Origin of the sequence: Pseudoalteromonas sp. SiA1 (assembly GCF_018732205.1) — a bacterium.
GTDB lineage: Bacteria > Pseudomonadota > Gammaproteobacteria > Enterobacterales > Alteromonadaceae > Pseudoalteromonas > Pseudoalteromonas tetraodonis.
The window spans coordinates 1052747-1110417 of sequence record NZ_CP076084.1 but is presented as its reverse complement, the minus strand read 5'-3'; the positions used below and the strand labels follow the sequence as shown (position 1 = coordinate 1110417).

Here is a 57671-nt window from a genome sequence, read left to right as displayed (position 1 = left end):
GCTTTTTTGTTTAGACTGCCGCTATGAAAAAAGATCCCCACTCAAACAGCCTAATTAGTCCTGACGACATTGACTTGTTCCGTCAAAGTATCAGTGGTGCGCGTGTATTTAAACAAGACACTCACCGTTTTAGCAATAAACCTAAAGTGTCACAAGCGAAGCAATTTGCCCAGCAAAAAAAGCAACAACAGTCAGAATTTTTCTTTTCTGATGAATATGTGCCCGATATAGACACACATGGTACCGTTAATTATGTACAACAGGGTCAGGATCGTTTTTTAGCCAAACAACTTCGTCGAGGGGATTTTATTCCTGATTTAACCCTCGACCTGCATGGCTTAAATAAAGAGATAGCCAAAGATGAACTCGCAGGGCTTATTCATGAGTGTAAAAAAAAGCATTACTATTGTGCCTGTGTTGTACACGGAATTGGCGGCCATATCCTCAGGCATAAAGTACCGCAATATTTAGTGCAACACCCCGATGTAATTGCTATGCACCAAGCTCCGCTTGAGTATGGCGGTAAAGGGGCGGTACTCATATTAATTAACTTACCGCAAAGTGATGAGTTTAGACGCTGAGCACTAGAGCCAATCAATAAGAGTCTTTTTTAGTGCATATATTTTCGATTATATTTCCGCTTATTTTTATTGTGTTATGCGGCTACATAGCAAGCCGAAGTCAGTTTTTAGAACGCATTCATATAACAGGGCTCAGTAAATTTACTTTTTACATTAGTGTACCCAGTTTTTTATTTTTAAATATGGCCCAGGCAGACTTAAAAACCAGCGTGAGCTTGAATGGCTTTTTAAGCTTTTATATTCCCGTTATTTTAATTTATTTTTTTGCGCTCATTATTGACCGCTACACTCTCTCTAAATATCCTCAATATGAACGTCACAGTGTATTTGCCCTTGGCAGTAGTTATTCAAATACCGTATTGGTGGGCTTGCCCATTATCATAGCCGCCATGGGTGAGCAAATGATGGGCATTATTTTTATGATCATCACCTTTCATAGCGCGCTATTGTTCACCCTTACCTTTTTAATTAGTGCAAACAGTGCCAGTCATGCGTTTTCTTGGTCAACATTTGCCAAAAATATGCTACTCAACCCTGTCGTATTGAGTATTAGCACGGGTTTGTTGGTAAATTTAGCAGGGATTACTTTATTTGCTGATTTAACTAATGGCATAGCGCTTTTAGCTAAACCTGCCATTGCCTGTGCGTTATTTGTTTTAGGCGCAAACTTAGCTTTTTATAAAATTAGCGATAACTGGCAAGCGGCAGCTATTGCCAGCCTGTTAAAGCTAGTTATATTGCCCGCCTTAGTATTAGTGTTAGGCACACACGTATTTGCTATTAATGAGTCACTCTTAAAAGTACTCGTATTATTGAGCGCATCGCCCTTGGGAGTTAATGCATACTTAATTGCATGCCAAATAAAACAACATCAAGATACGTTAGCCAGTGCGGTTGTTTTATCGACAGTTTTGAGTGTGGTGAGTTTTAGTATGTGGTTAACAATTCTACTGTAGACAAATACCTAAAAGTATTGGCATTTATCTAACAGAAAGTGGCTTAGCTAAATGCTAGTTTACACGCTATGCATCTACATTCGCTGGTGCATTGATGGTGATATAATCACTTTTATGGCGAGTTTCATCATAACTAATTTGTGCAACAGCGCCGGTATTAAAAATAGGCATGTGCCCAGCACACAACTGATCAACCAAATAGCTCACCATAGGCATATGGGCAACCACAAGCCAAGTATCGCATTCCGGATGAAGCGCGATTAACGTTTCTAAATAATCTGCAGCAACCTGCGGGTTACCTTCAGGAATAATATCTTGGCAGGTCTCTTCAAATAAAAAGGTATTATTTTTTTTAACACCCTCAGCTGTTTGCTGCGCTCTTACATAAGGACTCACTAATAACCCCGTTGGAGCATGCTTTTTTTGTAACCACAGCCCCATTTTTTCTACCTGCTGATGGCCCAAAGGAGTCAAATTTCTACTGACATCATCAGAGTGCATCGGTATTGCTTCACCATGACGCATTATCAAGATTGTTTTCATAAAAAATCAACCAATTAAAGAATATAAAACAGTAGCCAGTTTGCTCGAATTTCCGCTATATTAATAACTCAAACCTATTTATTTTCTTAAAATAGTTCTTTCATGATGTTCAGGTAAATAGCATTGCATTCCTGAAGTTATCATCTGTTGTTAACAATTATACGTTTAGTTTCAGGAGCATCATTTGAAAATCAGCACCAATGATAACAGAGCTTACCGCACACTAACACTGGACAATGGTCTAAAAGTACTTTTAGTGCACGATCAAGACTCAGCAAAAGCTGCCGCATCCATGGCTGTTAACGCTGGTCACTTTGATGATCCGCTTGATAGACAAGGCCTAGCGCACTTTTTAGAGCATATGTTGTTTCTAGGCACTGACCTTTATCCTGAATCAGGAAGTTTTAATAATTTTGTCTCGCAGTCTGGTGGCAATACCAACGCGTGGACTGGCACAGAGCATACCTGCTATTTCTTTGATATTAATAACCATCATATTGAAACAGCATTAGCACAATTTAGTCGGTTTTTTATAGCGCCCATACTAAACCCAGCAGAAACAGAAAAAGAACGTAATGCTATTGAGGCTGAGTTTAAATTAAAAATTAAAGACGATGGCCGTCGAATTTATCAAGTGCATAAAGAAACGGTTAACCCAGAACATCCTTTTGCCAAGTTCTCAGTGGGAAACTTGCAAACATTAGCAGATAGAAAGCGCTGTATTAGTGATGAATTACGTGACTTTTTTAATAGGCATTACCAAGCTCAGTGGATGACGTTAGTGATTTGTGCCAATGAGTCATTAGATACACTTGAGGCATGGGCAACCCAGTATTTCTCCCAGATAAAGGGAGATAAACACCAATTAAAGCCACCTATAGAAGCGCCGCTTTATCGCAGCCAAGACTTGGGTAAGTTGCTTCATATTGAACCACACAAACATGTACAAAAGCTGATTATTAGCTTTGCCATGCCAAACATTGACGATTTTTATCGTCATAAAACGGTCAGCTTTATTGCGCACTTACTAGGTTATGAGGGGCAAGGCTCGTTGTATTCTGTGCTTAAAGAGCAAGGTTGGATCAATGCCCTCTCTGCAGGTGGCGGAATTAATGGCAGTAATTTTAAAGACTTTAATATTAGTATGGCGCTGACCGATGAAGGCATTGAATACTACGAAGATATTATTGAAATGGTGTTTGAATACATTTGTTTAATTAATAACAACACCAGCAAATTACCTCGCCTATATCAAGATAAGCAAAAACTATTACAAATCGCATTTGATAACCAAGAAAAGTCTCGCCTAATTGATTGGGTCAGTAATTTAAGTATTAACATGCAACATTACGATGAAGTTAATTACTTACAGGGTGACTATTTAATGGAGGGCTTTAAAGCCAGCACGCATGAAATGGCTATGCAGTGGTTAACTCCGCACAACATGCGTTTAGTGCTTATTCATCCTGATGTAGAGCCTGAACACACAGCTGCTTGGTATAACACCCCCTATAAAATTGAAAAATTGTCGCTACATTGGCTCGAAGCACTTGCACAGATTAGCCAGCCACAAAGTGAAATGCTATTGCCCACGGCTAATCCTTATTTAGCTAAAGATGTCATTTTATATCCGGTTGAATCACAGCAACGACATCCAACATTACTGGTAAAAGAAGCAGGCTTTGACTTTTGGTTTAAACAAGACGCCACCTTTAGAGTCGCCAAAGGGCATTTTTATTTAGCCATGGACTCTGACTTTGCAGTAAAAGATGTGAAACATATGGCACTGACGCGGTTATTTTCAGATTTATTCATGGACAGTGTTGGCGAACAGTTTTACCCAGCGGAACTTGCGGGCTTAAGTTATCACTTAACCTCTCATCAAGGTGGCTTAACGCTTCACACTGCGGGGCTTTCTTCAAGCCAACTCGAATTAGTCGATCAGCTGATTGATGCACTATTTAACGTAAAAATTTGTGCCAAACGCTTTGCAGAATATAAAAAGCAATTAGTTAGACACTGGCGTAATAGCAATCAAAACAAACCCGTTAGTGAGCTATTTAGTATTTTAGGCGCTAAAATAATGCCGTGGAATCCTCAGCCTGACGAGTTAGCAAATGCACTCAAAGACACCTGTTTCCATCAGTTTAATGAATTTAGACAAGCGTTTTTTAATGCCCTTCATGTTGAGTCTTTTTTACATGGTAATTGGCAGCAAAATGATGCGCTTGAGTTTCAAAAGAAGGTCGCCCAGCACCTTAAAAAATCAGCCGTTATCGACGATTTAAAGCGCCCACTTTATGAAATTACTAAAGTGACCCGCTACGAGCTTGAACTTGCCTGCAGCGATAATGCCATGGTGATTTACTACCAAGCACAAAGCGATGACGTTATTGAAAAAGTGAAAATGATGGCGCTAAATCATTTAATTAATCAAGATTACTTTAATGAACTCAGAACCACGCAACAACTCGGTTATTTAGTAGGCGCAGGATACGCTCCTTTTAATACCCGTGCTGGTATTGCCTTTTATATACAATCACCAAAATTTGAGCCCACCACGTTACTGCACAGGCATAATTTATTTATTAGCCAGTATTTAGCAACAATTAATGAACTAACAGAACAAGACTGGCTGCAACAAAAACATGGATTAACAACCCATATTGCTGAAAAAGACAAAAATTTGCGTTTACGTTCACAACGTTTATGGCTTGCTATAGGTAATGGCGATCATCGGTTTAATATGCAGCAACGCCTGCTGGATTCTTTAAACGCATTAACGCTTGAAGATTTAAAAGCCTACGCCGCTGAAATTTTTAATGCAGATCGCCCAAGATATGAGCTTTTAAGTGCCAAATCTGTGAATTTGTCTGAGAAACTACCACTTTATTCGCATTCTCTTTGACTCTTGCTCGCGCTTGATTTAGATTGTCTTTTGTTAATAAGAAGTAAGACAATGAAAAAAATAAAAATAATAAAATACATTCTATTGTTGGCCTCTTTGGCCACAGCCTACTCAGCGAGTGCATTCGAGTCATCGTTTAACTTGAATTTAAATGCGTTGGTCGTGAGCGTGTGCGCAATAATGTCGTTAGTTGTGGTTTATTTGTTAACGATTGTTCACTCACTCAAGCGTTCACACTCTCAATTACAGCTTTCTGAAAAACGATTAAAAAGTACCGTAGAAGGCAGTGGTGATACTCTATGGGATTGGAATATCAAAACCGGTAAAGTTATTCGTATCAATGACAAATACGTGATGAATAGTAATAACCTAGTAGAATTTCCACCGAATAAAAGCTTGATCCACCCCCGCGATTTAACCCATGTTGATTACCTACTAAAAAAACACTTTGCCGAAGAAAGTACTTTTTTTGAAGCAACTTATCGTATTAAAGACAGCTTTGGTAAATGGCACTGGGTGCTCGACCGCGGAAAAATCATTGAAAAAGACGCTAACCTAAGCCCACTGCGAATGACTGGCACAGTCAGAGATATCTCGCAGTTAAAATCAACGGAAGATCGACTTAACTTATTTGCAAAATGTGTTGAGTCACTCACTGATGCGCTGGCCATTTATGATAAAGACTTTAGGCTTGTGGATATTAATCCCAGCTTTTTAACTTTGTTTGGCGGCGTACGCGAGCAATACCTAAAGAAAGAGTTTCATTTAGCCGGTTACGACAAAAGCTATATAGAATCCATAAAAAATACCGTTAGAAAGCACGAACATATTCAAGAAGAAGTAAAGCTTCGCAATAGCGATCATGCTCTGCTGCCATTTGAAATTTCAATAGATGAAATTAAAAACGCACAAAATCAAATAACCAATTATGTGGTGGTGTATTCAGATTTAACCGAACGTAAAAAAACCGAATCTGAACTGAATAATTTATCAAACCGAGATCGCACCACCAGCTTACCTAACCGTAATTTGTTTTTTTCTGACTTACAAAAACTCGCAAAGCAGCACTCTCATCATGCATTACTCGTATTTGATTTAGATAACTTTAAAAAAATAAACGACTCATTAGGCCATCAATTAGGTGATAGTTTACTGGCAAAGCTTGCTATGCGTTTAAATAAGCTCACCCGTGAAAATGACGTATTTTATCGCCTTGGCGGCGACGAATTTGCGCTAGTTATGTCAAACACCAACGATATTCTCACTATCACTCGCATGGCTAAACAGTTTTTGGCGGCCATAGCTACACCATTTAAAATGGCAGGCCATGAACTTGCTATCACCTCAAGCGTTGGTATAGTGTTGTTCCCCGAAGATGGTAACACCCCCGAAATACTATTAAAGAACGCCGATACAGCGATGTATCATGCTAAAAAGAAAGGCAATAGCTACCTGTTCTTTAATGACACCATGAACCGCCAAGCAGTAAAACGACTGCAAATAGAAAACCTAATGCGCTTTGGATTAAAAGAAGATCATTTTGAGGTGTATTACCAGCCTAAAATGAATATTCGTACTGGTAAGCTTGCTGGAATGGAAGCGTTGGTACGTTTTATTACCCCGAAAAAGGGGGTTATTAGCCCAGGGGTATTTATTCCAATTGCCGAAGAAACAGGGCAAATTATTGAAATTGGTGAAGTAGTTTTAAACAAAGCTTGTCGCGATGTAAAACAGTGGTTAGATGCAGGCTTATTTAATGCCCGTGTTGCTGTTAACTTATCAGCAAAACAATTTAGCCTACCCGATCTAACCTCGCGCATAGATGTGATTTTACAAAAAAATGAACTGCCCTCGTACTTTTTAGAGCTTGAGATAACTGAAGGCACCGTAATGGACGATCCACAAGAAGCCATTGCGATTATGCGCTCTTTAAGTGCCCGTGGTATTCACTTAGCAATGGATGACTTTGGTACCGGCTATTCATCACTTGCGTATTTAAAGCAGTTTCCACTCAATACGCTTAAGGTAGATAAAGCCTTTATCGATGATATGAAGACTGAACGTGGCCGCAATATGGTGGACTCTATCGTCACTATTGCGCATAACCTTGATTTGCATGTAGTTGCCGAAGGGGTGGAGCAAGCGTCGCAAATAAGCATACTTGAAGAGCTAAACTGTGAAACACTGCAGGGTTATTACTACTCTAAACCACTCTCAAAAGATGAATTTACTGCGTTTTTAAAACAACAACAAAGCCAATCAAAACTCAGTTTAATTAGAGCGACCAGTTAAGCACGCCATAGACACGCATTTACACCTATATTGCGTATCAATGCACGTCGATAATGCATATTAAACAAGCACCAAGCAACAGGACCAAACACGCCACCTAAAAATAACCAGCGTTTAACAGGCATGCCCTTTTTAATGGTTTCTAAATACATAAGCGCTATAAATACACCGCTAAGCAAAATAAATAACACCACCACCTCAACCAGCTCAAAAATAAGGCGCGTATAATAGCGTTAAACTGGCTAAATTTGAAGCAACGCATGCTGCTAATCAGCAATAATGCTTAATCAATTTGAGGGGCAAATCAGACACAAAAAAGCCGAGCAACTTAAATACTCGGCTAATCATCATAGATTTATAGCGGCTTACTTGTCAGCACGGCCCATAAACTTATGCTCTGCGGTATTAATACGGATGCGATCGCCCGTAGAAATATGCTCTGGCACTTGAATAATTAAGCCGGTTGATAAACGAGCAGGCTTTGAACGCGCGCTGGCTGAAGCACCTTTAATTGAAGGGTCGGTTTCCTCAACTACAAGCTCAACACTTGAAGGAAGATCAAGTCCAACTGGCGCACCATCAATCACAATAACATGCACGCCTTGGGTCTCTTCGTTAACAAACTGAATCTCTTCAGCTATGGCGTCTTTAGCCAAGTTGTAAGGCGTGTAATCTTCGTTATCCATAAAGACATACTCATCGCCATCAATGTACGACAGCATCGCTTCACGACGGGTTAAATCTGCAAGGTTAAGCATATCGCTGTCTTTAAATGTTTCGTCAACTTTGCTACCCGTGACCACATCGTATAAACGCATACGGTATAAACTACCACCGGCACGACCTTGTGGTACAGAACGTACGATATCTTTTACTACTAATACACGGCCATTAAAGTCAATAGCCGTCCCTTTTTTAACATCACTTGCCTTTGGCATGGGTGAATTCCTATTGTTTTTTTGATTGCGAGAAACATACCACGAAACTGATTTTGTTCAACAATAAAGTGATATGATTAGCTTCTTACTTCGTACTGACTCATAAATCTGTAATTTAGACTTAAACTCGTGTTATCTAGTGGCAAAAAGCTGCTATGGTTAAGTTATCGATTATGACCTCAAGGAATGGCTCATGAACCAACAAACTGTACATACCTATTTAATGAACAAGCCGTTAGTTAAACTAACCCAGCCTTTTGCTAAAGATGTTGATGTGTATAAAGTAAATCATAAAATGTTTGCCACTCTTGCACTTAGCAATGAGGGTGAAACCGACGAAAATGGCGAGCCTATTTGGTGGCTAAACTTAAAGTGCGATCCTGATGAGGCGCAATCATTACGAGATATTTTCCCTGCCGTTATTCCTGGTTATCATATGAATAAACGCCTTTGGAATACCGTGATTTTAGATGGCTCAGTACCACAGGGTGAAATTGAGCGTATGATTGATAACTCGTTTAATTTGGTGGTCGACAACATGCCTGATAAAGATAAAAAGGCCATTGAAGCGTTACTGTAAATAAGCGTCCAGACGCAACTTTTACCAATTCGATTGATTAAGTATTATTGTTGATTATTGAACACAAAAAAGCCGCATAATTTGCGGCTTTTTTACGTTAACTTAAAACATTAATCTTTGTGTTCAGTCGTCTCATTTGGAGTGTCAGTTGATTTATCATCACCTTGCGCTAACTCCACTTCAGCTTTATTAGCGGCTGTTGTGTAAAACTTATCGCCCTTGTCAGCCATTGTAAGTAAAGTATCACAAGGTGTAAAAATAGCGTTGCTGTTAGCCAGAGTAGACATATCAGAGCTTATTTTACCTGCGCCTAATTTATCCATATAGCTAAACGGGCCACCTAAGAACGGTGGGAAACCAATACCAAAAATAGCACCAATATCACCATCACGCGGGCTGGCAATAATACCGTCATCTAAACAGCGAACGGCCTCATTAAGCATTTTTGAGATACAACGCTTAGCAATTTCGTTTTTATTTAAACGTGGAGCTAGGGTTACACCTAGTAGCTCATAGACTGACTCATCAACCTTTTTGCCTTTCTTGTCGTATTCATAAAAACCACGACCCGTTTTACGGCCTAAGCGTTTTGAATCAATCATGCGCGAGAAAGCATCTGGGCCTTTAAAACGCTCACCGAGTTCTTTTTCAAGAATTGGCGCGATTTTAGAACCAATATCAATACCGACTTCATCAAGCAGTGCCAACGGCCCTACTGGAAAACCAAACTCAACTAAGGCTGCGTCAATTTTTTCAATTGGCTCACCGGCAAGCATTAAGTTTGCCGCTTCATTGAGGTATGGCGCTAAAATACGGTTAACATAAAAACCAGCCATATCTTTTACCACAATTGGCGTTTTACCTTGCTTACGCGCAAAGTTAACTACACGAGCAATCGTTTCTTTTGAGGTGCCTTCGTGAGGAATAATTTCTACCAGTGGCATTTTCTCTACTGGTGAGAAATAATGTAAACCAATTACATTTTCAGGACGCGCTGCTTTAGCTGCAATTTGCGAAATAGGTAATGACGAAGTATTACTTGCGAAAATAGTATTCGCTTGGCAATGCTGCTCTACATCAGCAACCATACCTTGCTTAAGCTCTAAATCTTCAAATACGGCTTCTATCACTAAATCTATGTGTTTAAAACCGCTGTAATCGGTAGTGCCGGTAATACGGTTCATCGTTAACTGCATATCGGCTTTAGACATAATACGGCGTTTAAGACGCTTATCTAAAACTTTGTATGTGTAGTTCATGGCATTACTTATGCCCTGCTCTGCCACATCTTTAATTCGCACCGGCAATTTAGCTTTAACCGCACTCACATGGGCAATACCTGCACCCATTAAGCCACCACCTAACACGGCAGTTTTACTAATCGCGGGAGCATCATCATTGCGCCATTCTTTTTTCATTTCAGTGGTTGCAAAGAAAATACCGCGCAGCGCCTTAGACTCATCACTCATTACCAATGTGGCAAAACCTTCTGCTTCGGTTTTATACGCTTTCATTTCATCAAGCTCTACGCTTGCACGTACCGCTTTAATAATTGCAAGCGGCGCAGGGTAATGACCACCGGTTTTTTTAAGAACGTTTTCTTTAGCTTTTTTAAAGATAAAGTTACGACCAAATGGGTTTGACTCTAATAGCTGACTGATCTTATCAAGTTTAGGCTCTTTAGCTTGTGGCTTTTTCTTTGCCGCAAACTCTTTGGCCACTTTTAGCAGTACGCTTTGTGGTACACAATCATCCAATACACCGGCTTTTTTAGCTTGTTTAGGACGAATTTGTTTTCCGGTTAGCATCCACTCAAGGGCTTTTTGAATGCCCACGATTTTAGTTAAGCGCTGTGTACCACCACCGCCAGGTAATAAACCTAGTTGTACTTCTGGTAAACCAATTTTAGTTAAATCGCTATCTGTACCTACGCGGTAATCACAGGCTAAAGCAAATTCTAAACCGCCACCAAGCGCTGCGCCATGTATAGCACTAACTGTGGTGTACGGAAGCTTTTTCATATCAAAAAATGCTTGATGACATAATTCGCTAATAGCTAATGCATCTTCACGCTTTTGCACGCTGTCTAGCATTTTCACATCGGCACCAGCAATAAAGTTATCGCTTTTACCACTAATAAATACCATACCTTTAACTGCGTGCTCTTTAGCTTGTGCTAATAATGCTTTTAAATCATCAGCAAAGCTATCTCGCAGGGTGTTCATTTTTTCACCCGGCACATCAATGGTCACTACGGCTATTTTGTTATCATCAACCGTTAAATTAAATACTGAATCTGTCATTACGCACTCTCCAATACAAAGGCTGCACCTAAACCACCCGCAGCACAGGCAGTCGTTAACGCTAAACCACCGCCACGACGCTTAAGCTCGTATAAACTTTGTGTAATTAAACGCGCGCCGGTTGCCGCAAATGGATGACCATATGCAAGCGAGCCGCCGTTCACGTTAAACTTATCCATGTTAATTTCACCTATGGCTTTATTACGCCCTAAGTGCTCTTGTGCAAATTTATCTGAAGCAAACATTTTCATATTCGCTAAGGTTTGCGATGCAAACGCTTCGTGCATTTCAATTAGATCTAAATCGGCTAACGTAATACCTGCTCTATCAAGTGCGATAGGCGTTGAGTGAGCCGGCCCCATTAGCATGTCTTTTTCTACGCCGATCGCTGAAAACGCAAAACTGCGTACGTAGCCTAAAATTTCGTAACCCAATGCTTTTGCTTTGCTTTCGCTCATCATTAACACTGCGGCTGCGCCATCGGTTAATGGGGTTGCATTGGCTGCAGTGACTGAGCCGTGTTGACGGTCAAATACCGGCTTAAGCTTGGCATAACCTTCAACCGTTGAGTTTTTACGAATATTGTTATCTTCTTCAATAAAGCTTTTATAAGGCGGTAAATGAGCCGTCATTACTTCATCTTTAAGCTTGCCATCAGCCCAGGCTTGAGTTGCCAATGAGTGAGAACGATGCGCTAAGGCATCTTGATCTTCACGGCTAATGTTATGGGTTTTAGCCATTTGCTCGGCTGTTTGTCCCATTGATAAACCCGTTGAGTACTCAGCAACCGCTGGCGGCACTGGCAATAAATCTTTTAAACGTAGTTTTGAGAATATTTTTAAACGCTGACCAAGCGTACGTGCTTTGTTTAAATCAACTAAGCTACCCGCTAATTTTTTACTTACACCAATTGGCAATACAGATGATGAATCGGCACCACCGGCAATACCTACGCTTACAGAGCCTGCCATAATTGATTCGGCAACGTTTGCTATCGCTTGAAAACTCGTCGCACAAGCACGCGATACAGAGTACGCATCAACCGATACTGGCATCCCAGTACCCAATACAATTTCACGCGCAATATTTGGCGCTTCTGGCATTTGTACTACTTGACCAAAAACCAATTGATCGATTTCTGACTTGTCGAAATTTAATCGCTCAAGCATTTCATTAACTACTAACTTACCCATATCCAACGCTGGTACATGGTGGAACGCAGTCGCTTGCTTAGCAAAAGGAGTACGTAAGCCGCTTACGATGGCAATACGGTCGCCTTTTGGTGTTTTAAGTATGTTTTGCTCAGACATTTATTATTCTCTCCCGCTGACAGGTCAGACCTGTATGTTTTCTCCGATTCTAAACAACCCGTGTGATAAAGCCAATAGATAAAGGTAAATTAATACAAAAGCGCCATTGTAAATCACTACATACATTGTATGAGGGTAATACAATAGGCTTTTTTAGCTGGTTTTACAAAGTTTTATGTTAGGCTAAAAAATCGTTAAAAAATAACGAACTATTTTTAAAAAATCAGTCTAACTCTTGAGTTATCCACTTATAAACCTTATAACTAGCTCAGTATTTGTTACCTAACCAATTTAGGTATTATTTAAGCTGACGAGGACAGTCCACTTATTATGGCAGCTAACGCATTTTCACAATTAAAAACGTATTTAGACACCCAAATTATTGGCCAGCCTGCGCTCACTCAAGCACTATTAATTGCTATTTTAGCCGATGGTCATTTATTAGTTGAAGGCCCACCGGGGCTTGCAAAAACACGCGCTGTTAATGCCTTAGCAAAAGGTATTGAAGGCTCGTTTCAGCGTGTTCAGTTTACCCCAGATTTATTACCAGCCGATGTGACCGGCACCGATATTTATCGCCAACAAACCAGTGAGTTTGTGTTTGAAAAAGGCCCTTTATTTCATAATCTCATTTTAGCGGACGAAATAAACCGAGCACCAGCAAAAGTACAATCGGCATTATTAGAAGCAATGGCCGAGCGCCAAGTCACGGTAGGCAAAAACACCTATCCACTCAGTGACCTGTTTTTAGTGATGGCAACACAAAATCCGCTTGAGCAAGAAGGCACTTACCCGCTACCAGAAGCGCAATTAGACCGTTTTTTAATGCACCTAAGTATTAATTACCCAGGTGCTGAGCATGAGCTTGATATTTTACGTTTGACCCGTGGTGAAGCACTTAATGATGAAGCCCCAGTGCTTGAGCAAATTTCACAACCCGATTTGTTTGCTGCGCGAAAAGCAATTTTAGGTCTGTATTTGGCCGAGCCATTAGAGCAGTACCTAGTGCAACTGATCATAGCCACTCGAGAAGGTGCAAACTTAGATGAACAACTTGGCCGCTGGATTGAATACGGCGCCAGCCCACGTGCCACGATTGCTTTGGATAAATGTGCCCGCGCTCATGCGTGGTTAAGTGGTCGTGATTTTGTATCACCTGACGATATACAAGCTGTGGTACATAATGTATTGCGCCATCGCATTATTCTAAGTTACGAAGCACAAGCCGATGGTATTACAAAAGATCAGGTTATTAGCCGTATTGTTGAACTAGTCGCAGTACCTTAAGTTATGCAAACACACGTTGATTCTCAGGCATGGCTTAAATTAAGCCATAGCCATGGTGTTAATTTATCGCTTAAAGAGCTGATGTATTATAAAGCAAAAGCGCAACTGCTTGAGCTGGCACCTAAAGTTAGAATAAAAAACACCTTGGCGGGGCAATACCTTGCGCCCCACAAAGGCCGGGGTATGGAATTTGCCGAAGTACGTCATTATCAAAACGGTGACGATATACGCTCTATTGATTGGCGCGTTACCGCGCGCACAGGCGAAACCCACACTAAACTTTTTCAAGAGGAAAAAGAGCGCCCGGTATTTGTGTTTACTGACTTTTCAAACTCAATGCTATTTGGCTCGCAATTACTGTTAAAATCGGTGCAAGCGGCACATATTAGCGCCTTAGTTGCGTGGTCAGCGTGTCAGCGTGGCGACAGAATTGGCGGTATTGTGTTTAATCAGCACTCGCATTTAGAGCTAAAACCCAGCGCCCGTGAAAAAGCGGTATTAAAACTATGCCATAATTTATGCGATGCGCATCAGCTGGCTCTTGAGAACATTGATAAGCCGGCCGCGAATAATTTTAGCGATAACCTCAAACGTTTAAATCACTTAGCTAAGCCCGGTAGTTTGGTTTATATCGTGTCTGATTTTAACGCCTTGGATGACGCCAGCTTCAAGCAACTGGAACTTTTGGCGCGTCATTGCGAACTGATTGGGTGTCATATTAGCGACCCCTTTGAACATCAATTACCTGCTTTTAAACAAACGGTAACCGTCAGTGCTAATAATCAGCAATTTGCCCTGCCCTTAATGGACAAGAGCTTTAGACAACGATTTGCCAAAAATGCCGAGCACGCATTTAGCGCGCGCATTAATCGCTTAACAAAGTCTGGACTCACCCTATTATCATTTGATGCAGCCACTGCGCTGGAACTGCAATTAGTGAGAAAATAAATCATGCAAACCTCTCCACTTGATGGTCTACACGATATTATTGCTCCCACCCAAGTCGACTGGTGGCCACTCGCTCCTGCTTGGTGGGTTGTTATTGCAATTGCTGTGTGTTTATTGTGTAGCTTAATTGTCATAATTTATAAAAATTATCGCTTTAAAAAGCCAAAACGTGATGCCATTGCATTAGCTAATCAACAACAGTCAGCGCAGCAATTACATGTCATTTTAAAGCGTTTAGTGATCACCTATTACGATCCGCGTTTGGCCGCGCAATCAACAACGCATTGGTGCAACACATTAAACCAACTTTCAGCTATTGGCTTTACAGAAGAAGAAATTTTAAGCCTATATAACGCTAATCAAACACAGGCAGCCCTCAGTGATAAATTTCGCCAAGCCATTAAACAATTTAAACTAAAGGAGCCGCTGCATGTTTGAATTTAGCTGGCCATGGCTGTTTTTATTACTGCCGCTACCTTTAATATTGTTACTATTAAAACCCGCCGCCAATGATGCCAACACGCGTCTGCGCATTCCAAGTTTTGCATCACATAATTTAAGCAATCAAAGCATAGAGCCAAGTGCGCGTAAATTGAATATTATCGAGTGGTTGCTGTGGTTATTATTAGTGACCGCATCAGCAAATCCAACGTGGTTAGATGAGCCCATATCGCTACCCAACGAAGGCCGCGATATAATGCTCGCTGTGGATTTATCGGGCTCAATGACCGAACAAGACATGGCTTACAATGGCCAATATGTTGACCGTTTAACCATGGTTAAAGCAGTGCTAAGTGACTTTATAGAGCAGCGCCAAGGCGACAGACTCGGCCTTATATTGTTTGGTGATACCGCTTTTTTACAAACCCCATTGACGCGTGATGTGAAAACCGTCAGTAAAATGCTCTCTGAGGCGCAAATTGGTTTAGTAGGACGTGCCACGGCGATTGGTGACGCTTTAGGTTTATCGGTAAAACGCTTTGCCAGTAAAAAGGAAAGTAACCGTATTGTGGTGTTGCTTACAGATGGACAAAACACCGCAGGAAATTTAAACCCAGAAGATGCGCTGCTACTTGCCCGTGAAGAAGGTATAAAAGTGTACACTATCGGAGTCGGTTCAGATAACCCGCGCGGCTTTAGTTTATTTAATATGGGCTCTGGGGGCAGTAACCTAGATGAGGGCTTATTGAAAAAAATTGCTGAGCAAACAGGCGGTCTGTATTTTAGAGCAAAAGATGTCGCTGGCCTGCAACAGATTTACGCTGAGCTTGATAAGCTTGAACCAATTAGTGCCGATGAGCAAACCTTTCGCCCACAAACAGCCTTGTTCTATTATCCGTTATTACTGGCCATTTTACTCATAAGTGCAATGGCATTGATAAAAACGGTGCGCGCAATGAAGGAGCCAAACTAATGGATTTTGAATTTATTCGTCCTGCTATTTTATGGCTGTTACTCCCTGCCTCAGGGTTATTTTTTATCGCCTTACTAAAACATAAAAAAACCCAGTCAGCGCCACTTATTGCGCCGCACTTGGCATCATTTGTAATGAGTGAATCAAACAATAAAGCTCGCCAGCCGCTGTGGCTGGTTGCGTTATTTTGCAATTTAGCGATTATATTTAGTGCAGGGCCAAGCTTTGAAGAGAAACAAGTACCCGTATTTCAAAGTAAAAGTGCCCGCGTTATTGTCATGGATATGTCCTACTCTATGTATAGCACCGACATTGCTCCCAATCGATTAATGCAATCACGTTTTAAAGCCCTCGATATGGTTGAGCTATTTAAAGAAGGCGATACCGCGTTAGTGGCTTACGCAGGCACTGCCTATACCATTTCACCACTGACCAACGACGCTAAGACTCTTGCCAACCTTATTCCTAGTTTAAGCCCTGAAATTATGCCAGATAAAGGCTCAAACGTACTCGCTGGCTTAGATATGGCACAAGAGCTACTAAGCCAAGCCGGCTACCTCGATGGCGATATTATTTTGATCACCGATGGTATTGAACAACAACAGCAAAGCGATGTAAGCCGTTTTACCAACAGTAGCCAATATCGACTTAATATTTACGGCGTAGGCACAGCGCAAGGAGCTCCTATAAAGTTACCTGAAGGCGGGTTTTTAAAAGATAATTATGGTCAAATTGTGGTGCCAACCCTCAATGCATCATTACTTGAAGGACTTGCAAAAAATAGTGGTGGGCAGTTTGCCGATTATCAGCCAAGCAATAGCGATATTGCCGTTTTTTCACCGCAAGCAAACAGTGAAGTATTAAAAAGTGAAAAACCAAATTTAGCCTTATGGCGAATTGACGCCGGTATTTATGGTTTGCTTATTTTACTGCCTTTAGCTTTGTATTTATTTAGACGATCTGCATTAGTTAGCGCAGTACTATTACTTAGCTTTTTACCTCAACAAAATGCGCATGCCGCAGAGCTGCCAACCCTGTTTAAAAATACGGATCAACGGGCATTAGAGGCATACAACAACAAAGAGTATCAACAAGCAGCTCAGGCTCGCTCAAGCGCTCTCAAAGGGGCTGCACTTTATCAGCAAGGGCAATTTGATGCTGCCTTGAATGAGTTTAGCCAAGATAAGTCAGCAACCGGTTATTATAACTATGGCAACGCCTTGGCTAAAGCAGGACAATTAGAGGCTGCCATTGACGCGTATAAACAAGCGCAAGTAAAGCAAGATAACTTTAGTGAAGCCGCTGAGAATCAAGCGCTTGTTGAGCAGTTACTGAATCAACAGCAAGACCAAGAAAATCAGCAAGGCAATGATTCGCAAAATCAAGATGAGCAAAGTCAAGATGATGCAGATAAATCAAAACAAGATCAGCAAAAAAATGGCGAGAAAAACAGCGCAGATAAAAGCGAAGAGGACAGCCAAAACAGTGAACAACAGCAATCAGATCAGTCCTCGGAACAATCAAAAGATCAACAAGGCCAATCTGGTGAGCAATCAGACAAACAGAATGAGCCTGACATGCAAGCTCAGTCACAAAGCCAACAAAATGAAAATAAAGACGAGAATAAACCGCAGCAAGATGAGCCGCAAAATCAACCTAATGAAATGAGTGAGCAACCGCCCTCTGATGAGCAAAAACAGCAGGCACAGCAACAAGCCATGCAGGCACAAGCCGCTGAGCTCACTAATGAAGAAAAAGAAAAAGCACAGCAACTAAATCAGTTATTAAGAAAAGTGCCCGACGATCCCGCTATTTTATTAAGAAACAAAATGCAATTAGAAGCCCAAAAAAGACAATATCAACGTCGTCCAACAGGAGTAGAAAAATCATGGTAATGCGATTATTTTGCTGTTTATTGCTATTAACTGCCATGCCATTAATGGCCGCCACCACTTTGGAGGCAAGCGTTGATAAAAACCCAGTATTAGCGGGTGAATTTTTTATGCTTAATATTAGCATTGATGATTCAATAAAAGGGCAACAACCCGACACCTCAGCGTTATTAAAAGATTTTGTAGTCGGCCCTATGAGCTTAAGTAGCCGCACTAACATTATTAATGGCAGTATAAAAAAACAAACCTCTTGGTCTGTTAAACTAATGACCCGCAAGGCGGGTGAATACACCATTCCCAGTTTTAGTGTTGCAGGGCTAAACTCGCAACCAATTAGCTTATCGGTTAAAGAGCGCAGCAGCGACGCAGATAAAAATAACGATATATTTTTAAAAACCTCGCTCTCAAACAACAGCTTATTTGTACAAGAGGCTGGCGTTTACACCATTAAGCTTTACTTAGCCAAAGAGCTTCTTGATGGCAGCTTAAGTGCGCCAAGTATGGAAGATGCCCAACTTACCCAACTCGGTAAACAAAGCGAAGATTATGAACTGGTTAACGGTAAACGTTATTTAGTGATCACCCGTAATTATTTAATTCAGCCCCAAAAAAGTGGCGCCTACACTATTGCAGCTCCCGTTTTTCAGGGGCGTATTCAGCAAAACTATCGTCAATTGGAAGTGTCAGCGCTTGGCGATGAGCAGCAAATTGAAATTAAACCTATCCCTGAAAACTATCAAGGAGACTGGTTACCCAGTGAACTGGTGAGCTTAACCGAGCAATGGCAGCCAGAGGATAATAACGTTGAAGCCGGCACGCCGATAACACGTACTATTATGCTTACCGCCTTAGGGGTGACTAAAGAGCAACTACCCGAAATTGATATGCCTACTATTAATGGTATTCGCAGCTACCCGGATGAAAAAGAAACCAATAATGCGGTACGTGATGGTCGAGTGGTATCACAGCAAAGCGCCTCATTTGCGCTACTGCCACAAACACCTGGCACTTACACATTACCTGAAATTAGCTTGCCTTGGTATAACACCAAAATAAATCGGATTAGTTATGCGACCTTACCTGAGCGTACTATTACAGTAACACCCAGTACAACAGCGCCAGTGCAAACGCTTAATCCGCCAGCTGAAAACAACCTAAATAACACTATGGCAGAGTCAACGAAGCAAGCAGTTACAGTGCAACAGCAAACTGCCACACCACTGTGGCTAATTATTGTGGCCGCGCTTGGTTATGTTTTATGGATTGCGACGCTGATTTTTTACTTTATTAAACGCCCAGCTAAAGAAGTGCAACAAGCGGCTCAAACAACTAATAAAACAAATCAACAACCATCTTTAAAAGCCCTGCTGGTATTAGCTAAAAGCCATGACGAAAAAGCATTTTACGATGCGCTTAATCAGTATGCGCTAACCCTTACAGGTAAAAAGGTAGGGGCGCTATCCCATTTATGCGCTATGATAAACAACTCAGAGTTCACCGCGCAGGTAAACAATTTACAAGCACAGTTGTACAGTAAGCAAACGGCTAGCGCCAACTTAGACGCTATAGTTAGCATGTTAAAGGCACATCAATCGCAAACAGCTAAGCCTTCATCACCTGCGTTAAAAGAGCTGTATTCTTGATCTCAATTGTATTTTGCTTTTTTGACCTATAATAATTTTAACTAAAAAGTGCTTATGTTTGGAAATAAAAAATCGAATGATCAGGTCTTACTAAATATGGCTGAAAAACAACAACGCTACGAAGCCCTGGTTCACGTTTATCATAAGGAACTCTATCGCTTCGCTTACTGGTTATGTAACGATCCGAATATTGCAGATGACTTAGTGCAAGAAACCTTTTTACGTGCTTGGCGATCGCTTGACTCGTTACTCGATCAAAAAGCAGCTAAGCCATGGTTGCTAACAATTTTAAGACGCGAAAATGCGAGGCGCTTTGAGCGCAAGCAATTTGATTACAGTGATGTAGATAACGACACGCTAGTGGATCAAACCAGTCATTCTTTAGATGATGAAATGGAGCAAACCGTTATTCAACGGCAAATTTCGTTGTTGGCCGATGAATACAAAGAGCCGCTACTATTACAAGTGGTTATGGGCTGCTCTGGGGATGAAATTGCAGACATACTCGATTTAAACAAAAATACGGTTATGACACGTTTATTTCGAGCAAAAAATCAACTTAAAGAGGCACTAAGCCGTGATGATGAACAACTTAAAGGGGCATCAAAATAATGGATGAACTTGAGTTTCGTCGCCGCACGATTGCACAGCCAAACGAGCTAGACAAAGAACTACTGGAATTTGCAAACAGCAGTCCCGATAGACAACAATTTTTAAATGAAAACAAAACATTTGATAAGCAACTCAATGATGCGCTTGATATTCCTGTGCCTGACAACCTTGCTGAACGGATTATTTTAAACACCTCGTTAAAAGAAAAAGCCAGAAAAGATGAGCTTGAACAAAAAAACAACGTTATTGATTCACGCTCACGCTTTAAGTTTGACCGTGTATATTTGGCGTTCGCTGCTTCATTTGTGATTGCGGTAAGTGCGTTTATGTTTAGCTCAGAGCAAAACTTGAATCATGCGGCTGGTGAGCATGCATTGGCGCATGTTTATCATGAACTTAACGCGTTAAATAAAACTCAACCGATCAGCTTACAAACAGTCAATGAAAAGCTTGCTTTACTTGGCGGTCAACTTAATGATTTACCTGGGAAAGTTACTTATGTTAATTTTTGCGATTTTCAAGGCGAGAAAGGCATCCATTTAGTGTTTGAATCGGACTTTGGCCCTATGACCGTGTTTATTGTCCCCAGTGATAACAAAGTCTTTGAAATTGGCTCGGGTGACTTTAGTGACTCTCGCTATGTAGGCCATATAAGCCGAGGAAAACAAGCTGATACTGTACTAATAGCAAGCCTAGGCTCACCGGTTGATATGTATAATGAACGTATTGCAGGCGCTATTCGCTGGCTGTAATACCAATTTGTATATATATTTGAACAATTTAACGAATTAAACTCCCTTATATCTAAGCAGATTGATATAAGGGGATGGGTATTACAAACAATAAAAAACCGCAACGAGTGTGCGGTTTTTTTATTGCTAATAAGCTAAAACTTATTATTGGTTACTTACATACATCAGCAACAGCGTTAGCAAAGTAATCGATGTTTGCTTGACTAATTCCCGCTACGTTTACACGGCTAGAGCCCACAATATAAATACCGTAGTCTTTTTGTAGACGCTCGATTTGCTCTTTATTAATACCTAAGAAAGAGAACATACCGTGTTGGCGGTCTATAAATGAGAAGTCTTGAGCAATGTCTTTGGCTGCAAGGCTGTCTTTAATTAAACTACGTAAACCATTAATACGGTTACGCATTTCATCAAGTTCGCTGTGCCATAACTGCGTTAACTCTGTGCTGCTTAAAATGGTGTTTACAATGTCTGCACCGTGCGCTGGCGGCATAGAATAAATGCTACGTACCACACTTAATAATACCGAGTTTGAAATATCAGCGGTTGCACTGTCTTTTGCAATAATTGAACACGCACCAATACGCTCACGGTATAAGCCAAAGTTTTTAGAACATGATGAACAAATGATCAACTCTTCAACCGCATTGGCTAAAATACGTAAACCATTCGCATCTTCTTCTAAAGAAGAACCAAAACCTTGGTATGCAATATCAATTAATGGCGTAAAGCCCACATCTTTTGCAAGTTCAGCAATGGTATTCCATTGTGTTTCGTTTAAATCCATACCACTTGGGTTGTGACAACATGCATGTAATAACACAACATCGCCCTTAGGCACCTGTGTTAATGTTTCAACCATTTCATCAAACAATAAATCTTTGTTTTCGTAGTCGTAGTATGGGTATTCTTTAACAGTTAAGCCTGCAGCTTCAAATAAGCTAATGTGGTTAGCCCACGTTGGGTTAGTAACCCATACAGTTGCGCCTGGGTTACAACGTACAATAAATTCTGCTGCAACACGAAGTGCGCCTGTACCACCAGGTGCTTGTGCTGTGCGTACGCGATTAGCTAATAATGCTGGGTGCTCACCAAGAAGAAGATTTTCCATTTGTTGACAGTAATCTAAGTTACCAGCAAGACCAATGTAAGATTTGCTCATTTCATTTTCTAAACGAAACGCTTCTGCTTTTTTTACTGACTTTAATACCGGGGTATTCCCCTGCTCGTCTTTATATACACCAACCCCTAAGTCAATCTTATTAGGGTTAGTATCTTGCTTATAGGCCGCCATAAGGCCAAGAATAGGGTCTGTTGGTAATGGTTTTAATACTGAGAACATTGACTATCTCTTCGTTATTTAGGGGTTAGCTGTTGCGCTAAGCTTAACATAAAAAGTCACTCGATTGACCAGTGTTATTTACACTAAAAAGTGAGGAATTTTAATACAGCATGCAATTAATAATGCGAGTGTCGCATTATCAAAAAAATCCGTGCTAAAGGCTTCGCCATCGACAATGCCAATGCACTGCTTTTGCGCATTAAATAGTGGTAAACAGGCCTCTGCTTTTACTTTCGGATCGCAGGTGTAATACTCACCACCCGCGGCTAAATATTGCTCAACATTATTAATGACACGTCCTTTACCACTGAGTGCCACTTGCACATTATTACTGCCGGTTGCAAATTCAGCGGTGAGCGGAAATAAAGGGCGACTCGGTTCACCAAAATAAGCGAGCTTTAATAACTGCTCGCCTTCAGGGGTGGCCGTATTTTGATAGATGCCATACCAATCTAACTGGGTGTTTTCGATTACATAGTCAACAATCAACTGAAGTTGCGCTAACTTTGCCGTTATTTGCGTATTTTGGCTAACGTAATCGTTTAAATTAAACGGCTCATCTTGCAAGTAGCCGAATAAACTACATGCGCCACCTTCACCGAGTTCTGGAATTTGATACTGCCAACGCACGGCCGGTGCAGCATTGCTATTTAAGTACTGCTCAAGCTTTTCTAGCTCAGCATTAATTAACTGTTGCTCTACATTAAGCTGAGCTTGCTCTAAATAAGAATCTATCATTTGGCCATCCATACATCTATAATGCCGAAATAGTAGCATGGATATTTTTATAGCGCTAGCCAATTTAAAGCGCTTTTTAAAATCCTTAAGCACTTTTATTCATAAACACTATTGCGGTACTTAAACAGAGGATGTTTATCTTTGCGGGATTAAAAGGTGTTCAGCTTAGGCGCAAAAATTACGCCTTTGCATCACAAATTTGTTATTATTTAGCCCAATATTAGATTCAATCTTAGATAGGTTAATTATGAGTGATAATCACTTAGTGTATTCAACAGCAACAGGGCGAATTGACCAGCCAAAGCCAGAAAAAGAACTGGATGTAAAACTATTTAAAGACGGGTCTATTCGCATAGAGCGTCAAACCAAAGGTCGAAAAGGTAAAGGCGTAATGCTAGTTGTAGGATTAGATCCCCAACAGCACGATTTAAAAAAGTTAGCAAAAACAATAAAAAGTAAGATGGGCCAAGGTGGCGCAGTAAAAGAAGGAGTTATTGAAGTACAAGGTGATGATCGCGATAAGTTAAAGGCGATTTTAGAAGGATTAAAGTTTAAGGTAAAAATTGCGGGTGGTTAACCCGCAATTTTTGTTCTATTCAGGGACTTTTAACGCAGCTAATTGATCAAACAACACAGGGATATCGGCTTCGGCAACGGGCTTACTAAAGTAATAGCCTTGCACAATAAAACAATTATTATTTTGTAAAAATTCAACTTGCTCTATTGTTTCAACCCCTTCAGCAACCACATCAAGCTTGAGCTTTTGTGCCATCGCAATAATCGCAGCGGTGATCTCCATATCATTATCATCTTCAGGGATATCTTTAACAAACGAGCGGTCAATTTTAAGAATATCGACAGGAAAACGTTTAAGGTAACTCAACGAAGAATAGCCTGTACCAAAATCGTCAATGGAAATTGAAATACCCAGCTTTTTCAATTGATGTAACTGATCAATAGCCGCCTCAACATTACCCATTAGCATGCTCTCAGTCAGTTCAAGGTGCAGGCTTTTAGCATTAATTTGCGTCTCTATGATTATTTTTTTCAGCATAGGTACTAAGCTTGCGTCTTTAAACTGCCTTGCTGACAGGTTTATCGACATGTTGCTCGCTCTACCTTGTTGCTCTAGTCGTTTAGTGAACTCACACGCTTGTTGTAATACCCACTTACCAAGTTCCACAATTAAACCCGTTGCCTCAGCAATAGGAATAAATTTAGTAGGTGGAATGAATCCCTGCGTAGGATGGAACCAGCGAAGCAATGCTTCATATCCCACTACACTATTATCTCGACAATCAACTTGTGGCTGATAATGCAGTGTGAGTTGCTTTTCTTTAATTGCATGGCGCAACTCATTTTCAAGGAATAATCGCTCATTGGCGGCTGCATTTAGATCTTGGCTATAAAAGTGGAACGTATTACGCCCTTTCGCTTTTGCTTCATACATGGCTAAATCGGCATGTTTTAATAACTGATCTTCTTCTAAGCTATCAAATGGCGCCAAGGTAATACCAATACTGGCACTAACAATAACTTCGTTACTACCTAATTTTATTGGCTGATTTAACGTTTTTTGAATGGTGTCAGCGACTTCCGATGCTTCTTTTTGATGCTCAATACCACTGAGTAATACCGCAAACTCATCACCGCCTAAACGGGCGATAGTATCTTCTGCTCGTAAGCGCTGCTTTAAGCGCGTTGCCACTTCAACCAATAGTTGATCGCCTGCATCGTGACCTAAAGTATCGTTAATACGCTTAAATTCATCCAAATCAAAATAAAATAAAGCAAACGAGTAACGCCCTCTTTCAGCAAGCGCCATCGACTTTCTAAGCTGCATTCTAAAGAATGTACGATTAGCAAGCCCGGTTAATGTGTCGAAGTAAGCGAGCTGTTCCATTTTGCGTTGGCTTTCTTTTACAAATGAAATATCTTGCGCTGAAGCAACGTAACTGGTGATTTTTCCACCATCTTCACGAATAGGTGACACACTCAGCGATACCCATATGGGTGGCTTGTTTTGCGCTTCAATAAGGGTATCCCCTCGCCAGTAATTACGGTTGCGCAAATCAATGTCAATATCCTCTACCAGCATGGTCATTTCATTAGCAATAATAGTCAGAAGTGGCTGGCGCAGGAAATCACTTTCTGCAAAGTCGGTCATTTCCAGCATTTTTGGATTAACATATTCAATCACAAAGTTTTCATCAGTGATCACCACCCCCGTGCCCGAGAAGGCAACCGCTTTAGACAAGCGATTTGCAGCCTTTTCTGCAATTTCTTTTTCTATTATGCGCTGGTTTAAGCCATCGATGAGTTTGCGGATTTCAATGGTCATATCTTTGAATGAACCATTAAGCGTGCCAATTTCATCTTTATTTTCTTTTGGAAAATCAATTTCTAACTGACCTTTACCAAAGTTAGTAACCGCATAAACCAGTGAATGTAGGCGTCTTAATACTAGTTGGTAAAGTGCTTGGTGTAATAATAAAGCAACTAAAATGGCATACAGAATAAACAAGCCAAAAAACTTCAGTTTTAAGTCTTTCAGTGCCGATAGTGTAGAAGAGCGCTTTTTATATACGCCTACGTACCAATTTACACCTTCAACTTTATGGATATTTATAATGTAGTCTTCATCATTTAATGAAAACGAGTCGGCATATTCCGGCAATTGTATTTGCCCTGCATTATCAATAACTCGCTTTAGCTCAGGAGAAATAAAATCGCTAGGTAGCAGCTTTTTACCCGCCTCTCCGTATTGGGTATAACTATCGGCTCCTAAATTAGGGTGCGCTAATAGCTGCCCTTGCTTATCGAACACCACTAAATGTTTTTCTTTTCCGCCGACGGGCAATTGCGATATGAGAGAGTCGAGAGAAATATCACTACCCGTGACCCCTAAAAACTCATCATTTTTATAAATAGGTACAATTAAACTAACGACCCACTTATTCCAAACGCCATCGTAATACACTCGTGACCACAGCGGCTCGCGTTGTGGGTTTGTTAACGATTTTGCGTAATTAAAACTTTTGCTTTGATTAAAGGTGTAATCTCCGGGGACATTAAGTGCCCAATTTGGTGGCGCAACACGGATAAAATTATCTTTGGTGATCAGGTAAAAATTATAAAAATCTTGAATTAACGTGGGGGAAATCACTTTCCAAAGCGATTCAGAATCTGCAATTAACTGTTTATAAAAAGGAGAATAAGCATTTTCGGGAATGAACGCCGCAGATAAGCCATCGGCAGATGCGCTGCGCACTGAACCATCATTGGTGACTTGCATAGTCGGGGCATTGTTATTCTTAAATGATAATTGCCCCTCAAATAACTGCTCGCTAACAACAATATTAGCTTGCTCAGCTATTTTAACTTTGGTCGCTATCAAATTATTAAACTGGTTTATTAACAATTCATTTGATTGCTTTAATACCTCATGCTCTTCAAATACAAGCTGTTTCTCTTCTGATTTGAGCATTAATGCAGCCGCACAAATACCTGCAACTAAACAAATGCCAGAGATCAACAGTGATAACTTGACACTGAGTGAGTTTATTCCAAATCGAGATGGAGGGCGTCGATACACAAAAGGCCAACCTTATTTATAATTATTATTTTTGCGAGTAGTAGAAATATACCAGATCTCAAATCAGAATTATAAATTATTTGTAAAGTTTTTAAAAAACAATATGTTTTGTATATATATCAGGTAAAAAACCTATTTAATATAAGTGCTTGTTGACATTAGAGGTTACTCTTCATACATTAAGGGCATGAATATAAAATACTCACTTACTTTCTTATCTTTTTTTAGCTTCTTTATATAGAAGAGGCTTCCCTGTTTGTGAGATAAAATCAATCGAATAGTAAAGCCTCCCAACTGGGAGGCTTTTTTGTTTACGCTGTTAAATACAGTGACATTTTTGGAATGAGGAAAACCAAATGAGCAATGATGTTTTAGACACGCTTAGGCACGATATAAATGAAATCGATTCTGACCTACTTGTGTTATTAGCGAAGCGACGCCGTATTAGCCATGGTGTTGTTGAATATAAGATAGCGAATAATAAACCAATTCGTGATGAAGCACGTGAATTAGCATTACTCGAAAAATTAATCGGTTATGGTAAATCTCTTGGTTTAGATGCCTACTATGTAAATAATGTTTTTCAAACCATATTAGAAGACTCAGTATTACATCAACAAGCTATGCTGCAAAAAAACCTCAACCCTGATGCGCTAAGTGAAACCCATCGAGTAACCTATTTAGGCGGACAAGGATCTTACAGTCAACTTGCGTGTCATAAGTACTTTAGTCGCCGACCAGGCAAATTAATTGAAATTGGCTGTAGTTCTTTTGATGAGATCACCGGTAAAGTAGAAAATGGCCAAGCCGACTTTGGCTTGTTACCGATTGAAAATACCAGCTCAGGCAGTATTAATGAAGTATTTGATTTACTCCAGCACGCGCAAGTCTCTATTGTCGGCGAAGTCACTCACAGCGTAGAGCATTGTTTATTAGCCGCCCCAGACACAGAACTTAACCAATTAACCAAAGTGTTTGCTCACCCGCAACCGTTTGCTCAATGTAGCCGTTTTTTACAAGGGCTTGGCGATTTGCAGCATGAGACCTGCGATTCAACATCGAGTGCATTAAAATCAGCACTTGAAACACCTAACAGTGCGGCTATTGGCTCTGCACAAGCAGGTAAAAATGTAGGGCTTGAAGTCATTAAGGCCAATCTTGCTAATCAAAAAGAAAACCATAGTCGCTTCATTGTGGTTGCACGTAAACCGCTACATGTATCTAAACAAATCCCCACTAAAACCAGTTTAATTATGGCAACTAAGCAGCAAGCAGGCTCACTCGCCGATGCGCTGATGATTTTTAAACAGCATAGTATAAATCTAGTAAAATTAGAGTCTCGTCCTGTACCAGGAAATCCATGGGAAGAAGTATTCTATGTAGATTTAGAAGCGAACCTTGCTGATAGCCAAGTGAAACATGCGTTAGAAGAGCTTAAAGAGCATACCCAGTACGTACGCGTATTAGGCTGTTATCAAAGCGAATCACTGCAAGCAGTGAGCGTACAAAGCTAGCCTAAAGCAACATTAAAAAAGGGCCTGCGGGCCCTTTTTTAGTTTTAATTAATCTGTCACGTTTAATCGAGTACTTTGGCGTCGTTCGCTTTATTTAATAAACTGCGACTTTGTGTCAAAAAGTGCGCTGTGGAGTCAGAAAAGTAGGCTTTTGCATCAGCAAAGGCATCGATTAAGGCTGGCTTATCCCCTGCTTTTAACTTTTTAAGCGTCTCTGAGAACAAACACTGATACTGCGCTAATAAGCTTTCTACATTATCAAATTGCGCCAGCATAATATCAGTATACAGCTCTGGCGATTGCGCAAAGAGACGACCGACCATCATCAGCTCTAACTGATAAATAGGTGATGAACAACTACGCAGCTCTGCGAGTGTATGTCCTTGTTTCGCTAAAAACTGACCGTATACAAAGGTGGTTAAATGGCGCATAACCTGAATGATTTGCATCGCTTCATCGTGTTTTTTAGCATCAAGTTCTACTAACTGACAGCCCCAAATTTGTAGCTGCTTTAATAAACCTTGTGTCATTTCAGGATTACGCCCTTCACATACCACCACGGTTTGTTTCACCCAATGAGAAATATCAGGACCAAACATGGGGTGTAAGCCAACAACAGCGCCATTGTGAACTTTTTTGAGCACATTTAACGGCGCTTGTTTAACCGATGTAATATCAACCAGCAAACAATCATCATCGAGTTTAGGTAACGCGTTAACAACCGTTTCGAGGGCATTAATTGGCACACTGATCATCACCAGTTTTGCGCCTTTTAAAATCTCTGCTGCCTGTGATTGCTGGGCTTTATCTAAAACTTTAACTTCGTAACCCGAGCGCTGAAATTGTTTTGCAAATAGCTGCCCCATTGCCCCTTCACCACCAACAATGACAATCGGAGATAGTTGTGAGTCGGCACAAGCTAATTTGGCCTGTTGATTTTGATAAGCTTCACGCATCATGCGCCTGAGAATGTCTTCGACTAAATCAGGGTTTACACCTTGATTAATTGCCTCTTGGCGTCGTGCAGCTAATAAATCAGCTTCTCTATCGGGTGCATGTAGTGGCGCGCCAGTTTGTTGTTTTATTGCGCCAATTTGTTGAGTAATACCATTGCGCTTTGCAAGTAAGGCAACCAGTTGCGCATCGCATTCATCTATACCTTTTCTTAGCTGCGCTAAATCACTTATCTCTGCCACGTTCTCATTCCATCCAAAAAAGCAAAATCGTAAATAAATACTTACAAAAAAGTAAACTAATCAATACGATAAATACTAACAGGATACGTCAGGGGTTAAAAGGCTAATTAGTGAAAAGATCAGTATGAGTCACTCAACTGCGACCAAGGTAGGATAATTAAATGAATAGAACACAGCTTGCGTAAAGTGAATTAAAAAGCATATAAAATGTAAGTCTATGCCGAGTTTAAACAATGAAAATTAAAGTGGCTTAATAGCCACTTTAATTAGCATTTTTTATCTAATATTCCAATGCCATAGTCGCAAGCGACATAACACTTTCGAATGATTCTGCACCGGCGATAAATAAGCCATTGTGACAAAACATAGCATCATCTATACCGGTCACTGCTTGAAATTCACTATCAGATAATCCAGCCCACGGTGCAGGTAATGGCTTTCGGTCTTCAAACGAGCCTAGCTCTGCAGGTACCGTTTGCACTATCCACTTACCAGAATGCGATGGATACACAACATATAGCGCCTCTTCTGATAAGCTATGTACGGTTTTTTTCCACGGCGTATAACGCTCTAGTACGATTAATCGTGGATCGTCTGCTTGTTTAATTGCTTGAGCAACAATCTTTTTAGCATTTAAACCACCCTGCGCTGAGGCAACAAAACGAAGCAGCAAAGTGTGTGCAAATTCCACCGCTTGATCAAAAGCAGCATCAAAATTACTTTCCTCTTCCCATGTTGGGTTAAACATAGAAATTGTTTGGCTTAAACTAATGCCTGTGGCAACACCTTCAACATGACCACAATCAATGGCATCAATAGTTGATACAAGCCCTGCATCAACTGCATTCGCCACATCTTGATTATCATCACATATTGCTAAGCCATATTTTTTCCACACCAAGCCAAATGACGAAAAAGGAATCCCATTTTCGCGAGCACCGGCACCGCCGCGCTGATGATGATCAAACCGGTCAGTTTCTGGGTCATATTGGCCGCCAACATCAATAACCACATCAGCGTCATTAATAATCGCATTATCGCGTGTGCGGATCAGGGTAAAAGAAGGGAAAATAATTTTAAGCGCAGCGATACTAAAAACATCATCTGCATGAAAATTGCCGTTGTGCGTAACTATCGTTTTATCATTCATTTTTGTACATCATTTTTTGCAAGAAGTGAGAAGATATTGTGCTTTGAAGTGAACCACACTTTAACGCATGCTGGTTAAGGTGTGTATTGGTTTTTAAATGTAGCGATATAAAAATTGCAATAGCATTAAAACCAAAACGGGTTGCAACCCAAAGGTTGCAACCCGTTTTTTTGCGTTGATAAACAGCGCGTATTAGTTAAGTTTTTCTCTAATACGTGCAGATTTACCAGAACGCTCACGTAGATAGTAAAGCTTAGCACGACGAACCGCACCGCGACGCTTAACTGTTACGCTATCAATAAGAGGGCTGTGCGTTTGGAATACACGCTCAACACCTTCACCGTTCGAGATTTTACGAACTGTGAATGCTGAGTGAAGACCACGATTACGCTTAGCGATTACAACACCTTCAAAGGCCTGTAGACGCTCTTTAGCACCTTCTTTTACTTTTACCTGTACAACTACTGTATCACCAGCGCCGAATGCAGGTACGTCTGTTTTAAGCTGCTCATCTTCAAGCGCTTTAATAATATTTTGGTTTACTTTTGCCATTATGTTTCTCACTTTCCTAGGTGTAACTGTCTTCTAGCCACAAGCTTTTTGGTACTCTTGCTGAAATTTCGCGAGTAATACCGCTTGCTCCTCAGTCAGAGCTAGGTTATGCAACAAGTCAGGACGGCGAAGCCAAGTTCTACCTAATGACTGCATAAGCCGCCATTTTGCTATCTCTTGGTGGTTTCCGCTGAGTAATACAGCAGGCACCTGTTTGTCGTCCAATGTTTCTGGCCGTGTATAGTGAGGACAATCTAGCAAGCCATCCGAAAATGAGTCTTGCTCTGCTGACTGGTTGTCTCCTAACACCCCTGGCACTAATCGCGCTACTGCGTCAATTAATGTCATGGCAGGTAGTTCACCCCCACTCAAAATAAAATCACCAATTGACCATTCTTCGTCAACGTACGACTCTATTATTCTCTCGTCTATACCTTCATAGCGACCGGCAATTAAAATCAGTTTTTCAGAGTTTGCGAGTTCGCTAGCCCCTTGCTGATCTAATTTGCGCCCTTGTGGCGACATATAAATTACTTTTGCACCATCACCTGCAGCCTGTTTGGCTTCAAGAATGGCTTGTTTTAATGGTTCAACCATCATTAACATGCCTGGCCCGCCCCCGTAAGGACGATCATCTACGGTTCTATGCTTATCAGTTGCATAGTCACGTGGATTCCAGCAGTTAAAATCGATTAAGCCATTTTTAACAGCACGACCGGTTACACCTTGCGTTGTAATTGCATCAAACATATCCGGGAAAAGGCTGATAACCCCTACCCACAACGAACTTGTTTGACTCATTAAAAGCTTGGATCCCAATCTACAGTAATTTCTTTCGCATCATATTTAACTTCTTGAATAACTGAATCAGTTAAAAAAGGAATTAAACGTTCTGCTTGGCCAAATGCATCTTTACTGTTTGCTTTCACAACCAGTACATCATTTGAGCCTGTCTCCATAAGGTCATCAACAATGCCTAAGTTATAACCTTTATCAGTTACAACCGACATGCCGATGAGATCTCGCCAATAGAATTCACCTTGCGGTAATTCTGGTAGCTGCGCTGAATCAACAGAAATTTCTACATTGGTATAAGCCATTGCTTGGTCTCTGTCATTTACTTGCGCAAACTTAGCGATAAAGCCTTTGTTGTGGCGACGCCAGTCGACCACTTCTAAGGATTGCCATTTACCTTGCTGCCCTATCAACCACGGGCTGAAATCGAAGATCCCTTGGGGATCATCAGTAAATGAATGCACCTTAAGCCAGCCCTTTATACCATATGGGGCGCCGAGCTTTCCTACGACAATTATTGATGAGGTGTTCTCTTGACTCATGGTTACACTTACGCCTATTAAGCCGCTTTACGAGCGTCTTTAACTAATTTAGCTACACGATCTGAAAGACCTGCGCCTTGACCTAACCAGTGTTCAACACGTGGTAAATCTAAACGAAGTTTTTCTTCTTGACCTGAAGCAATTGGGTTAAAGAAACCTACTTTCTCGATGAAGCGACCGTCACGCGAGAAACGGCTATCCGCAACCACAATTTGATAGAAAGGGCGTTTTTTAGCGCCACCACGTTGCAAACGAATAGTTACCATACCGTCCTCTAAATAGATTGACTGTTTTCATTAATAAGATTTACTCCCCAGTATGGGGAGCCGGTGAATTGTACGAGTTTTTAGCAACAATGCAAGTAAGAAGTGATGCAAAAAGCCAGTTTAGTAGATTAAACCGTGATCCAAGATGAAAAAGTATATGAATAAGCTATTCTGTGCATAGTTTATTCAACAATAAAGAGGCATTTTGCCTCTTTATTGATTACTTTTTATCTCGTATTGGAGGTATTAAAGGTTAAATTATTAAAATTTTGGACCACCGCCACCCATCATGCCAGGTGGTAACATCCCTTTCATGCCACGCATCATTTTTTGCATGCCACCTTTACCTTTCATCTTCTTCATCATTTTTTGCATTTGCGTAAATTGCTTAAGCAGTTTATTGATCTCTTGTACTTGAGTACCAGAGCCCGCAGCAATACGCTTTTTACGCGAACCTTTGATGATTTCTGGGCGTGCACGCTCTTTTTTGGTCATAGAGCTAATAATCGCTTCCATTTGAATAAAGGTTTTATCACCCATTTGCCCTTTAACCGCATCTGGGATGTTTTGCATGCCAGGCAGTTTATCGAGCATCGACATCATGCCACCCATGTTTTTCATTTGCTTTAGTTGATCAGCAAAGTCATCCAGCGTAAAGCCATCACCTTTAAATACTTTTTGTGCTACTTTTGCCGCTTGTTCTTTGTCTACTTTCATCTCGACTTCTTCGATTAATGAAAGTACATCACCCATGCCTAAAATACGTGAAGCAATTCGGTCTGGGTGGAAAGGCTCAAGGGCATCAGTGCGCTCACCCACACCCATAAACTTAATTGGCTTACCAGTAATATGACGGATAGATAAAGCAGCACCACCTCGGGCATCACCATCTGTTTTAGTCAGTATCACACCGGTCAGCGGTAAAGCTTCGTCAAATGCTTTTGCTGTATTTGCCGCATCTTGACCTGTCATTGCATCAACAACGAATAGCGTTTCGATTGGATTAATTGCATGATGCAAGGCTTTAATTTCATCCATCATGTCGCTATCAACATGCAAACGACCCGCAGTATCGACTAATACAACATCAATAAATTTCTTTTTCGCATGAGAAATGGCGGCAGTTGCAATATCAACTGGTTTTTGCGAAATATCACTTGGGAAAAATTCTACATCAACTTCTGTTGCTAAGGTTTCTAATTGCTTAATTGCTGCTGGACGATACACATCGGCACTCACCACTAGCACAGACTTCTTCTTGCGCTCTTTTAAAAACTTAGCCAGCTTACCCACACTGGTGGTTTTACCCGCACCTTGAAGACCAGCCATCATCACTACCGCTGGCGGCTGTGCATTAAGACTTAGCTCTTCGTTGGCTTCACCCATGGCTTTTTCAAGTTCTTCACGAACAATTTTTATAAATACTTGGCCAGGGCTCAAGCTTTTGGTGACTTCAACACCAACCGCACGCTCTTTAACTTGCTTTACAAACTCGCGAACAACAGGCAACGCCACATCGGCTTCTAAAAATGCCATTCGCACTTCACGAAGTGTATCTTTAATGTTGTCTTCAGTTAAGCGACCACGGCCACTAATATTTTTTAGGGTTTTACCTAATCGTTCTTGGAGGTTCTCAAACATGTAACGGTTCCGAAAAGACGTTTATATCAACTCTATTAATAAGGTCGATGTTATTAAAATTCAATTGAAAATAGTATACCGTAAATGGTGGCATACAATACAGTGTTGAAGTGCTGCTTATTGAGTTTCTTTTTACAGGGTCTATGCATTTGCGTTGCTATAAAATACAATGACCAGATAACGAACACGAATTATTTGACTTCAATTAAGTGGCCAAAGCAAAATGCTGATTATTAGTTTAACTATTATTGCCAGTTTATTTTATGTGTTAGCAACGTCTCACGTGCTTTCGCGATTGTTTCATCGTCAGGGACCAAGCCAAAAAATTACCATAATACTGAGCACTGTCGCTATTTTGGCGCATATGCTGCTTTTAGTAAACTCGGTGTTTAGAGCCGATGGCCAAGATTTAAGTATTGTTAATGTTGCATTACTGACTTGTTGGGTAATAGTGCTTTGTGTCACCACCGTCTCTTTGAAGTTTCCTGCGACACTGCTATTACCTGTTGTATACGGCTTTGCTGCCCTGTTAACTATTGCTAGCCTGTTTATTCCTCATCACGTTTTACTTCATAGCATTAATGTAGAGCTTGCGTTAGTTGCGCATATTTCACTGTCGTTATTAGCCTACTGTATCTTAATTATTGCCACCCTTTACGGCGTACAATTTTACTTTATTGATAAACGTTTGAAACGTAAAGATTTAGCAATAGTACATAGCCATTTACCGCCACTAATGGTGGTAGAGCGTCAACTTTATCAACTATTAAATTTAGGCACAGTATTATTAAGCGTGGCGCTGATTACAGGGTTTGTATTTCTTGATGGCATGTTTGCCAAAGAGTTTATTCATAAAACAATCTTATCTTTAGTTGCTTGGGCTATTTTTGCTACGATTGCCGTTGGCCATGTAAAACGAGGTTGGCGAGGGAAAATGGTGGTAGTGAGTATTATGATTGCCGCATTTACACTCACACTCGCTTATTTTGGCAGCCGTTTTATACAAGAAGTGGTTCTAAATAAGTTTTAACTTGACTCTGAAAGCTCACTCTAGCTTAATACGCATTGGTTTATAAAAAAAGGATCCATCGTTGGACGACATATCGACAAGTACGCTGTTTATCATTTTAGGTTTATTGGTACTTTTTTCTGCTTACTTCTCCGGGTCAGAAACCGGAATCATGTCAATCAACCGTATTCGTTTACGACACCTCGCTAAAGAGAATCATCGTGCTGCGAAACGCGTTAGTAAATTACTCAGTCGACCTGACAGGTTGATAGGTCTTATCCTTATTGGTAATAACCTTGTCAATATTGCGGCTGCCCAAGTTGCCACCATTATTGGTATTCGTTTGTATGGTGATTTAGGTATTGCTATAGCAACAGGTGCATTAACACTTGTGGTGCTGATTTTCGCTGAAGTAACGCCAAAAACACTGGCCGCCCTCTATCCTGAGCGAGTCGCTTTTCCAAGTTCGGTGATACTCAAAGGGTTACTAAAAATTCTCTTCCCATTTGTTGTCGTTGTTAACTGGATGACCAATGGTATATTGCGCTTATTTGGTATTAGCGCTGCACAAATAGATGAGCACAGCATGAGTAAAGAAGAATTAAAAACCGTGCTAAATGAATCGGGGGCGCTGATCCCCGCTCGTCACCAAAGTATGTTGACCTCTATTTTAGATTTAGAACAAGTTACCGTTGAAGATATTATGATCCCTCGCAATGAAATTGTGGCGATTGATATTAATGACGATTGGAAAATAATCAGTAAACAACTTACTCACGCTCAACATACTCGCGTACTCTTATATCGCGACAATATAGATGATGCAGTGGGATTTATTCACTCTCGTGATGCATTGCGTCTTCTTACTAAAGAGCAATTCGATAAACCTTCGCTACTGCGCGCTGTACGTGAAATTTACTTTATTCCTGAGGGAACGTCGCTTAACACCCAACTACTGAAGTTCCAATTATCAAAAGAACGAATTGGTATTGTTGTTGATGAATATGGCGATATCCAAGGCTTAGTTACTCTAGAAGATATTCTTGAAGAGGTTGTGGGCGATTTCACCACTACTCAAACTCGGACACCGAGTGAAGAAGTAACCACACAAAATGATGGCTCTTATATTGTTGATGGTGGTGCTAACGTACGCGACTTAAATAAAGAAATGGGTTGGGAATTCCCATTAGATGGCCCTAAAACGCTAAGTGGCCTCATTGTTGAGTACTTAGAAGACATCCCTGATGCTAACTTAAGCATTCGTATTGCAGGTTATCCGGTTGAGGTACTTGAAGTGAAAGAAAACATGATTAAACAAGTTAAAATTCAGCCCAATAAACGTAAAAAATAAACCAACAAAAAAGGAGCCAAATGGCTCCTTTTTTATTAATCTGGGTTTAGATTAGTTAAAAGAATAAACGCTCTAACCAACCTTTGTCTAAATCATCCTCACAGCGTCTTAGCTGTGCTCCATAACGGCTTGCACGATGTTTTACTTTATTGGCAACGCTCATTAACCACTTTTTCTTACGATAAGTGCCTCGCTTATAACCGCCCCACCCTTCGTGATAATTTAAATACTGTGCGTAAGCATCCCATTTAGAAACACCATTAACTTTGTGAGTTTTATAAACAAACCACGCCATAAAATCGATCGCATCTTCAAATTCATCTCTATCAGCACCACTATTACCTGTTTCACGAATATAATCAGACCAAGTTGGAGTTTTAGCTTGAGAATAACCATAGGCATCACTTGCGCGGCCGGTTGGAATTATCCATAAAAAGTATTCCATGGGTGGCGCGGCATCATGACGAAAAGAACTTTCTTGGTACATCATACTCATTAATACGTGTTTGGGAGAGCCCCACTTATCTTGCGCGTCTTTAGCATCAAAATACCAGTCAGATTTCTCTTCAAAGATTTTACAAATATCTTCGGGTTGCTTAGGTGGCGCAGTGGCACACCCCGCTAAGGTAAGCACTAGAGATAAAGTAATAATATTTTTTTTCATTTTTTAAGATCTCACTGAACTTTTTAAAAAAGCGTGGGTCTGAATCTATGAATGCAGCAGTACAGCATTGTTTCATCCCTAAAGAATATTTACGCAGCTACTATGAGCTGCGTTTTTTTTGCCTACTACTTACTTGGGTCTGTTGACCTTTCAAGGTTGAATTTTCAGCAGTTTGTTTGGTATTTAGGCAAGGCAAAGCCTATGTGGTGTGGTTATTACCCATAAATAGGCGATAACGCAGCATCAATGCCAAACAGGTGCTGCTCTTCGGGTTCTGCCTAGGAGCAATTTACTCTTTGTTGCTCGGTTTTTACTTATTCTTACATGGATGTAAGCCAGTAGAATAACGCAGGAGCAGTTATCGAGCCCATTAGGTTACAAACCTCACGCCGCGATTAAACCGCTCCTAGTTTGAACAAATTGTAATCCGCAAAGGTCAACAGACCCTGAAATATGTATCTAAAAATGCGGTAAATGATTGTTTATCAGCGTGTTCAATTGCCTTTTGGGCTTGGTACGACTCTGCAGCTTGTTGCTCTAGCCACGATTTTGAAAATTCAGTATAACTTGCTGTTTCATGGCTTTGTTTGTACTTCTGAGCAAGTGACAGTGCAAAGTGGCCATTATCTAACCCTGATGCTTTTAACTGCTCAACATAACGACCAGAATACGTTAATGCCGGATCATGAATCCAAGTCGCCATGCGCTTAATGGTGTTTGAGTAGTAGTCAACATCGTAAGCAGTATCCATCCACTGAGCAACATCACTCAGCTGACTAAATATTTCATCACCCCAAGATTCTAGGCTGCGCTGCTCGTTATTAAAATTAAGCATCAAGCCTTGTTCTCGACCTTGGTTAACCACAGTATCAAGATTTTCAGTACTACGAGTTTGCTCTTGCCAATCCATAGGTGCTGAATCTTTTAATAAACAATAAGTTAAAAACACATCTAAAAAGTGTATTTGCTCTAAGTCAATCCCAACTTCACTAAACGGGTTAACATCCAATGCACGAATTTCAATATATTCTATACCCGCTCTTAGCAATGCATCGGTGGGCGTTTCACCATTTTTTGCATTACGTTTAGGACGAATTGGCGAGTAAAACTCGTTCTCTATTTGCAAAATGTTTTTATTTAATTGCTTTGGCGTAGCACTGGTGTAATCGTCAATACTGCCGTAAATATCTGAAGGCGTATTTATGGCTTTTTTAAGTCCTGCAACATATTCATCTAATGAGTTATACATTACTCGTAATGACGATTGTGCGCTATTGGTATAGCCTAAGTTACCTAATCGTAATGCGGTACCCACTTCCAAATATAAAGTGCCTTTACCGAGTTTTTTAAACGGTAAGTCGCTTTTACGCCCTTGTAAAAAAGAACTACATAATGCCGGTGATGCGCCAAACATGTAGCTAATTAACCACAGTTCGCGTTTAAAGTTACGAATTAACGCCAAGTAACTATCCGATATGAAATCTTCAAGTTTCGCGTCACTTTGCTTTAATGAGTGCAGTGACTGCCATAGCGTTTGTGGAAAAGAAATATTGAAATGCACGCCAGCAATCGCTTGCATCATACTGCCGTAACGATTCTTCAAGCCTTCGCGATATAGGGTTTTCATTTTACCGACATTAGAGTCGCCAAATTGTGCCAATACAATATCGTCTTGATGATTTATAAAGCACGGCATACTAATTGGCCACAATAATTCATCGCCCATATGTTCTAGGGTGAACTTTTGTAAATCTTTTAGCTGCTGCAAAGTTTGCGTTGATGACTCGCTAACCGGTGTAATGAACTCAAGTAAAGACTCAGAAAAATCAGTGGTAATATGCTCATTGGTGAGCGCACAGCCCACACCTTGAGGATGAGCCTGTTTAGAAATAGAACCATCGTGGTTAATTCTTAATGATTCTCTCTCAATACCGCGCATAATGCCTTTAATAGCCTGTTGATTATCTGCATTAGATAGCGCGTTGAGCGTGTTCTTTAAATTATAAGTTGTCAAAAAAAAGTTTCCTCGAGCCAAGTGGCTTAATCATAAGGTTATGGGGTCTTTTTACCTTTACTCAAGATTAAACGATGAAAAAACTATATGAATTTATTAGATATAGTTTTTACTGGATTTTAAACACGCTTTGTTTCACGCTATAAAAGATAATCTTGCCATTGCCACTACGAATATACAATTTCTTTTACATATTATTTGCCATAACCCCCCGCTGACAACATGGCGTTTTAAAACGCTTTGATAAGATAGAGTTAAACCCTAAAAGTTTGTCATAACTGAAAAATTCAATTACGCTTAATATTGATAAAGATCATATAAATATCAAAAAAAATGTCTTATTCCTGCTATTTTACACATATCACTAACGTACATTAGTTTTAGTAATTACAATAGCCGCCATAATAAAGAATGATAAAGAGTCACTATGCGTCGTAATCAAAGCTTAATAGATGAAGAAGTTAACTTCGAAGAACACCAAGAGTTGGTTTCAACCACTGACTTACGCGGTGTTATTACTTATGCCAATCATGAGTTTTGTAGTATCGCAGGCTACGAGATGGATGAACTGATAAATAAAAATCACAATATCGTTCGCCACCCTGATATGCCAAAAGCTGCATTTAAAGAAATGTGGGACACTTTAAAACAAGGCCATTCGTGGCGTGGCGCGGTAAAAAACTTATGTAAGGACGGCCGCTATTATTGGGTTGATGCATTTGTAACGCCTATTTTTGAGCATGGCCAACTTATTGGTTATCAGTCTGTACGAATAAAACTAGAGCAACGCGCAAAACGCAGAGCGCAAAAGCTCTATGCCAAAATTAACGCTAATAAATCATTATTCAGCTGGCGCGAACGCACATCAATGAGACAAGGTTTGAGCATTGCGGGTATTTTAATTTGGTTAGCCAGTGTCGCAATGTGGGGCTCTCTTTCGCTTGCCGCGATTAACTTATTAGTATGTATTGTTATTTTAGTTTTAAATTATGATGAGCTGGTAATCACACCTGCAACCCTCAAACAACAAAAAAACCAAGCAGACTCTGTATCTCGTTATGTGTTTAGTGGCTCGCACCCACACAGCATTAGTGAGTATAGAGAGCAGATGCTCAGTGCTAAATTAAGAACGGTACTGGGGCGGGTAAAAGATTCAACCTTGAGTTTTAATACGATTGCCCAAGGGTTAGATCAACAATCGACGTTGACCGAGCAAGGTATTTCTTCTCAAGGCACTCAGCTAGAACAAATTGCTTCAGCCATGTCACAAATGAGTACCACGATTGGTGAAATCTCTAACAATACCAATAACACGGCTGATAAAGTGGGCATTACTTATCAAAGCTGCTCTGATATCAAGAATCATATTGCAGATAACAGTAAAATGGTGTCTGACTTAGCTGTACAAGTTGAGCAAGCGGCCGCCACAGCAACGGGGCTTGCCTCTGAAGCGGATAAAATTGGCCAAGTCATGAGTGAAATAGAAGGGATTGCTGAACAAACTAACTTATTGGCACTCAATGCGGCTATTGAAGCGGCACGCGCCGGTGAGCATGGGCGTGGTTTTGCAGTCGTTGCCGATGAAGTAAGAGCGCTGTCGTCACGAACTCAAAACGCCACAGCACAAATTCATAGCTCAATTAAAGAAATTCAAGATACCTTGTTTAGCTGGTCTAAAATCATGCAGAGCACAAAACAACAAGCCGATGACTGTGTTAATACAACAGGACAAACACAACAAGAGCTTGATAGTATTTTTATTCAAATTAGTGAAATTTCACAGCTCGCCACGGATATTTCAGCCGCAGCAGAACAGCAGCAGGTTGTAAGTAAAGACATTGGTAGTAATGTTGAAAAGATTAAAGGCTTAGGGGATGACAATTTACAATTGAGTTTTAGCGTAGCGCACGGTGCGGCTGAACTAGTTGAAGGCTCAAGAAAAGTGAATGACTTATTACTGACTTTTAAAGTTTAACAAACGCCCTAAAATAGAAACAAAAAAGCCGCTGTAAACAGCGGCTTTTTGCTGTGCTCAGATTATCGACTCGTAAACACTAAGCCGTCTTCGTTAGCATCAATGACAATGATACAACCTGGTTGAAATTCATTATTAAGCAGTTTTTGTGCTAATGGATTTTCAATGGTTTGCTGTATTGCCCGTTTAAGTGGACGAGCGCCATAGACAGGATCAAAGCCACTGGCAGCAATTCGCTCAAGAGCAGCATCTGTCAACTCAAGTAAATACCCCATCTCTGTCAATCGTTGACGTAATTTGCTTAACTGAATATCTGCAATTTCTTTAATATGACTATGTGAAAGTGAGTGAAATACCACAGTTTCATCAATACGGTTAATGAACTCGGGTCTAAATTCATTATGTAAAACACCCATGACTTTTGCTTTAAGCTCGTCATAGTCATTACTTCCCGCTTGCTCTTGAATGATATCTGAGCCCAAGTTGGAGGTCATAATGATAACCGAATTTTTAAAATCAACCGTACGCCCTTGGCCATCCGTTAAACGCCCGTCATCAAGGACTTGTAATAAAATATTAAACACATCTGGATGCGCTTTTTCTATTTCATCAAGCAAAATAACCGAATAGGGTTTACGACGAACAGCTTCGGTTAAATAACCACCTTCTTCGTAACCTACGTACCCTGGAGGCGCACCGACTAAACGTGCGACTGAGTGTTTTTCCATAAACTCAGACATATCTATACGCACCATGGCACTTTCGGTATCAAACATATAGCCTGCTAGTGCCTTGGTAAGTTCTGTTTTACCAACCCCTGTAGGCCCTAAAAATAAGAACGAGCCAATTGGACGATTGGGATCAGCAAGCCCTGCACGCGAACGACGAATGGCATTAGCCACCGCAACGACGGCCTCATCTTGACCAATGACTTTGTTATGTAACTGCTCTTCCATTTGTAATAGTTTTTCACGTTCACCTTGGAGCATACGCGCCACTGGGATCCCGGTCCAACGTGATAAAATTTCTGCAATTTCATCTTCGCCTACCTGATTTTTAAGCAAGCTCATTTCTTGCATTTCTGCTTGTGATGCTAAATCGAGTTTGCGCTCAAGCTCAGGTATACGTCCATATTGCAGTTCAGACATACGCTGCAAGTCACTTGCTCTGCGAGCCACTTCTAAATCAAGTCGTGCCTGCTCTAGCTCAGCTTTAATAACCTGCGTGCCTTGTAAAGACGCTTTTTCTGCATTCCATACTTCATCTAGTTCACGGTATTGCCCTTCAAGCTCAGTGATCAGCTCGACCATTTCTGTACGGCGCTTTTGACTTGCTTCATCTTTCTCTTTGGCCAATGCGTTATCTTCAATTTTTAATTGGATAATGCGGCGCTCTAATTTATCTAAAGCTTCTGGCTTTGAATCAATTTGCAAGCGAATAGAAGAGCCCGCTTCGTCAATTAAATCGATTGCTTTATCGGGTAATTGGCGATCACTAATATAACGATGCGATAACTGCGCTGCGGCAACGATTGCAGGGTCGGTGATCTCCACTGAATGGTGTAATTCGTAACGCTCTTTCAAGCCACGCAGAATAGCAATGGTGTCTTCTACTGAAGGCTCTTCTATTAATACCTTTTGGAAACGGCGCTCAAGCGCAGCATCTTTTTCAATGTACTTACGGTATTCATCTAAAGTGGTTGCGCCTACGCAATGGAGTTCACCGCGTGCTAAGGCAGGTTTTAACATGTTACCCGCATCCATAGCGCCATCACTTTTACCCGCTCCAACAATGGTATGAATTTCATCAATAAATAAAATAACTTGGCCTTCTTCTTTAGCCAACTCATTAAGTACTGATTTTAAACGCTCTTCAAATTCACCTCGGTATTTTGCACCAGCAACTAATGCGCCTAAATCAAGTGATAATACGCGCTTGTTTTTTAAGCCCTCAGGCACTTCACCATTAATAATACGCTGTGCAAGCCCTTCAGCTATGGCTGTTTTACCCACCCCTGGCTCACCAATTAACACAGGGTTATTTTTGGTACGGCGTTGTAATACTTGAATAGTGCGGCGAATTTCATCATCACGACCGATTACAGGGTCAAGCTTACCTTGCTCTGCACGCTCAGTTAAATCGATGGTGTACTTTTCAAGTGCTTGGCGTGTTTCTTCCGCATTAGGATCGTCAACTTTTTGGCCACCACGAATCGCCTCAATTGCCGTTTCAACCTTACTCGCCGTAATGTTAAGTGCTTTAAAAACACTGCCAAGCGGGCCTTTATCTTCACACGCAACTAATACAAACAACTCACTTGAAATGTATTTATCTTTACGCTTTTGGGCGTATTTATCACATAGGTTTATCAGTGAAACCATGTTATTTGACAACTGTACATCGCCACCAACACCTTCCACTTTAAATAACTTTTCTATCTCTTGTGATAATTTAGTGTTGAGTTCATCAACGCTGATGCTCATTTGTGCAAATAGTGCACGTACACTTGAGCCACTTTGTTTTAACAAAGCGTACATTAGATGCACAGGTTCAATAAATTGATGATCGCGACCTAGCGCTAATGATTGCGCATCTGAAAGCGCAGACTGAAATTTACTTGTAAATCTATCTAAACGCATGGGGGTTTACCTATAAAAAAACGAATTACTTAATAGATGGGTATGTTAGCGGGTTTGTTCAAGGTATTGTGGGAAAAATAATCACCTAATGATTATTTACTTGCGCCAGATCAAACTTGCCATACGACCGGTTTGGCCATCGCGCCGATAAGAAAAAAACAAGTTAGCTTGAGAAACCGTGCAATGCTCACCCCCGCTAATGTTTATAACGCCCTGTTGATTAAGTAAAATAGTTGCTATTAGATAGATATCAGCTAAATACTTTTCATTATTTTGAGCTTTGAACGCGCTGTGCATTAGTGGGTTATTTGCTGTAAATAACTCGACTACCTCTTGGCCGACTTGAAATTGATTCGCCCCTATTGCAGGACCTAACCAAGCATGTATATTCGCCGAGGCATTTTTAAAACATGCCAGCGTATTGTTTATCACCCCTTGCTCTAACCCTCGCCAACCAGCATGAATTGCGGCCACTTCTTGCCCGTCACTCGATGAGAGTAAAATAGGTAAACAATCAGCGGTCATTATGGCTAAAGGTTGATTGCGTAATTGCGTATATAGCGCATCGGCTGTGAGTGTTTGGTTGGGGTCAAATCGCTCATCCACTGTAATTACATCAGCGCTATGAACCTGATTTAACCAAATTGCCGGTTTAGGCAAATGAGCATTTACACGTGCTCTGTTATTTAATACATCTTGGCTGTTATCACCTACATGCAACCCTAAATTCAAACTATCGAATGGAGGCTGAGATACGCCCCCTTCACGTGTAGTACTCAATGTATCTACACCATGAAGAGATTGCCATGTAGCTGATAAGCCAAACATTGTTAACTCGCTATATCAGGGTTTGCTTTTGTGTCTTCACGCAGTGCTTGAGTCATTTGGACCATATCATCAGGGATAGGCGCTTGCCAGGTCATCATTTCACCGGTGATTGGATGCGCAATACTTAATTTAACGGCATGAAGCGCTTGGCGTTTAAAGCTACGCAGTAACTCAAATAACTCAGGCGTTGCCCCTTTTGGTGGACGAGGACGACCGCCATAAGATTGATCGCCAATTAATGGGTGGTTTAAGTACGCCATATGCACACGAATTTGGTGTGTACGCCCTGTTTCAAGGCGTAAACGCAAACGAGTATGGGCGCGGAATTTTTCGGCAACACGGTAATGCGTAATAGCTGGTTTACCCATTTCATGTACTGCCATATGCGTACGCTGCGTAGCATGACGACCAATTGGTTTTTCAACCATACCACCGGCTGTCATAGTGCCATTACATAACGCTTCATATTCACGTGTAAAGTTTTCGCGCTTTTGCAGTGCTTTAACTAAATGTGTTTGTGCCTGAATCGTTTTAGCAACAACCATTAAACCTGTTGTGTCTTTGTCTAAACGATGCACAATACCCGCTCGTGGTACGTTAATAATTTCCGGATAGTAGTGTAATAAAGCATTTAACACAGTACCGTCAGGGTTACCTGCGCCAGGATGAACCACTAATCCCATTGGTTTGTTGATCACTAAAATATCATCGTCTTCATAAACGATGTTTAATTTGATATCTTGTGCTTCGTATTCACGAGGTGCTTCTATTGTTGTTTCAACAGCTACAACTTCACCACCGAGTAGTTTTTCACGCGGGGTGTTGAAAATTTCACCATCAACGGTGATTTTATCATCTAAAATCCACGTTTTTATCCGTGATCGTGAATAATCAGGGAACAATTGTGCTAATACTTGGTCTAGACGTTTACCACCTAAGTCTGTTGGGACCTCGGCTTGGAGAGATATTTGCTCTGACATTAGTAACTTTACCCAATTTACCAGTGCAAGCTTTGCTTGACTGGGTTAGAATCGCTTTTAATAAAAGCATAACATAATACGCATAGTTTACTCGGTTTTACCCACTTGGCCTAGCCGAAGACATCGAAGGTAACAAATAAAATGATAAATAAAATAGGGAAACGTGCATTCGCCATTGTTTTTTCAGTTTCAGTGCTTAGTTTAGGGGCCTGCTCGTCTGCACCTGACCAAGAAGATATTCAACGCGTACCCAACAGATCGGCACAAGCACTATACGAAGATGCAAAACAAACGCTTGATTCTGGTTTATACGCTCGTGCAATTGAATTATTAACGGCAATTGATTCTCGCTACCCGTTTGGTCCGTTTTCAAAACAAGTCCAAATGGATTTAGTGTATGCACATTACCAATCAGGTAATACAGAGCAAGCGCTTGCTACAATCGACCGTTTTATTCGCTTAAACCCAAACCACAAAGATTTAGATTACATGTACTACATGCGTGGCTTGGTTAATATTAAGGCGGATAAAAATGCTTTCCAAGAATACTTTGGTGTAGACAGAGCTGACAGAGATGCTAAACGCACCCGTGTTGCTTATACCGACTTATCAACTTTGGTTAAACGTTTTCCAGAAAGTGATTATGCGCCAGAAGCAAAACGTCGTTTAGTTTGGTTATTAAACCGCATGGCACGTTATGAGTTAAAAGTGGCAACTTACTATTACGAACGTGAAGCCTATTTAGCAGCCGCAAATCGCGGTAAATATGTGGTAGAGCACTACTCACAAAGTAGTTATCTTGATGCGGCACTCGCCATGATGGAAAAAAGTTACGAGAAGCTTGGCTTGACTGAACTAAGTCAGCATGCAGAGCAAACGCGTAAATTTAATAGCAGAAATAAATAACACGAAAAAGGCGCTAGTTATAAAATTAGCGCCTTTTTTACGAGGTTTACTCGACTATATAGCCTCTTCATCCTCTTCTGCAGTACGAATTCGAACCACACGTTCTACGTCAGTGACAAATATTTTACCATCACCGATTTTGCCAGTTTGTGCTGTTTTAACAATAACATCAATAGCACGTTCTACGTCTTCATCACCGAGCACAATATCTAGTTTTACTTTAGGTAAAAAGTCAACCATGTACTCAGCACCACGGTATAGCTCTGTGTGGCCTTTTTGACGCCCAAACCCTTTTACTTCACTTACTGTCATACCCGTAATGCCTACATCAGATAATGCTTCACGCACATCATCGAGCTTAAACGGTTTAATGATTGCTTCTATTTTTTTCATAGTAATTACTTTTGAAAGCTTCAGTTGCCTCGATTTTAGACAATCATGAGGTTCATAGCAAACAAAGAGATTGAATAGCACCGGTGAAAAATAATCATGGTATGATTATTTTAATAAAAATAACTATACTAAAACATCACCGAGTTAATGAGATTTATATGAAAACTAAGCACCGTGGATTTACCCTATTAGAGTTAATGGTCACCGTGGCCATTGTTGGCATTATAGCCACTATTGCGTTGTGGAACAGTAGCGATATGCTGGAAGAAAACCGAGGTGAAAATTTTTTATTAGAACTTAAACGTAATATTAGCTTTGCACGCTCACAAGCGGCTAGTACCGATGAGATCGTAATTGTGTGCGCTGCTCCAGGTACAAAAGTAAAAAGTGATGATAAAACCCTAACTTGCTCAAGTAAATGGGATGTTGATCAAATAATTATTACCTTTATAGATGCTAATAATAATGGCCAATATAATAATGAAACAGATAGCTTGATCAGAGTCATGGAGGAAATTAGTCCTAATGATCGCGTTTCATTTACAGATACCCGTATACGATTTAATACCAGCGGACGTATAACTACAAATCCTGGGAACTTCATATTTTGTCCTAACGGCGACAACAAAAACCAAAAAGCGTTAACATTAACGCAATCAGGCACCGCTTTTTATTTAGGGGATACCACAGAGAGCTGTGGTTAAAAGCCATTTCATACTTTGTCGTTTTTTTGATTGTTTACTAAACTAATATAATGGACTGTTCAATGAAAGGCTTCAGGGATGAAGTTAATTATAAGTGCTCACAAAAATGGTGGCGTTACATTATTAGAATTACTAGTAACCATTTCAGTTATAGCGATACTAAGCCAACTCTCATTATGGTTTTTTCCTGATTTCTTGGCGCTCAATCGCGCAGATAACCAGATTAATCTATTACACAGAAACATTAATTATGCACGTCTTTATGCAATAGAAAATAATAGCTACGTCACTCTATGTGCCTTGAAAAATAATGAGTGTTTAGAAGATGATTGGGACAATCAGGTGTCACTTTTTATTGATAACGACAAGTCAACCTCTTTAGATGATGACGAGCGCCTTATTAGTACCTTTGAACATATCCATCCCTCTGATAGCTTAGAGTATCCTCGGGATGCCATCACTTTTAGACCCGATGGCTCTTTAAACGGCTTTCAAAACGGTACTTTTATCTATTGCCCAAATAACGAAAAAGCAAGCCTTGAGGGGCTTGCTCTGTCAATAAGTCAAACTGGGCGAATACGAATAAAATCTACTAACAAATGCCAAAAATAACTAATGTTATCTACCCCAGCAATAGTTGATGTCGGTATTGCCTTTACTACCCGTTGCTCCTTTTAAGCCAACGTCATTAATGGTTAATGACGTGCAATCAGCATCCCCTTTCACAGCACCAGCAATGGGTTTAGCAGTGATTGTAAATTCATTGCTATTAACCACATTAATTGTTAGCTCAAAATGACCGTTTTCAGTTTTACTTTGAATACCTAAGTCGCTAAACGAAGTTGAATATGCTCGGTTATCCACAAAGTATTGCTCTTGCTTGTTTGCCGCATCTAAAAGCGCAGAAGCGGCTTCTGCGCGTGATGCCCTTTTTATATATTCACTGTAATTAGGCACTGCAATGGCGGCAATGATGCCAACAATCGCAACGGTGATCATTAACTCAATTAATGTAAATCCTTGTTGTGTCTTATTCATATACAGCCCTTAATTGTTGATCTCATCGTTTTCTTCACGCTTATAAATATATGTTTGCTGCGTTTTAAAACCAAAGCCAATGGGTTGTTTATCATTCACTAGCTTAATTTTACCATCTACCACTTTTAAGCCAGGTCCTGTAATTTCTATTGGCTTAAGTGGATTTTCAGCTTGTTCCCCTTTGATCCCAGGACCAATTAGAAAAAACTGGCTCTCTTCGATAACATCTTCCTCTGGATTATCATCACATTTTCCATCATTGTTAGAATCAGCACAGGAATTAGTCGCACCAAAATAAAGCTGTGGTGTATCTGGCACATCATAACTGGTTGCAAATTTTAGTTGTTCATACACTTTAGTACCGTAATGCAAATGAAAAGCATAAAGTGCGCCGCCACCGCCACTTAAAGAACATTGATTCTCTACAACTTCATCAGATGCTGGCGTGAAAGAGGTAAAATAAGCAACCCCACCAACAACGGTAGCTGCAGCTAATGACTTTTCACCTTTCGCTAGCTCATAACGCCACCCTTTCTTTTTCGCCAGTTCAGCTTCAACAAGGGTGAAACCATCTAAGTCATCTAAAGTATTACCAAAGGGGTCACTATTCATCACCATTAAATCTGCAGGCACAATTGGCGCAGGAGCATTAGTTTTAAATGAACGCGTCAGAGTATTCTCATCACGGATCATAAACAATTGATCTTGCTCGTTTGTATTCGTTGGTTTTGAACGGTTACCGCTGCCAATAACAACTGCATCATAAGGAGTATCTAAACGAGTAATCACTTTATTACCATTAACCGTGGTCTCTGTTACTTTACTAAACAAAGTACGCGCAACCAATGGCTTATAAAAGAAGCGTCTATCTTGAGTATCTTGATTACTACCTAGCTCTGCAAGTTTGAAATGGCTAAACTCACTGCTATCTTCTCCAGGCATATCAATTCGCCAAATATTACCACCGGTATCTGAAGCATATATTCTGTCAATATAGCCATCATAATCTGAATCAAGCGTAGTTAAATCAGCAGCAATGCTGTGTTTACCTTTAAAGCCATTACTGTCTGGGGTTAACGCCCAAACTAAGCTGCCTGTTTTTGCCTCAACAATATAAATACCACGCCCTTTTGAGTCCTCTGCTCTTATTGCCGCATCTTTATTTGTATCGTAACCCGCGCCAAACACAAGCAAAGGCTTATTACCAAAAGCTTTAATATAAGCTATTTGTGGCTTTGACCACGTTTGTGCCAATTCAGTAAAGTCGCCTTTACCCCCTTCAATTGGTTTGCTCCAAAGACGTTTTGGCTGATTAGGATTTGTAATATCTAAACCATAGTAGTTTTTACCACCACGGCGCATTCCAGCAAAAGCCCATACCTCGTCTCCTTTGCTAGCATCTATAATACCGTCATTCAAACCTTCACTATTTAAGCTTTTATTACTAAAGTAGACACTGATAGGGCCATCCATACCATATACTTTACTATCTGCTTGTTTATTTCTAAGTGGTTTAATAATGTCAAACAGTGCTGAAGGTATAAATGCCCAACTTTCACTTACAGTCTCACCGGCATCTTTAAACATATGTAAGAAGCCAGCATTTGTCCCTATGAGGATGCGAATATCATCATTACCATAATCAATTGCAATTGGTTTTGAATGCAAAGGATCACCAAATATATCAGCGCGTTGGTCTTGTGATGAGCCATCTTTGTCCTCATCATCAACATCTACTCCTCTTGCCCAATTAACATCTTGAGTGGATAAGGTCAGCGGGTTATTAACAATGCCACTGAGAATGTCACTAACAGCCGAAGTATCAAAACTAATAATCGAGCCTTGATTCTCCGTAAATAAATTACGAGCAAGTGGATCTATGGTGCTTAAATAATGGTTTACCCCCCCCTGCGCAACCGCGTTACCATCAGCGGGTTGGCCCGCAGGTAACCAAAATGTTTTTGCCTCTTTTGAAATTAAACCGTCACTATTAAGGGCTTGTTTGTTGGTTGCATCGACTATTTGGCTGCCCGATACCTTTAACTTTTTCAGGTTACCACGCCAGCGCGCCCCGGTTTCTGGATAAAACATAGCAAAATAAATAGCATCACGACTTCGAGTTTGATCTACATTGTTACTCGCCACTGACGGCGATGAAAAACTGTCATTTACTTCACGAATACGAGAAATCGTATTTTTAAGTGCATCAGATAGTTGCGCAGCTGTATTCGCATGTAAGTATTGCCCACCACCGTAATCTGCAGTCTCAGTAAGTAAGTTTTTACCTGAGTCACTCATACCCGTACCAAAACCGATAGGAAATACACGTCCTATGTCAAGTACATTCTTAGTTTTGCTATACAAGTCAACTTTTACATCATCTGTACCGTGAATAATTTTTGCTAGCGCCGCCAAATAGCTGTTACTAACAGCAGGCGGATTACCAGAGAAATAACTATTATGAAGGTTGTATATATCATTATTTCTATTTGAATCGTTGGTTGGATCGCCGTCTGTCATTAAAATAATATTAATACTGTTATCACACCTAAGTGGCTCGCCAGTAACAGGCGCAAAGGGTGATTTATATATCCCTGATGACTCTGCTGTAAAATCTCGTTCATTAGTATTTCCCCCGTAATATACGTTTTGTCCCGTGATATACAGGTAGGCTTCCCAGAGTGTTTCTGTTAATGGAGTTGAACCACTTGCAGGTAACTCTTCTACTTTATTTAGTAAAAATGACTTTTCAGCCCCTACTCTGGCTAAAACATACCCACCATTACTACCATTAAAGCGCATTAAACCAAATTCAATATCATCGTTATCGTTCACTAATTGGGTGATAGCATTTTGCGCAACTCTTAAGCGGCTATCACTACATGTGGGTTCATAATTGTAGTAACTAGTTCTTTTATAACATTGCTCATTTCGTTTATAACTGTCTTTACTTTCAAAGCAATCAACCTCGTAATAGCTATTACCGCTTCTTTTATAACAGGCATCACCATCATTTACATCCCATGCCATACTTCCCGATGTATCAAAAATCATGATTACGCGAGGCTTTTCATTGGTTTGTACATTATGATTAACATACAGCTCTATATCTTCAGCGCCTGCTGACATGCTAAGCATTATTCCTATTAAAGAAATGAGTGCTTTATTTAGTATCAGTTTCATTTTAAATCCCCTTGCTTAGGCTAGCCATCTCTTGGGCTACGCCTGTCACAATTGTTAGTTGGTGCTTACTTTTAGAGCCATACTCAATAGTTGTTGAAACTTGTACCATGTTGCATGAGATCCCAGCTGTAAAACTAAAACGACGAGGACATTCTAAATCAAGCACGCCTTTATTTAAGTTAATCATTCTACTTTGCATATCATTATGTTCGGCTATAACCATGCCTTTTTCATTGCCAGACGCCATGGTAGTTACTTCCTCTGGCGTTAAAAAAAATTGATTTGTTGCACCATTGCTCGCTTCATCGGCAATCATGCGCTGCACTTCGCCGATAAGTTCATTTTCGGCAACTTCTCGCTCTTGTGCTGAATTAGTAATTTTAATATCTATACTACTGCTACTCATTAACGTCACTGCAATACCTGTAACGGCTATGACCATTATTAGTGCAGTGATAAGCACCACACCTTGCTGTTTATTTTTCATCGGGATTAAATACGCCATAAATTTGCTCCCACGTTATTTAAACGGATAGTTGTTGTGAATACAGTACGTCTAAAGTTATCTGAAAAAGTAAGGGTGCGTTTATTAGCATCTTCCCCTAATACATAGGTTTGGTTTTTGAGTGTAATACCTGGATCAGGTTGCAGTGCTCTAATCAATAAAAAAACTTGTACCGTTAAAATACCTTTGCGGTTTTCCCAGTCTGTGGCTGTCATGTTATTAATGCTTTTATAGGTATCCACGCGACTGTCGGTGGTGGTATCTAAACCAAACACAAAACGCATATTCTCCACGCCTTCCATTATAGTTTCTGTATTCATAGAACCAGCTACTAAACGTTTTCGCATGAGTGCGGGTACAGTAATACTTTTATTATTGACTGTATAAGTTTGCTCAGCAATATAATAACTATGATGGCTGTAAGGCCAAACACTGGCATTAACATTTAAACTATCAGGGTCGATAACACCTCGAACAAAGCGTGCATTTTCTTGCTCAGCAATAAAGTAATTCTCATCACTTTGCGTTTCATTAACACCTGCGGCATCAACTTCTAGTTGGTGACCTTGTAAAAACTTAACCTGTAAAATATCAGTACCCGCTAAAGGGTTATTAACACAATTAAGTTCACTTGAACTTGCCGCTGTTTTTGCATAAAGGGTTTTAAAATTACTGCTGCTGGTTAAATCAGGAAAGCTGCCATTGTTGAGACCTTCGAAGCAATCACCTGTAGGATTTGTTAATGATGATGTATTTATTGCAGTAAACGAATCATCATAAAATGTTCCCCAAAAGCCTACTTGTTCTATATCGCGTTGCATAATATTAATGGCTAATCGACCAGACTCTTGCAGCTCACCTATTGTCATCGTATCGCGGGTCGTCACTTTCATACCAATATAGGTAAACATTACGCCACCCAAAATTAATCCCCCTATAAATAAAGAGATCATCATTTCAATGAGTGTAAAACCAGCTTGCTTCATCTTAGCTCCTAACGTAAATGTAGCTAGTAAGTACAACTAAACGGCGCCTTTTATCTGCTACACCACAGCTAATTTTGCCTGTTGCTTCACTCGCCTTAAATTCTTGACGACCCTGCCAAGAAACAATGACCTCAATATTAAACGCCTTACCGCCAGAGCCTGCTACCGACTCTGGATTAATACATACGGTGGCACCATCAAGTGATCCCGTATTTTCGCGGGCACGAATAGCACGCTTCCACTGCTCTATATCTAAACTCGCAATTTGTGCATTACTGCATGAACTTGTAAAACAGGTTGTAGAGGAATTAATACTTGTCTCGCTGGTAAACTCAAGGTCGTATAATGTAGCTAGTTGCGGTGTGTCATTAGCCCGTATTCGTTGAATAATATCATTACCAAGCGCAACAGCAGCGGCACGTTGCATTGAGTCAAAACTAGCTTGCTTAGCTTTAGCCTGTAAGGCAACGGCCCCTAATAAACCAAAGCTAAGAATAATAAACGCAATCAGGACCTCAATAAGGGTAAAACCTTTTTGCAATTTAAACGTGCTCAAAGACATAGTAAAACCAAATAATAATTATCTGATACTAAGTGTATGCAATAAAAAAATAGATTCAACTAGGACCACGACCAACGGTTAATTATGTTGATAAGCGGTTAATAGGTCGGTGTGCTAAAGTACGCTTTTTACGCTTTTGAGCGCTCGACGACTAACAGCTAAAAAAGGTGAACACCCTTTGAGTTCAATAACATGTTGATGGTTTTTAAGTGTATGGAGTGCCAAAATTTTATTTTTATTCACTAAGGTATTTCGATGAATTCGCAATATGTGACGAGGATATTGCATTTCAAGTTGCTTTAAACTGTCTTCAATTAGAGCCTCCCCACCATCGAACACAACTTTGGTATACTTTTCCTGTGCATAAAAATAAAAAACATTTTCTATTTTTATACTTCTTACGGTGCCTGCTAATTGATAGGTTATTTTTTCTGTTTGTTGTTGTTGCAGGTGTACTCTGTTTAAACGTCCTAGCTGTTGTAATGCATGTTGCAAACTTTTTTCTGATATAGGTTTTACCAAATATCCGGCTGCATTTAACTGCATCGCATCAAGTGCATGCTCAGGATGAGCGGTTATAAAAATAATCGCCGGAGGTACCGCTAGATCATTGAGTTGATTGGCCACTTCGATGCCATTTAAGCCTGGCATATCAATATCTAAAAACACTAAATCAGGCTGCTGCTTTTTCATTTGTGTTAAAGCGTCGTTGCCATTACTAGCCTCTCCTTGCACATGAATGGATGTATGGTTCTCAGCGAGTAAACGCTTCAATCGTGCCCTTGCTAAGGGTTCATCATCTACAATCAATACATTCATAACGTATTCTCTGCTTGTTTTGGGATGACTACTTTGACTCTAAATTGATTATCTTTGTTGGTTATTGTCAGTTGCGCCCGACCTTTATAATAAATACTTAAACGAGAACGAATATTATCAAGAGCCATACCGTTATGCTCTCTAGTATTTTCAGTTTCAGTAGGTACAGGATTAGTTACAATTAAGGTTAAATAATGTGTTGTCACATGCAGTTCAATACTTATAGTAGCACCACTTTGGCTTGGCTCAATGCCATGACATACTGCGTTCTCTACCAAAGGTTGTAATGTTAGATATGGAATATAGAGCGCAGGGAGATGTTCTGGTAATAACCACTCAACCTTTAAGCGCTCTGCAAAGCGCCATGATTCAAGCGCAATATACTGTTTAGTTAATGTTATTTCATCACTGAGTAATACACTTTGACCTGAACGCATTGCAGCTTGAGACAGCGCTGCTAGTGCTAAAATTGCATGCTCTGCAGCCTCAACGTCATGATGCGTTAATTCTGCCGCCGTATTCAAGCTATTATATAAAAAGTGGGGTCGGATCCGTGCCTGCAAAGCATCAAGTTCTGCACGAGAAAGTGCTTTGGTTTGCTGCTCTTTTTCAAAATGAATAAGCAAAAATTGTACAAACAGTAAGGTAAGCAAAAATACAATAATGCAATTACGCAGCACAAAAAACGTCAGTTGTTTTTCGTTTTCAATATCAAAAGCAATATGAGAAAACACCAGACTAAATACAGCAGTACTGAGACTATATGAAGCAATAAAAAAACTGATCTGAATAAACTGAGTCTGTTTTGCGAGTAATCGACGACAAAGATATAAAAAAGAGGTACTGACCAGCACAGTTACATGGAGAAACAAACTGATCGCCCCCAAATGCAGCCATATGTCATCGCCAGCATTAGGAGCAAAAGCTAATATAATAGCCACAACCTGTGTTACTACGAGGGATGCAAGCACACCACGCTCATTAAAAAGGGCCGAAAAAAGTAACGCATCTGGTGACAGTTGCTTACCCATTCGACCCTCCTTTTATGATTTATCTCTAAATTAACGCAGCTCTACTGGTACAGCAAAAACAATGTTTTCTTCTTCACCAGGATTTTCTGTTACTTGGTTACCACCGAGCTCTTTTAAGCGGGTAATCACTTGCTGCACTAGCACTTCAGGTGCTGAGGCGCCTGCGGTAACCCCCACACTATTGATACCATCAAACCATGACGCTTCAACATTGCTGGCATCGTCAATTAAGTACGCACGCGTACCCATTTTATCAGCTAGTTCTCGTAAACGATTGGAGTTAGAGCTATTTTTAGCGCCTACAACCAATAGCACATCGACTTTGTCTGCTAAGTCACGTACTGCATCTTGACGGTTTTGAGTTGCATAACAAATATCATCTTTACGCGGACCATCAATAGCAGGAAACTTGCTGCGTAAAGCATCAATCACATCCGCAGTATCATCTACCGACAAGGTTGTTTGGCTGCAATAAAAAAGGTTATCTGCATTCTTAACATCAAGCTTTAACACGTCATCAACGGTTTCAACTAGGTAAATGCCACCTTGTTGATTGTCGTATTGACCCATAGTGCCCTCAACCTCGGGGTGTCCATGGTGACCAATTAAAATGCATTCAATGCCTTTTCTGCTGGCACGGGTAACTTCCATATGCACTTTAGTCACTAACGGGCAGGTTGCATCAAATACTTTAAGCTCACGGCGTTTTGCTTCACTGCGTACAGCCTGTGATACACCATGAGCACTAAATATAACAATACTGTCATCCGGTACCTGATCAAGCTCTTCAACAAACACAGCGCCGCGATTTTTTAAGCCATCAACCACATAACGATTGTGTACCACTTCATGGCGCACATAGATTGGTTTTTCAAAAATATCTAAAGCGCGCTCAACAATGCTAATTGCGCGGTCAACACCGGCGCAAAAGCCTCGTGGATTAGCTAATAATATTTCCATTAACCTTGCACCTCAATAATATCAACTTCAAACGTTAAGCGCTGGCCCGCTAATGGGTGATTAAAATCGATAGTAACTGACTCGCCTTGCACTTCACGCACCAAACCCGGAAGCTCGGTGCCATCAGGTTGAGTAAACGCAATAATAGCACCTACTTTAGCCGGCGTTTCTACACCAAACTTACTACGATCTACATAATAAATATTATCTGGGTTTGGTTGACCAAAGGCATCTTCCGGCTCAAGCTCAAATGTTTTGCTCTCACCGGCCGTTAGGCCAAGTAAACATTTTTCAAAATTAGCGGTTAAGCTGCCATCACCCATAGTGAGCTTAGCCGGCTTGTTATGCACTTTCGTTGAGTCAGCGGCAGAGCCATCTTCTAGTTTAATAGAAAAATGAAAAATAACGTCTGAGTTTTCACCAATTACAGCTTGGCTCATGCTTTATGCTCCTTTGGATTTTCGCCGGTAAAGGCGTCAAATAGTAATAATGCAGCACCAATACAAATAGCGCAGTCTGCAATATTAAATACGGGAAAATGTGAGTCTTCGTAAAACACATGTAAAAAATCAATAACGTAACCATAAGCAATGCGGTCGTACAAGTTACCAATAGCACCGGCTAAAACTAACGAGTAAGCACCACATAATACTTTATTAGACGCTGGAAGACGTTTTAACCACCACACCAACAAACAACTAATCGCGATTGCTATTGCACTTAAAAACCAACGCTGCCAGCCACCCGCTTCGCTTAAAAAGCTATAGGCTGCACCGTAGTTATGTACATAAGTGATGCTAAAAACAGGCAGTAAATTAATTGACTCACCATAAG

52 protein-coding genes and 1 other annotated feature (1 of these 53 cut by a window edge) are annotated in these 57671 nt (G+C 40.5%); of the genes, 21 read left to right on the top strand and 31 right to left on the bottom strand.

All coding sequences use genetic code 11. The features are described 5' to 3' along the window. Nucleotides 1–23 precede the first annotated feature (23 nt). Both smrB and KK487_RS05100 read left to right on the top strand, forming a co-directional pair. Nucleotides 24–581: an endonuclease SmrB gene (gene smrB / locus KK487_RS05105; RefSeq protein ID WP_016899440.1), complete on the top strand. Its 558-nt coding sequence runs from the start codon at nt 24–26 to the stop codon at nt 579–581. Nucleotides 582–613: 32 nt separating this feature from the next. Beyond that, the gene (locus KK487_RS05100; RefSeq protein ID WP_058154373.1) at nt 614–1537 is read left to right on the top strand and encodes an AEC family transporter; all 924 of its coding nucleotides are present in this window, start codon (nt 614–616) and stop codon (nt 1535–1537) included. A 66-nt stretch (nt 1538–1603) separates the two neighbouring features. Here the strand turns inward: KK487_RS05100 and sixA are convergent, their stop codons facing one another. Beyond that, complete coding sequence (sixA, locus tag KK487_RS05095) at nt 1604–2080, bottom strand: phosphohistidine phosphatase SixA (protein ID WP_024602806.1); 477 nt, start codon at nt 2078–2080, stop codon at nt 1604–1606. 184 nt (nt 2081–2264) lie between these two features. Here sixA and KK487_RS05090 point away from each other — a divergent pair, with 184 nt between their 5' ends. Both KK487_RS05090 and KK487_RS05085 read left to right on the top strand, forming a co-directional pair. Continuing rightward, a complete protein-coding gene (locus tag KK487_RS05090) occupies nt 2265–4988 on the top strand; it encodes an insulinase family protein (RefSeq protein WP_058154372.1) in 2724 nt (907 codons plus the stop codon). Nucleotides 4989–5039: 51 nt separating this feature from the next. After that, a complete protein-coding gene (locus tag KK487_RS05085) occupies nt 5040–7280 on the top strand; it encodes a sensor domain-containing protein (RefSeq protein ID WP_033103870.1) in 2241 nt (746 codons plus the stop codon). On the opposite strand, the gene KK487_RS05080 is transcribed toward KK487_RS05085, so the two are convergent. Continuing rightward, entirely contained in the window at nt 7277–7471 is a 195-nt protein-coding gene (locus tag KK487_RS05080) for a hypothetical protein (protein ID WP_024602809.1), read from the bottom strand. The genes KK487_RS05085 and KK487_RS05080 overlap by 4 nt on opposite strands. Nucleotides 7472–7645: 174 nt before the next feature. After that, nucleotides 7646–8218, bottom strand: coding sequence for an elongation factor P-like protein EfpL (gene efpL, locus KK487_RS05075; RefSeq protein WP_128583224.1), 573 nt, complete (start codon nt 8216–8218; stop codon nt 7646–7648). A gap of 193 nt (nt 8219–8411) precedes the next feature. Here efpL and KK487_RS05070 point away from each other — a divergent pair, with 193 nt between their 5' ends. Then, nucleotides 8412–8798, top strand: a complete 387-nt coding sequence (locus KK487_RS05070) for an MmcQ/YjbR family DNA-binding protein (RefSeq protein WP_013464512.1) — start codon at nt 8412–8414, stop codon at nt 8796–8798. A gap of 110 nt (nt 8799–8908) precedes the next feature. Here KK487_RS05070 and fadJ read toward each other — a convergent pair whose 3' ends face one another. Together fadJ and fadI are read right to left on the bottom strand one after the other, a co-directional pair. Continuing rightward, on the bottom strand, nt 8909–11101 hold the full coding sequence (gene fadJ / locus KK487_RS05065; protein WP_128583225.1) for a fatty acid oxidation complex subunit alpha FadJ: 2193 nt from the start codon (nt 11099–11101) through the stop codon (nt 8909–8911). After that, nucleotides 11101–12411, bottom strand: coding sequence for an acetyl-CoA C-acyltransferase FadI (gene fadI, locus KK487_RS05060; protein ID WP_013464510.1), 1311 nt, complete (start codon nt 12409–12411; stop codon nt 11101–11103). Before fadI ends, fadJ begins: the two co-directional genes overlap by 1 nt. Before the next feature lie 330 nt (nt 12412–12741). Between fadI and KK487_RS05055 the strand changes: the two genes are divergently transcribed. The 8 genes from KK487_RS05055 to KK487_RS05020 all read left to right on the top strand — a co-directional run bounded on the left by KK487_RS05055 (nt 12742) and on the right by KK487_RS05020 (nt 20959). Then, nucleotides 12742–13698: an AAA family ATPase gene (locus KK487_RS05055; protein ID WP_013464508.1), complete on the top strand. Its 957-nt coding sequence runs from the start codon at nt 12742–12744 to the stop codon at nt 13696–13698. A 3-nt stretch (nt 13699–13701) separates the two neighbouring features. Next, entirely contained in the window at nt 13702–14646 is a 945-nt protein-coding gene (locus tag KK487_RS05050) for a DUF58 domain-containing protein (RefSeq protein WP_024602812.1), read from the top strand. A gap of 3 nt (nt 14647–14649) precedes the next feature. Then, nucleotides 14650–15084 (top strand): DUF4381 domain-containing protein, encoded by a 435-nt coding sequence (locus tag KK487_RS05045; protein ID WP_013464506.1) that lies wholly within the window; start codon nt 14650–14652, stop codon nt 15082–15084. Beyond that, complete coding sequence (locus KK487_RS05040) at nt 15077–16060, top strand: vWA domain-containing protein (RefSeq protein ID WP_028835374.1); 984 nt, start codon at nt 15077–15079, stop codon at nt 16058–16060. The genes KK487_RS05045 and KK487_RS05040 overlap by 8 nt, the downstream gene beginning before the upstream one ends. After that, entirely contained in the window at nt 16060–17955 is a 1896-nt protein-coding gene (locus KK487_RS05035) for a vWA domain-containing protein (protein WP_128583226.1), read from the top strand. The genes KK487_RS05040 and KK487_RS05035 overlap by 1 nt, the downstream gene beginning before the upstream one ends. After that, nucleotides 17949–19595: a BatD family protein gene (locus KK487_RS05030; protein WP_128583227.1), complete on the top strand. Its 1647-nt coding sequence runs from the start codon at nt 17949–17951 to the stop codon at nt 19593–19595. Before KK487_RS05035 ends, KK487_RS05030 begins: the two co-directional genes overlap by 7 nt. A gap of 96 nt (nt 19596–19691) precedes the next feature. Beyond that, nucleotides 19692–20207 carry a sigma-70 family RNA polymerase sigma factor gene (locus KK487_RS05025; protein ID WP_024602816.1) on the top strand — a complete coding sequence of 172 codons (516 nt, stop codon included), beginning with the start codon at nt 19692–19694 and terminating at the stop codon, nt 20205–20207. Then, nucleotides 20207–20959 carry a DUF3379 family protein gene (locus KK487_RS05020; RefSeq protein WP_064663786.1) on the top strand — a complete coding sequence of 251 codons (753 nt, stop codon included), beginning with the start codon at nt 20207–20209 and terminating at the stop codon, nt 20957–20959. Before KK487_RS05025 ends, KK487_RS05020 begins: the two co-directional genes overlap by 1 nt. A gap of 151 nt (nt 20960–21110) precedes the next feature. Here KK487_RS05020 and KK487_RS05015 read toward each other — a convergent pair whose 3' ends face one another. Together KK487_RS05015 and KK487_RS05010 are read right to left on the bottom strand one after the other, a co-directional pair. Further along, complete coding sequence (locus tag KK487_RS05015) at nt 21111–22301, bottom strand: amino acid aminotransferase (protein WP_008464755.1); 1191 nt, start codon at nt 22299–22301, stop codon at nt 21111–21113. 78 nt (nt 22302–22379) lie between these two features. Beyond that, a complete protein-coding gene (locus KK487_RS05010; protein WP_215521997.1) occupies nt 22380–23039 on the bottom strand; it encodes a GAF domain-containing protein in 660 nt (219 codons plus the stop codon). Between the two features lie 247 nt (nt 23040–23286). Between KK487_RS05010 and KK487_RS05005 the strand changes: the two genes are divergently transcribed. Continuing rightward, the gene (locus tag KK487_RS05005; RefSeq protein WP_008464752.1) at nt 23287–23616 is read left to right on the top strand and encodes an SUI1 family translation initiation factor; all 330 of its coding nucleotides are present in this window, start codon (nt 23287–23289) and stop codon (nt 23614–23616) included. Between the two features lie 15 nt (nt 23617–23631). Here the strand turns inward: KK487_RS05005 and KK487_RS05000 are convergent, their stop codons facing one another. Continuing rightward, nucleotides 23632–26634: a bifunctional diguanylate cyclase/phosphodiesterase gene (locus tag KK487_RS05000; protein WP_128583230.1), complete on the bottom strand. Its 3003-nt coding sequence runs from the start codon at nt 26632–26634 to the stop codon at nt 23632–23634. A gap of 189 nt (nt 26635–26823) precedes the next feature. Next, nucleotides 26824–26946: a sequence feature (Phe leader region), on the top strand. Nucleotides 26947–26990: 44 nt separating this feature from the next. Here KK487_RS05000 and KK487_RS04995 point away from each other — a divergent pair. Next, nucleotides 26991–28148, top strand: coding sequence for a chorismate mutase (locus KK487_RS04995; RefSeq protein WP_128583231.1), 1158 nt, complete (start codon nt 26991–26993; stop codon nt 28146–28148). 62 nt (nt 28149–28210) lie between these two features. Here the strand turns inward: KK487_RS04995 and tyrA are convergent, their stop codons facing one another. The 7 genes from tyrA to ffh form a co-directional block, all read right to left on the bottom strand. Beyond that, complete coding sequence (tyrA, locus tag KK487_RS04990) at nt 28211–29344, bottom strand: bifunctional chorismate mutase/prephenate dehydrogenase (RefSeq protein WP_128583232.1); 1134 nt, start codon at nt 29342–29344, stop codon at nt 28211–28213. Between the two features lie 280 nt (nt 29345–29624). After that, the gene (locus KK487_RS04985) at nt 29625–30494 is read right to left on the bottom strand and encodes an MYG1 family protein (protein WP_013464495.1); all 870 of its coding nucleotides are present in this window, start codon (nt 30492–30494) and stop codon (nt 29625–29627) included. Nucleotides 30495–30686: 192 nt separating this feature from the next. Then, nucleotides 30687–31046, bottom strand: a complete 360-nt coding sequence (gene rplS / locus KK487_RS04980; RefSeq protein ID WP_011327636.1) for a 50S ribosomal protein L19 — start codon at nt 31044–31046, stop codon at nt 30687–30689. A 33-nt stretch (nt 31047–31079) separates the two neighbouring features. Further along, nucleotides 31080–31847: a tRNA (guanosine(37)-N1)-methyltransferase TrmD gene (trmD, locus tag KK487_RS04975; RefSeq protein WP_036956849.1), complete on the bottom strand. Its 768-nt coding sequence runs from the start codon at nt 31845–31847 to the stop codon at nt 31080–31082. After that, the gene (gene rimM, locus KK487_RS04970; protein WP_008114470.1) at nt 31847–32383 is read right to left on the bottom strand and encodes a ribosome maturation factor RimM; all 537 of its coding nucleotides are present in this window, start codon (nt 32381–32383) and stop codon (nt 31847–31849) included. The genes trmD and rimM overlap by 1 nt, the downstream gene beginning before the upstream one ends. 17 nt (nt 32384–32400) lie before the next feature. Continuing rightward, nucleotides 32401–32649, bottom strand: coding sequence for a 30S ribosomal protein S16 (rpsP, locus tag KK487_RS04965; RefSeq protein ID WP_008114468.1), 249 nt, complete (start codon nt 32647–32649; stop codon nt 32401–32403). A 261-nt stretch (nt 32650–32910) separates the two neighbouring features. Beyond that, nucleotides 32911–34290, bottom strand: coding sequence for a signal recognition particle protein (ffh, locus tag KK487_RS04960; protein ID WP_008464738.1), 1380 nt, complete (start codon nt 34288–34290; stop codon nt 32911–32913). A gap of 223 nt (nt 34291–34513) precedes the next feature. Between ffh and KK487_RS04955 the strand changes: the two genes are divergently transcribed. Both KK487_RS04955 and KK487_RS04950 read left to right on the top strand, forming a co-directional pair. Further along, nucleotides 34514–35320: a cytochrome C assembly family protein gene (locus KK487_RS04955; protein ID WP_013464492.1), complete on the top strand. Its 807-nt coding sequence runs from the start codon at nt 34514–34516 to the stop codon at nt 35318–35320. 61 nt (nt 35321–35381) lie between these two features. Beyond that, nucleotides 35382–36650, top strand: coding sequence for an HlyC/CorC family transporter (locus KK487_RS04950; RefSeq protein ID WP_013464491.1), 1269 nt, complete (start codon nt 35382–35384; stop codon nt 36648–36650). A 55-nt stretch (nt 36651–36705) separates the two neighbouring features. On the opposite strand, the gene KK487_RS04945 is transcribed toward KK487_RS04950, so the two are convergent. Both KK487_RS04945 and gshA read right to left on the bottom strand, forming a co-directional pair. Next, complete coding sequence (locus KK487_RS04945) at nt 36706–37314, bottom strand: transglycosylase SLT domain-containing protein (RefSeq protein ID WP_008114460.1); 609 nt, start codon at nt 37312–37314, stop codon at nt 36706–36708. A gap of 436 nt (nt 37315–37750) precedes the next feature. Next, nucleotides 37751–39328, bottom strand: coding sequence for a glutamate--cysteine ligase (gshA, locus tag KK487_RS04940; RefSeq protein ID WP_036956848.1), 1578 nt, complete (start codon nt 39326–39328; stop codon nt 37751–37753). A 427-nt stretch (nt 39329–39755) separates the two neighbouring features. On the opposite strand from gshA, the gene KK487_RS04935 reads away from it, so the two are divergent. Further along, entirely contained in the window at nt 39756–41303 is a 1548-nt protein-coding gene (locus KK487_RS04935) for a methyl-accepting chemotaxis protein (RefSeq protein WP_036956847.1), read from the top strand. Nucleotides 41304–41365: 62 nt separating this feature from the next. Here the strand turns inward: KK487_RS04935 and clpB are convergent, their stop codons facing one another. The 3 genes from clpB to rluD all read right to left on the bottom strand — a co-directional run bounded on the left by clpB (nt 41366) and on the right by rluD (nt 45750). Beyond that, nucleotides 41366–43942 carry an ATP-dependent chaperone ClpB gene (clpB, locus tag KK487_RS04930; protein WP_036956846.1) on the bottom strand — a complete coding sequence of 859 codons (2577 nt, stop codon included), beginning with the start codon at nt 43940–43942 and terminating at the stop codon, nt 41366–41368. A 96-nt stretch (nt 43943–44038) separates the two neighbouring features. Continuing rightward, entirely contained in the window at nt 44039–44770 is a 732-nt protein-coding gene (gene pgeF / locus KK487_RS04925) for a peptidoglycan editing factor PgeF (protein ID WP_028835383.1), read from the bottom strand. A 2-nt stretch (nt 44771–44772) separates the two neighbouring features. After that, nucleotides 44773–45750 carry a 23S rRNA pseudouridine(1911/1915/1917) synthase RluD gene (gene rluD, locus KK487_RS04920; protein WP_013464485.1) on the bottom strand — a complete coding sequence of 326 codons (978 nt, stop codon included), beginning with the start codon at nt 45748–45750 and terminating at the stop codon, nt 44773–44775. Between the two features lie 141 nt (nt 45751–45891). Between rluD and KK487_RS04915 the strand changes: the two genes are divergently transcribed. Continuing rightward, nucleotides 45892–46656, top strand: coding sequence for an outer membrane protein assembly factor BamD (locus tag KK487_RS04915; RefSeq protein ID WP_013464484.1), 765 nt, complete (start codon nt 45892–45894; stop codon nt 46654–46656). Between the two features lie 54 nt (nt 46657–46710). On the opposite strand, the gene KK487_RS04910 is transcribed toward KK487_RS04915, so the two are convergent. Further along, the gene (locus tag KK487_RS04910) at nt 46711–47049 is read right to left on the bottom strand and encodes a P-II family nitrogen regulator (RefSeq protein WP_013464483.1); all 339 of its coding nucleotides are present in this window, start codon (nt 47047–47049) and stop codon (nt 46711–46713) included. A gap of 158 nt (nt 47050–47207) precedes the next feature. Between KK487_RS04910 and KK487_RS04905 the strand changes: the two genes are divergently transcribed. Both KK487_RS04905 and KK487_RS04900 read left to right on the top strand, forming a co-directional pair. Next, nucleotides 47208–47753 (top strand): GspH/FimT family pseudopilin, encoded by a 546-nt coding sequence (locus tag KK487_RS04905; protein ID WP_013464482.1) that lies wholly within the window; start codon nt 47208–47210, stop codon nt 47751–47753. Nucleotides 47754–47831: 78 nt separating this feature from the next. Further along, nucleotides 47832–48365, top strand: coding sequence for a GspH/FimT family pseudopilin (locus KK487_RS04900; RefSeq protein ID WP_013464481.1), 534 nt, complete (start codon nt 47832–47834; stop codon nt 48363–48365). Between the two features lie 6 nt (nt 48366–48371). Here the strand turns inward: KK487_RS04900 and KK487_RS04895 are convergent, their stop codons facing one another. The 10 genes from KK487_RS04895 to lspA form a co-directional block, all read right to left on the bottom strand. Further along, complete coding sequence (locus KK487_RS04895) at nt 48372–48791, bottom strand: type IV pilin protein (protein ID WP_013464480.1); 420 nt, start codon at nt 48789–48791, stop codon at nt 48372–48374. A gap of 9 nt (nt 48792–48800) precedes the next feature. Next, nucleotides 48801–51974, bottom strand: a complete 3174-nt coding sequence (locus KK487_RS04890; protein WP_013464479.1) for a pilus assembly protein — start codon at nt 51972–51974, stop codon at nt 48801–48803. 1 nt (nt 51975) lies between these two features. Then, nucleotides 51976–52479, bottom strand: a complete 504-nt coding sequence (locus KK487_RS04885) for a hypothetical protein (protein WP_016899436.1) — start codon at nt 52477–52479, stop codon at nt 51976–51978. Beyond that, on the bottom strand, nt 52467–53465 hold the full coding sequence (locus KK487_RS04880; RefSeq protein ID WP_013464477.1) for a PilW family protein: 999 nt from the start codon (nt 53463–53465) through the stop codon (nt 52467–52469). Before KK487_RS04880 ends, KK487_RS04885 begins: the two co-directional genes overlap by 13 nt. Nucleotide 53466: 1 nt before the next feature. Further along, entirely contained in the window at nt 53467–54027 is a 561-nt protein-coding gene (pilV, locus tag KK487_RS04875) for a type IV pilus modification protein PilV (protein WP_013464476.1), read from the bottom strand. 114 nt (nt 54028–54141) lie between these two features. Beyond that, nucleotides 54142–54846: a LytR/AlgR family response regulator transcription factor gene (locus KK487_RS04870; protein WP_013464475.1), complete on the bottom strand. Its 705-nt coding sequence runs from the start codon at nt 54844–54846 to the stop codon at nt 54142–54144. Then, complete coding sequence (locus KK487_RS04865; protein WP_013464474.1) at nt 54843–55877, bottom strand: sensor histidine kinase; 1035 nt, start codon at nt 55875–55877, stop codon at nt 54843–54845. The genes KK487_RS04870 and KK487_RS04865 overlap by 4 nt, the downstream gene beginning before the upstream one ends. A 30-nt stretch (nt 55878–55907) precedes the next feature. Further along, nucleotides 55908–56837, bottom strand: coding sequence for a 4-hydroxy-3-methylbut-2-enyl diphosphate reductase (gene ispH / locus KK487_RS04860; protein WP_013464473.1), 930 nt, complete (start codon nt 56835–56837; stop codon nt 55908–55910). Beyond that, entirely contained in the window at nt 56837–57277 is a 441-nt protein-coding gene (fkpB, locus tag KK487_RS04855; RefSeq protein ID WP_013464472.1) for an FKBP-type peptidyl-prolyl cis-trans isomerase, read from the bottom strand. Before fkpB ends, ispH begins: the two co-directional genes overlap by 1 nt. Beyond that, on the bottom strand, nt 57274–57671 hold the 3' portion of the coding sequence (gene lspA / locus KK487_RS04850; RefSeq protein WP_013464471.1) for a signal peptidase II. The gene runs 103 nt beyond the window's last position; the window shows 398 of its 501 coding nt (coding positions 104–501); its start codon lies beyond the right edge, outside the window; its stop codon occupies nt 57274–57276. Before lspA ends, fkpB begins: the two co-directional genes overlap by 4 nt.

What these genes read in the sequence shown, in the direction of transcription:
- KK487_RS04945 (WP_008114460.1), bottom strand. Translation starts at nt 37,314, where the DNA reads ATGAAAAAAAATATTATTACTTTATCTCTAGTGCTTACCTTAGCGGGG.
- KK487_RS04910 (WP_013464483.1), bottom strand. Translation starts at nt 47,049, where the DNA reads ATGAAAAAAATAGAAGCAATCATTAAACCGTTTAAGCTCGATGATGTG.
- KK487_RS04880 (WP_013464477.1), bottom strand. Translation starts at nt 53,465, where the DNA reads ATGAAGCAAGCTGGTTTTACACTCATTGAAATGATGATCTCTTTATTT.
- KK487_RS05045 (WP_013464506.1), top strand. Translation starts at nt 14,650, where the DNA reads ATGCAAACCTCTCCACTTGATGGTCTACACGATATTATTGCTCCCACC.
- fadJ (WP_128583225.1), bottom strand. Translation starts at nt 11,101, where the DNA reads ATGACAGATTCAGTATTTAATTTAACGGTTGATGATAACAAAATAGCC.
- KK487_RS04895 (WP_013464480.1), bottom strand. Translation starts at nt 48,791, where the DNA reads ATGAATAAGACACAACAAGGATTTACATTAATTGAGTTAATGATCACC.
- KK487_RS05005 (WP_008464752.1), top strand. Translation starts at nt 23,287, where the DNA reads ATGAGTGATAATCACTTAGTGTATTCAACAGCAACAGGGCGAATTGAC.
- sixA (WP_024602806.1), bottom strand. Translation starts at nt 2,080, where the DNA reads ATGAAAACAATCTTGATAATGCGTCATGGTGAAGCAATACCGATGCAC.
- smrB (WP_016899440.1), top strand. Translation starts at nt 24, where the DNA reads ATGAAAAAAGATCCCCACTCAAACAGCCTAATTAGTCCTGACGACATT.
- KK487_RS05015 (WP_008464755.1), bottom strand. Translation starts at nt 22,301, where the DNA reads ATGTTCTCAGTATTAAAACCATTACCAACAGACCCTATTCTTGGCCTT.
- KK487_RS05035 (WP_128583226.1), top strand. Translation starts at nt 16,060, where the DNA reads ATGGATTTTGAATTTATTCGTCCTGCTATTTTATGGCTGTTACTCCCT.
- KK487_RS05010 (WP_215521997.1), bottom strand. Translation starts at nt 23,039, where the DNA reads ATGATAGATTCTTATTTAGAGCAAGCTCAGCTTAATGTAGAGCAACAG.
- rimM (WP_008114470.1), bottom strand. Translation starts at nt 32,383, where the DNA reads ATGAGTCAAGAGAACACCTCATCAATAATTGTCGTAGGAAAGCTCGGC.
- KK487_RS05040 (WP_028835374.1), top strand. Translation starts at nt 15,077, where the DNA reads ATGTTTGAATTTAGCTGGCCATGGCTGTTTTTATTACTGCCGCTACCT.
- KK487_RS05030 (WP_128583227.1), top strand. Translation starts at nt 17,949, where the DNA reads ATGGTAATGCGATTATTTTGCTGTTTATTGCTATTAACTGCCATGCCA.
- rluD (WP_013464485.1), bottom strand. Translation starts at nt 45,750, where the DNA reads ATGTCAGAGCAAATATCTCTCCAAGCCGAGGTCCCAACAGACTTAGGT.
- KK487_RS04955 (WP_013464492.1), top strand. Translation starts at nt 34,514, where the DNA reads ATGCTGATTATTAGTTTAACTATTATTGCCAGTTTATTTTATGTGTTA.
- KK487_RS04865 (WP_013464474.1), bottom strand. Translation starts at nt 55,877, where the DNA reads ATGGGTAAGCAACTGTCACCAGATGCGTTACTTTTTTCGGCCCTTTTT.
- KK487_RS04915 (WP_013464484.1), top strand. Translation starts at nt 45,892, where the DNA reads ATGATAAATAAAATAGGGAAACGTGCATTCGCCATTGTTTTTTCAGTT.
- KK487_RS04995 (WP_128583231.1), top strand. Translation starts at nt 26,991, where the DNA reads ATGAGCAATGATGTTTTAGACACGCTTAGGCACGATATAAATGAAATC.
- ffh (WP_008464738.1), bottom strand. Translation starts at nt 34,290, where the DNA reads ATGTTTGAGAACCTCCAAGAACGATTAGGTAAAACCCTAAAAAATATT.
- KK487_RS05020 (WP_064663786.1), top strand. Translation starts at nt 20,207, where the DNA reads ATGGATGAACTTGAGTTTCGTCGCCGCACGATTGCACAGCCAAACGAG.
- KK487_RS05055 (WP_013464508.1), top strand. Translation starts at nt 12,742, where the DNA reads ATGGCAGCTAACGCATTTTCACAATTAAAAACGTATTTAGACACCCAA.
- KK487_RS04935 (WP_036956847.1), top strand. Translation starts at nt 39,756, where the DNA reads ATGCGTCGTAATCAAAGCTTAATAGATGAAGAAGTTAACTTCGAAGAA.
- efpL (WP_128583224.1), bottom strand. Translation starts at nt 8,218, where the DNA reads ATGCCAAAGGCAAGTGATGTTAAAAAAGGGACGGCTATTGACTTTAAT.
- KK487_RS04885 (WP_016899436.1), bottom strand. Translation starts at nt 52,479, where the DNA reads ATGGCGTATTTAATCCCGATGAAAAATAAACAGCAAGGTGTGGTGCTT.
- KK487_RS04890 (WP_013464479.1), bottom strand. Translation starts at nt 51,974, where the DNA reads ATGAAACTGATACTAAATAAAGCACTCATTTCTTTAATAGGAATAATG.
- KK487_RS05070 (WP_013464512.1), top strand. Translation starts at nt 8,412, where the DNA reads ATGAACCAACAAACTGTACATACCTATTTAATGAACAAGCCGTTAGTT.
- KK487_RS05085 (WP_033103870.1), top strand. Translation starts at nt 5,040, where the DNA reads ATGAAAAAAATAAAAATAATAAAATACATTCTATTGTTGGCCTCTTTG.
- KK487_RS04905 (WP_013464482.1), top strand. Translation starts at nt 47,208, where the DNA reads ATGAAAACTAAGCACCGTGGATTTACCCTATTAGAGTTAATGGTCACC.
- KK487_RS05050 (WP_024602812.1), top strand. Translation starts at nt 13,702, where the DNA reads ATGCAAACACACGTTGATTCTCAGGCATGGCTTAAATTAAGCCATAGC.
- rplS (WP_011327636.1), bottom strand. Translation starts at nt 31,046, where the DNA reads ATGGCAAAAGTAAACCAAAATATTATTAAAGCGCTTGAAGATGAGCAG.
- KK487_RS04985 (WP_013464495.1), bottom strand. Translation starts at nt 30,494, where the DNA reads ATGAATGATAAAACGATAGTTACGCACAACGGCAATTTTCATGCAGAT.
- fadI (WP_013464510.1), bottom strand. Translation starts at nt 12,411, where the DNA reads ATGTCTGAGCAAAACATACTTAAAACACCAAAAGGCGACCGTATTGCC.
- ispH (WP_013464473.1), bottom strand. Translation starts at nt 56,837, where the DNA reads ATGGAAATATTATTAGCTAATCCACGAGGCTTTTGCGCCGGTGTTGAC.
- pilV (WP_013464476.1), bottom strand. Translation starts at nt 54,027, where the DNA reads ATGTCTTTGAGCACGTTTAAATTGCAAAAAGGTTTTACCCTTATTGAG.
- trmD (WP_036956849.1), bottom strand. Translation starts at nt 31,847, where the DNA reads ATGAGTCAAACAAGTTCGTTGTGGGTAGGGGTTATCAGCCTTTTCCCG.
- fkpB (WP_013464472.1), bottom strand. Translation starts at nt 57,277, where the DNA reads ATGAGCCAAGCTGTAATTGGTGAAAACTCAGACGTTATTTTTCATTTT.
- clpB (WP_036956846.1), bottom strand. Translation starts at nt 43,942, where the DNA reads ATGCGTTTAGATAGATTTACAAGTAAATTTCAGTCTGCGCTTTCAGAT.
- KK487_RS04870 (WP_013464475.1), bottom strand. Translation starts at nt 54,846, where the DNA reads ATGAATGTATTGATTGTAGATGATGAACCCTTAGCAAGGGCACGATTG.
- rpsP (WP_008114468.1), bottom strand. Translation starts at nt 32,649, where the DNA reads ATGGTAACTATTCGTTTGCAACGTGGTGGCGCTAAAAAACGCCCTTTC.
- KK487_RS05025 (WP_024602816.1), top strand. Translation starts at nt 19,692, where the DNA reads ATGGCTGAAAAACAACAACGCTACGAAGCCCTGGTTCACGTTTATCAT.
- pgeF (WP_028835383.1), bottom strand. Translation starts at nt 44,770, where the DNA reads ATGTTTGGCTTATCAGCTACATGGCAATCTCTTCATGGTGTAGATACA.
- KK487_RS04900 (WP_013464481.1), top strand. Translation starts at nt 47,832, where the DNA reads ATGAAGTTAATTATAAGTGCTCACAAAAATGGTGGCGTTACATTATTA.